The organism is Variovorax sp. PAMC28562, from assembly GCF_014303735.1.
Classification (GTDB): Bacteria; Pseudomonadota; Gammaproteobacteria; order Burkholderiales; family Burkholderiaceae_C; genus Variovorax.
In genome coordinates, this window is sequence record NZ_CP060296.1 from 680,296 (window position 1) to 736,320 (window position 56,025).

Sequence of the window (56,025 nt, forward strand, 5' to 3'; positions counted from 1 at the left end):
CACTCACCTCGAAGGCCTGCCGTGCATCGCCGACATCGCTGTACAAGCCGATGGCACGCTCGAACACCGACTGCAGATCGGAGAACAAACCCATCTTGAATTCTTCGCTGCGAAAGCGCGAGCGCACCGCGTCCACACCGCCGAGCGCATGGCCGACGGCATCGGCCGCCGCCTGCTTCTGGCCGAGCGCCAGCTCGCTGCGGGCCACGCCGTCCCATGCCCAGAGCTGGTAGTAGCCGGTGTCCGTTCCGACAGTGCGTGTGGTCAGTTGCCGGTACAAGTCTCGTGCTTCGGCCGGCTTGTTTTCGGCCAGCAGCAAGCGGGCGCGGGTACGGTCGAACTGGGCCGCAAGTGACGGCTCTTTGGCGGGCGCCAGCGTGCCGATGACTTCTCGCGCACGCAACGCGTCGCCCGACTCGATCAACGCGTTGACCAGCGACGACTTGACCAGCGGCATGTAGCGCTCGGAGCTGTTGGCCAGCGCGACGTCGTAGCTGCGCACCGCCCCCGAATAATCGCCGCGGCGCGTCTGCACATCGCCCAGCACCTTGTTGGCCGGACCGACCACCAGCTTGGGTTCGCGCGCCGGGTACTTGAGCGCCTCACGGGCAAAGTCTTCGGCCTTGTCGAGCTGACCGGAGTAGCTGTAGACGATGGCCAGATCGCGGTTGGCCATGGCCAGCAGGTTGGGGTCTTTGGTGGTGTTGGCCAGGTGCAGCGCCTTGCTGGCGGCCCGCACGCTTTGCCGGAATTCACCGGCCTCGGCGAGCGCGACGGCCTGGCTGCAATATTGATAGCCCGACAGCTTGACGGCATCGTTGGCGTACAGCACGGCGCCGTCGTTGGTGAGCGCGAACAGCGTGTCGGTGTCGGCAAGGCGGGCTTGCTCCTGCTTGCTGGCGGCGGCCTCTGCGTCGGGAGCTTGCTGTGCCGATGCCGGCCGCAATGCCGTCAAGCACAGCATCACCACGATCGCATTCAGTGCCATTGCACCCTTTGAAAACCGTTCCATTCGACCCCCACGCGCGGCCCTCAGTTCCGCGCTGGCGGTACTCCGACGCCGCGAAAATGCGCGCCTCTCAGACCTCGTCCGGAAAGTCTAGGGAGGGGTGCAAGACCCGCCTATTCGCAAGAAGGCCTAGCGCTTAAGGGCTATGGAGGTGACCTGTCGGACGACGTGGATCGCTTCGCGATGGCGGAGGCATTCAACGCAATTCATCACGCATCGGGCGATCCACCGCCGAAAGCAAACGTCAATCAATGGTTTCCGCCCGCATTCAAAGGTCACGCCCTTTCAGTCGTCCAACAATCTAATCAACACCGGTAGCCCTTTTGGTTACCGCGTGCCGACACCTGATGGAGAAGCTCATGGACTGCCTTTTTGCCCCACTTTCGGAAGCCACCACAAAGCCGATGCAGTACCGCTGTGCCGACAACGCGTCCAGGGAAGAAGCCAGCGTGTTGATCCAGGCTGCAGCCCTTGCACTGCAGGATGCAATGGCAGCCGTACGCGAGCAGTCCGGACCGGGCGAATTCGCTGCGGCCGGCACCGAGATCACGCGTTCCGAGATGGACGCCATTCAGCTGTGCATGACCTCGGTCGGTGGCCTGCTGGAAATCACCAACGCATTGGTGCGGCCCACGACTGTCGCGCCGACGCCGCTGGAGCGGGCGCTGAGCTGGAAGCAGCTGGCCGAAGACGCCAAGGGTGCCGGCCGCGCCGCCTACCGCGCGGTGCTCATCCTGACCGATCCATTGGCCAATGCGCCCGATACGCAACGTCGGTCGGACGCGAGGTTCGCGCATTGACCGCATGGCGAACTCTGTAGCAAACACAATGAACAACCAGCACTCGATTCATCCATCGCTTCTCGATGGCTTGGATGTCATTGGCGGCGAAGCGAACATCGGCAGCGTCGAAGCGCTCGATGCGGCGCAGGCGCGCCACGCTTCCAATCTCACGCTGCTGCAACACTGGCGCGCCATTCAAGACGACGGCATCACGGCAACGGCGTTCATCGCGTTCCTCAAACCGCTCGCCGATCTGGACGGCATCACGGTTTCGCACTTCTACGCGCGTCCGGACCAGGCCGGGGACGATCGCGCCTCGGCGTTGGTGCAACCGGATGGCGAGTCGGGCCAATCGACCACCAAGAACCTGACCTTCGTACTCAACACCGAAGGCGGCATCTCCGTGGAAAGCAACTTCGTCGAGTTGTAGACCCAACGCCTCGATCGTCGTCCTCGATCGATTCAGGTAGCGGGCCAGGCAGCGCGCTCGGGCAGCGACGGTGTCGCCATGCGCTGAATGGCATCGAAATCGAGTGCCGACAAGGCAGCGCGCACGGCGGCGACAAACCCGCTGCATTCCGGTTGTGCCCTCAGCGTTTGCGCAAGCCAATCGTCGATCGCACTCCACTGGCCGTCCCCTGCCAGGCGATGCAGCCGTGCCAGCGCATCGGCGGTCGGAACATCACCAGACTCGACGATCGACGTGGGCGCTGCGGTGGGCGCAACCGGCGCTGCGGGCGCGCTCGAACTCGCCGGTGTAGCAGCCGGCAAAGGCTCGGCCTCCGGCACCAGCAACTCGAATCTGAAACGACACCCACGTCCGGCGTCGCACCGCAGCGACAACTCGCCGCCCATGCGTTGCACGATGCGTTGCGCGATGAAGAGTCCGAGTCCGAGACTGCTTTGCCCGGCAGCGCCACCGCTGCCAGGAACCCCCGGTGCGCCATCGACCGGCTGGGCCTGCTCGAAGCTGTCGGCGGCCCGAGCGAGGTCTTCGGCTTCGACCCCCGTTCCGGTGTCGGTCACTTCGAAACTCAATCGCCAGACGCCGTCGTCACTGTCGCCTCCCTCGGTTTCGCGCCGCGAGCCGACGCGCAGGCTGATGCAGCCATCGCGCGCGAACGTTCCGGCGTTGGCCAGCAAGTGAAGCAGTACTTGTTGCAACCGCGCTGCGTCGAGCTGCACCCAGCGCGGCCCGGCCGGGTCGGGCACGAAAACGAAGGCGTTGCGCTGCTGCGCCGCGAAGCTCTCCGCGTGCGGCGTGACAGCATCCAGCAGGCCGGCCAGGTCGACCGCAGTCGGATTCAACGTGAGCTGGTCGCGCTCGCCGCGCGCATGTTCGAGCAGTTCGTCGATCAGCGTGAGCTGGTAGGTCGCCTCGCGCTCGATGGTGTCCAGATGGCTCTCACGGCCGCCGCGGGACGACGCGTCGTCGTACCGCATGAGACGTGCATAGCCGACGATGGTGGCAAGCGGCGCACGCAGGTCGTGGCCGATGAAAGACATGATGCGGACCTGCTTTTTGTAGTTGCTTTCGGCTTCGGCCAGCGCGGTGTTGAGTGCACGCGTCTGACGCGCCACTGCACGGCGCAGACGATGGTGCTGGCGGCTCAAGAGGTCGATCACCCTTTCCTGGATCTGCTGACGCTGTTGTGAGGTCTGGTGGGCCCACACCGCCAGCGCGACCAGCGCGGCGACAGCGGTCGTGAACCCCGTCGCGTAGTTGCGAACGCCTGCCAGCATGGGCGGCAGCGCGCCCTGCAGTCCCACGGTGCGAATGCCCACGCTCAGCAGCGCGAACAAAATGGCGCAGAGCAGCAGCTTGTGGTGAGCGCCTTCGCGACGCACGTACAGGTAGCCCGCAACGATGAGGCTGCCGACGATGAGCAACGACACGCCGAGGTTGATCTGCGTGAAGACGTAGTAGTTGCCGACGAGCATGCCCATGCACACCGCGCCTTGCACTCCGGCCAGCGCAATGAAGTAGCCACGCCCCCCCGTGGGCCGGGTTCGCAATCGAAGCGTCAGGCTGTGCAGATAGAACATCAGCACCAGCACGCATCCGCCGCCCAGCACGCCGGGCGCACGCGAAGCCCAGACAGGGCTTTCCGGCCAAAGATAGAAGCGCGTCAGGCCGCGGAACGACCCCTCGTACAGGGCGAGGATCGCGAAACCGGCGCACTGCCAGCCCATCGCCCCGCTGCGCGACAGCAGCCAGAGCACGAGCGAATACGCGGCCATCATCAGCAGGCCGCCGATGAGCGCACCGTCTTTCAACGCATCGCGCGTTTCACGGTCGAGCCATGCATCGGCCGGATAGAGCCAGGGCTGGATCTGCATGCTCGATGCACCGGCAACTCGCACCAGCACTTCGGCGCGCTGGCCCGGGTCGAGGTTGATCGGCAGCAGAGGCTCGCGCCGCGCCGGCTCCTGCTCGCTGACCTTGACCGCCGTGCCGGCGCGACTGTGCTGCCAGCCGGCGGGCTCCGCGCCGGGGATGTTCCAGTAGAAATCGACGTACTGCAGTCGAGGTGAACGCAACAACAGGCGCAAGCGTTGCACGCTGCGGGCGTCGTTGGCGATGCGCAGGCGCAGCCACCAGGCCGACTGCGAGAAGCCTGGCTGGAGGAGGCTCGTCGTGGCCGGAACGAAGCGCGACGAAGAGCCCGCGACCGCGTCCGGCTGCACGGCGTCTGCCTTGGCCAGTACGTCTTCCAAAGAGAGCTTGCTCGTGGCGTCTTCGAGTACCTGGATGCGGCTGGTGAGCGACATTGGCCAGTGGGCCTCCGCGGTCTGCACTGTGTCGGGGGATGGCGTTGCCACGCTTGCAGCGATTGCGGTGTTGGCCGCCGCGAACGTAGAAAGCATCGACAGCGCCGACAACGCAGATAACAAAGCCAGCGCAGCGAGGCTGCAGGCTTCGATCCGCGACGACGCCAGCCTCAAGACGGCCTTTGCCGCGATGCTAGCTGGGCACGGTATTCGCTCGGTGAAGTGCCCAGTCCGGCCTTGAATGCGGTGGCGAAGTTGGCGGCACTCGAGAAGCCCGCCTCCGCAGCGATGTCGGCAATACCAAGCGGTGTTTGCGTAAGCAGTCGCCGTGCCAGGCCGAGCCGCTGTTCGCGCACGAACTCGAAAACCGACATGCCGGTCTGTTGGCGGAACGCCTTGGTCAGCCGCTTCTCGTGCGTGCCCACACGGCGTGCAATTTCGGCGAGCGTGGGCATGCTGGCCAGGTTGGATTCGACCTGGCGCAGGGCGGCTTGCACCAGCACATGGTCGGGCTGCTGGTCGGTGTCTGCTGCGGCAGCGGTGCTCGCCTCGGTAACTCCGGTAACTCCGGCAATTCCGACAACTCCTGCAGTTCCAGCCCTTTCCGCCATAGAGGGTGAGGGAAGCGCTGGGCGCAGATGCGTGCGAATGCGTGCCAGCACTTCGGCCGGCTCGAAAGGCTTCAGCACGTAGTCGACAGCGCCTTCGCGCAGTCCGGTCAGCCGCTCCTCGAGGCTGCCGGAACTCGTCAGAAAAATCACTGGAATGTGCGCTGTGAGCGGATCGGCCTTGAGCAGCCGACAGGCTGTGAAGCCGTCGGTGCGGCCCATGCGGACGTCCATCAGGATGAGGTCGGGCGCTTGTGCGACGGCGCGGCCGTAGCCTTGCATTCCGTCGAAAGCGACAATGATTTCGAAGCGGGCACCGCGCAGCACTTCGAGCAGCAATTTGAGCTGCTCCGGGTTGTCGTCGACCACCAACAGGCGCGCGACATAGGGCTCGACGGACGTCACCGTCATGTTTGTCGCCCCTTCGACTTCGAACTTGAAAACATCGGCATCGCGGTCTCGAATTGCAGGTAAATCGATCATTTTGAACTGTCACCGAAACACCAACTGTGCGGTAACGTCCAAATGCCGATTTAAACCCAATCGCCGCAGCCCCTCCCAAACCGGCGATTGGCTGATTTATTACTCACCTCGAGAATTACAAACGGACTTTCCCAGGCCAGTGCGAAGCAGCTCGTGGCACCCGCTGAAATTCAGGATCGACGATCAACAGCGCGGCCCGGTAGGCGGCGCGGCCGGCTGCCTTGCTCAGCTCGGTCAGTTCCCTCGACTCTTCCACGCACTCCTGCGGGGTGGGTGCGGGCAACCGGTTATGAAGCGCCCGTGTCACGTTCAACAACGCCGACGCAGATGCCAGACACTCGTCGACCGCGGAACGAGCGGCGCCGTCGAGTGACGGCCGTGCGCGCGAGGCGTCTGGATCGTCATACAAACGCAATTGCTTTTCGCGTTATTCATTGGCGATCATCAACCGGCCGAGTTGTTCGATAGCCGCCTGCGCCTGCGTGATCAACGTATTCGCCAACGGAGCCGGATCGTAGGTATGAAGCCCTGAAGGACCCGATGGCACGGCTTCGGCGCTGTCTGGGAGGTCGACGTCGAAGTGAGCCTGCATGGGGGTCACCTGCACATTCGGAAGCTGAAATGGCGCCGGGAGCAGCCTCAAAGGCAACTGCTTCAACTGCAATTGAAGGATGTCGCGACCAGCCTGCGCCTTGCGTATGAAATCGGAAATCCGTGCGCCTCGCGACACATAGCCATCGCGGTCGGCCTGACGATGAAAAGGCGAAGCGCGGTATTGCATGGAATTTTTTTTGGATCTGGCTATTTGCCGCAACCTTCGTTGTACACCGCCAGCTTGTTTAGAACGCGATATTTTGCAACTGGTTGTTCTACATCAAGGATTACGTCGAAGCAATTTCTCTTAAATTCTTTGCCGCATATCCTGAGAAATTAAGTGATCCTCGCAGCACCATCTTCTTAAGCGGCAGGGGAACTTTAGTCTTAGTTAATTTATTGGTCAAAGGCGAAAATACAAAAGAGTTTTGCGGCTTGCAACGTCGTGCGACCAAATTGAATTTGGATAATCCTCGAGACAAGACTCGAAATGCGGATAACCTGAACCATGGACAACGCAGAAACATCCGGGCCGGAAGGTATCGTCGAGTTTCGGCGGCGAGAGACGCTCATCAAGGCCGGCGCGCTACAAGACGCCATCTTCAACAGCGCCAACTTTTCAAGCATTGCAACCGACGCCCGCGGCGTCATACAGATTTTTAACGTCGGCGCCGAACGCATGCTTGGCTACACCGCCGCCGAAACGGTCGACACCATCACGCCGGCCGACATTTCCGACCCACAGGAAGTGATCGCACGGGCAGCAGCGCTAAGCCTCGAACTGGGTACCACCATCAAGCCGGGCTTCGAGGCGCTGGTTTTCAAGGCGTCGCGCGGCATCGAAGACATCTACGAGCTGACCTACATCCGAAAGGACGGCAGCCGCTTCCCGGCAATCGTCTCTGTCACCGCACTGCGCGATGCGCACGACGCCATCATCGGGTACCTGCTCATCGGCACTGACAACACGGCGCGGATGCAAGTGGAAGCCGCCAAGGCGCAGCTCGATCAACGCTTGCGCGATCAGCAGTTCTACACGCGATCCCTGATCGAATCGAACACCGACGCGCTGGTCATGACCGATCCGGCGGGGATCATCACCGACCTGAATCAGCAGATGGTGGAGTTGACTGGGCGCAGCCGCGAAGAACTGATCGGCACACCATGCCGCAACTGCTTTACCGACCCCGACAGCGCCGAAAGGGGTGTCGCATGGGTGCTGCGAGACAACACGATCAGCGACTTCGAGTTGACGGTGCGCTCGAGCACCGGGGTCGAAACGGTGGTGTCCTTCAACGCAGCGACGTTCCGGAATCGCGAGGGTGAGGTGAAGGGGATTATTTCCTCGGCACGCGACGTCGACGCACGGCGGCGAGTAGAACGCGCGCTCGAAGAAACCAATCTCCAGCTGGAACATGCGAGCCGCATGAAGTCGGAGTTTCTGGCGACCATGTCGCACGAGCTGCGCACGCCGCTCAACGCCATCATCGGCTTTTCCGAAGCGCTCAAGGACGGCCTGATGGGCTCCATGAGCGATACGCAAACGGGCTACATCGGCGACATCTTCACCAGCGGGCTGCACCTGCTCGCGCTCATCAACGACATCCTCGACCTGTCCAAGGTCGAGGCCGGGATGATGAGCCTGGAGATGGAAACGGTGGACCTCGCGCGCCTCCTCAAGGACAGCCTGTCGATCGTCAAGGACAAGGCGGCAGCCCAGCACATCCGGCTGGACCTGGAAACCGGTGAAGGCATCGGACTGTCGCGGCTCGATATGCGAAAGACCAAGCAGATCGTCTACAACCTGTTGTCGAACGCGGTCAAGTTCAGTGGAGACGGGGGCCGCGTGGTGCTGAGCGTGCAGCGCGTGCCGCGTGCCAGCGTCGGCACCCTGCCCGGTACATGGCCGGTGCAAAGCTTCCCTCTGGCCGACAGCGAGCACGACGATTTTCTCGAGATCCGGGTGAGCGACGCGGGCATCGGGATCTCGCGGGAGAACATGGCGCGGCTGTTTCAGGCTTTCAGCCAGATCGACAGCAGTCTGGCGCGCAAGTTCGCCGGCACGGGTCTGGGCTTGGCGATGGTCAAGCAACTGGCCGAATTGCACGCGGGCACTGTCGCTGTGTCGAGCGCCGAGGGCCAAGGCGCCTGCTTCGCGGTGTGGCTACCGCTGCTCGCCACGCCGCCGCTGGCCCATGTGATGGCGACCACCAATGGCAACGCACACCCGGCGGCGGCCATTCGCAGCGAACGCATGGCGCTGGTGGTCGAAGACAACGACAAGGCGGCCGACCTGGTGCGCCTGCTGCTGGAGGCCGAAGGCTTCACCGTGCTGCATGCCGCAAGCGCCGAAGCCGCGCTCGTCATGGCGCCGATGCAGACACTCAGCCTGGTCACGCTCGACCTTGAGCTGCCCGGCATGGATGGCTGGGAGTTCCTGTTGAAGATGCGCGAAAGCGCCGACCTCGCGCACCTGCCGGTGGTGATCATCGCCGGCGTGGCCGACAGCAACGTGGCGCTGAGCCGCGGCGCGGTCGCCGCCATGCAAAAGCCGATCAGCCGGGCCGACCTGAAGGCGACGCTGGCCAGCCTCGGTCTGCAGCCCGGCGCGAGCCGAACGCGCACCGTGCTCGTGGTGGACGACGACCCGAACGCGATCGATGTCATCGCCGCCTTCTTGCCGACGCCGGCGTATGCGGTGCTTCGCGCCTATGGCGGCGATGACGCCATCGCACTGGCGCAACGCGTGAAGCCCGACATCATCCTGCTCGACCTCACCATCCCGGAAACCAACGGCATGGACGTCGTGGACGTGCTGTCTCGCAACCCCGATACCGCCGACATCCCGATCGTGGTGGTGACCGGCAGCCCCATTTCCACCGAGCATCGTGCCGCGCTCGACAGCTATCCCGGCAAAGCCTTGCGTGTCATCGAGAAGCACGAATTCGGTCACGACCGCTTCGTCGACGAAGTGCGCCGCGTGCTCCCGCATCCACAGGATTGAACAGCATGGCCTGCATCCTGATCATCGAAGACAACCCGGCGAACATGAAGCTGACCTGCCTGCTGCTAGGCAACGCTGGCCACAGGTTGCTGTGCGCGGTCGATGCCGAAGTGGGTTTGATGATGGCGCGCGATGCGCAGCCCGACCTGATCCTCATGGACATCCAGTTGCCCGGCATGGACGGCCTGGCCGCCACGGCGCTGCTCAAGCGCGCGCCGGCGACGGCGGCGATTCCGGTCATCGCATTGACCGCCATGGCCATGAAGGACGACCAGGCGAAGGCGGAAGCCGCCGGCTGCGATGCCTACATCGCCAAGCCCTTGCGCTACCAGGAATTGCATGCGGCCATCGACAGGTTATTGGCATGAGATGCATATGAGTACATCCGACGCCACCGTACTGATCGTCGACGACCGCGTAGCCAACCGCCGGTTGCTCGAAGCGCTGCTCGCGCCCGAGGGTTACGCCACTCTCAGCGCAGCCGATGGACCCGAGGCACTGGCGCTGGCCGCGCAACATACGCCCGACGTGGTGCTGCTCGATGTGCGAATGCCCGGCATGAACGGTCACGCAGTCGCGCGGGCGCTGAAGGCATCGGACGAGACCCGCCACATCCCGATCATCCTGATCAGTGCAGAGGTCGACGCCGCCGAGCGTCAGGCGGGCCTCGACGCAGGCGCGGACGACTTTCTGACGAAGCCGATCGCGCGCGCCGAGTTGTGGTCTCGCGTTCGAGCCAGCCTGGCGCGTTGACTGGCCAGCCTGGCGCAGCGCGTGCTGCCGTCCTCAGGCCGGCACAGCGTCGATGTCGGCGCGATCCCAATGCCGGTGCTTGGCCATTGCCGCAATGAAGTCGCGCGCCACCTGCTGCGCTGCGGTGAGGTCGCCCATGTTGGTCGCCGGGGTCGCGGCAATCACTACACCGGACGGAACCGCGGCGCCATCGTCCTTGCCGCTCTTGGCATCCCCCTTGCCCGCATCGAGGCCCAGCGTCGACAGCAGCGCCACGCCCTCGCCCACCGTGCAGATCGCCTTGCAGTGCTTGAACGCTTCAAGAACGAAGTGCACTGCATCGCCGCTGCGCGACAAAGCCTGGGCGCTCTCCTTGCCCGCTGGCACGAGCACCGCGTCGAACATGATCGACGGCATATTGGTGAAGGTTGCGTCGATGTCGATCTGACGTTTGCTGCTGCTGGTCACGGTGCCGAGCCTCAAACCGATGACCTTGCACTGCGCGCCCGCTGCTTCGATGGCTTCGCGGATCGGCTTCAACGAGGCGGAGTCGACGCCATCGGCCACCAGGATCGCCACCTTGCGCGTCTTGATCGAGCCGTCGCCGCTGCCAGCCATGCTGAGTGCCGGCGATTCCGAAATGGGCAGCCTGATCTGGTGGTCGCGAAAGCCCGCACGCCCAGCCGCAGCCTTGGCGTCCGGAATGCCGATGCCCAGCGGCTCCGCCACGCGACGCGCCAGTTTTTCATCGACATGCGCCAGGTTGTCGACCATTCGCTGACGAATAGCGGGCAGTTCGAGCTTCGACAACTCGAACCGGAAGGCTGCGACGATGTGGTCTTTCTCGGCCGTGCTCTGGCTGTTGAAGAACAGGCGAGCTTGCGTGAAGTGATCGTCGAATGACGGGCTTCGACGCCGAATCTTGGGCGGCTCCAACTCGTCGGGGAACGAGTGAAATCCCTTGTCGCTGCCGTCGACCCTGAATTCCGATCCGTTGCCGAGCGTGTTCGGCTCGTAAGCAACCTGACCGCGCGCAATGGTCTGGCGGTGCATGCCGTCGCGCTGAAAGTTGTGGAACGGACATACGCCCCGGTTGATCGGCAGCTCGTGAAAGTTAGCGCCTCCTAGCCGCGAGATCTGCGTGTCGGTGTACGAGAACAACCGGCCTTGCAACAACGGGTCGTTCGAGAAATCGATGCCAGGCACCACATGGCCGGGGTGAAACGCGACCTGCTCGGTCTCGGCGAAGAAGTTGTCAGGGTTGCGGTTGAGCACCATCTTGCCGATGCGCTGGACCGGAATCATCTCTTCCGGGATGAGCTTGGTCGGGTCGAGCAAGTCGAAGCCGAGCGAATGCTCCTTGTTTTGCGGAATGAGCTGCACGCCCAGCTCCCATTCCGGAAAGTCGCCCTTGTCGATCGCTTCCCACAGGTCGCGGCGATGAAAGTCGGCGTCCTTGCCGGCGATCTTTTGCGCTTCATCCCAGGCGAGGCCGTGAATGCCGAGCTTCGGCTTCCAGTGGAACTTGACGAAGTGGCTCTCGCCGCGGCTGTTGATAAAGCGAAACGTATGAACGCCGAAGCCTTCCATCATGCGCAGGCTGCGCGGAATGGCGCGATCGCTCATGGCCCACATCAGCATGTGGGTGGACTCGGGCATCAACGAAGCAAAGTCCCAAAAAGTATCGTGCGCGCTGGCCGCCTGCGGCATCGCGTGATGCGGTTCGGGCTTCACTGCGTGGATCAGGTCGGGAAACTTCATCGCGTCCTGAATGAAGAACACCGGGATGTTGTTCCCGACCAGGTCGTAGTTGCCCTGCTGCGTGTAGAACTTGACCGCGAATCCGCGCACGTCGCGCACCGTATCGGCCGAGCCGCGCTCGCCCGCCACGGTCGAAAAACGCACGAAAACGGGCGTCTTGACCGACGGGTCTTGCAGGAAGTCGGCACTGGTGAACTGCGACATCGACTTGTAGACCTGAAAGTAGCCATGTGCCGCGGAACCCCTGGCGTGGACGGCGCGTTCCGGAATGCGCTCGTGGTCGAAGTGGGTGATCTTTTCTCGAAGAATGAAATCCTCGAGCAGCGTCGGCCCGCGCAAACCCGCTTTCAACGAGTTGTGGTTGTCAGGGATTTGCAGGCCTTGATTTGTCGTGAGCTCCGGCGCGCTGTCGGTCGTGTAGCCGGCCAGTTGTTCTTGCTTGGCGCTGGCGCCGGCATGGGCGGCAGCTTTGGCTGAAGGCTTGGGCCGACGGCCTGCGGCTCCCTTGTTCTGGGGCGTCATTGAAATCCTTCGGGGACCGAAATCCAGGCGCATGTGGCACCGGGAAACAAATTAGAAAAAGCTAGCCGGCTTCGGCATCCAGGAACATGTCGAGCGCATTGACCAACGCCACCAATGCGACCAACGCAGAAGTGATTGCAACGCCCCAAACCAGCGCGTCATCGACCGATGCGCTACTCAACACACCCCACAACGACGACAGCCCCATGATCAGCTCCTGTTGATGGCATGAAATTTACGTTTCACACGCTCCGTTACCCGTAGTGGGCACGCGTGCGCAGGTGTGGGAGTTGCGAGGGAAGCAAGGTAGGACCGTGCCGACCGTTCCGCGCTGGCACCTACGCGCGAACCGGCCACGGCCCACGCGGGGTGACTTTGGTGCCCGATACGATGCGCACAACCTGCAGATGGACTGCAGGCATCAAAACTGCTTTGCTTCCAGCTCCTGTCCTCAGAGAAACGCCAACATGCTCATCAAAATCGGCTTCGACATCGAACTCGGCGTTGCCGCTCCCACGGCGTTGATCTACATGCTGCAGGTGCATCCGTCACGTGCCGCCGACATCCCGGCCGGCGAGAACATCACCATCAGCCCGCCGTTGGTGACCGACCATTGCCAGGACGTTTTCGAAAACCATTGCGCCCGCGTCCATGTTCCGTTCGGCGTCAGCAGCGTGCGTTTGCGCAACGAAGCGGTGGTGTTCGACAGCGGCTGGGCCGACCCGGTCGACTATGGCGCCGTCGCGCATGCGCCGGCCGATCTGCCGGTATCGACGCTGCCCTTCGTGCTGCCGAGCCGCTATTGCGAGGTCGACAGCGAGCTGCTTCAGTTCGCCTGGGCCAACTTCGGCAACGTCGCGCCGGGCTGGCACCGTGTGCAGGCGATTTGCGATTTCGTGCACCGCCATCTGCGCTTCGATTACCAGCGCGCCCGCGCCACGCGCACCGCACTCGAAGGCTTTCGCGAGGGCGTCGGCGTCTGCCGAGACTTCACGCACCTGGCGATCACGCTGTGCCGCTGCATGAACATCCCGGCACGTTACGTGACCGGCTACCTCGGCGACATCGGCATTCCGGCAGTGCCGTATCCGATGGACTTCAGCGCCTGGTTCGAGGTGTACCTGGGCAACCGCTGGCACACCTTCGATGCGCGGCACAACACGCCGCGCATCGGGCGCATCGTGATCGCGCGCGGTCGTGATGCGGCCGACGTGCCGATCAGCATGGTGTTTGGGGCGAACACGCTGCAGCGGTTCGAAGTGACGACGGACGAGATCGTCCAGTAGCCTCGAGCGATTTCAGGCGCCGCTCGGGCGCCTCTGGAAAGGCTCAGGCGGCGCGGCGCCGAGATGTCTTTGCCGCTGCCGGCGCGGACTTTTTTGCAGCCGGCACGGCAGCCGACTTTTTGGTCGCTGCCTTGGCCCCGCCGGACACGGGCGCATCCGGGGCCGCCCGGGCGCCGCCCTTGCGCAGGCTGCGCTGCAGCAATTCGGTCAGGTCGATGATTTTGGCGCTGCTTTCCGCATCCGCTGCCTCCATCGGCTCCAGCTTTTCGACCGCTTCGGTCTGTCCGGCTTCGACCTTGCGATCGACCAGCTTCATGATCGCGTCCTTGAACGAATTCTTGAAAGCGTCCGGGTCCCAGTCGGAACTCATGTCTTCGACCAGTGCCTTCGCCATCTTGAGTTCACTGTCTGAAAGGCCCGCCTGCTTCGCGCCTTCGGCCGGCAGCGGCAGGTCTTTCCAGGAGCGGATGTCGGTGCCCCAGCGCAGCAGGTTCAGCACCAGCCCGGCGCCCGACGGCACCAGCGCTGCCAGATGTTCCTTGGTCTGGATGACGACGCGCGCCACCCCGATGCGGCCGCTGCGTTGCAGGGTTTCGCGCAACAGCGCATAGACCTTGGCGCCGCGGTTGATGGGAGCCACGTAATACGGCCGCTCCAGGTAGACGAACGGAATGCCGGCGGCCGGGACGAAGGTCTCGATCTCGATGGTCTGCGTGGTCTTGGGGTAGGCGGCCGAAATCTCGGCATCGCTCAACACGACGTACTGGCCGTCTTCGTATTCAATGCCCTTGACGATCTGCTCACGGTCGATTTCCTTGCCGGTTTTCTTGTTGATCCGCTTGTAGCCAACCGGGTCCATCGTGCGCTTGTCGAGCCAGTCGAAGTCGATGCCGCTGTCGGTGGTGGCGGAGTACAGCGCGACCGGGATGTGAACGAGGCCGAAGCTGATGGCGCCTTTCCAGAGAACGCGCGGGGCAGGTTTCGAATCGGGCATTTGAGAATCCTCCATCCCTTGACAGTAGGCGCACCGCAGCATCACACCTGTAGGAACGAAGCTAAAGCACCCGATCGCTCTCGACCGCGAAGTAGAACCACTCGGTGCCCGGCAGCGCCTCGGCATTCGGGAACACGATGAAGCCATCGCGCTCGGCGTGCAGCATGGTGCCGTCTTCGCGCACGCCGATCGGCTCGCCCTGCGCCACCGCGTCGAAGGTCGCCCATTCGCGAACGAACTGGTCTTCTTCGTGAGTGCGATCGGTCACGCTAACCAGCCGAAGCAGCGCAGGCCTCGAAGGCAACGAAGGCGCGGCTTCGATCATTCCCAGCGTTCGCAACGCCGACAGGATCGCGCCGTACGCCACCTCGGGTGCAGCCCGGTCGCGGTGCTGCCCGCATTCCAGCGTGACGCCATAGCCGCCCTGGCTGCGCATGTACTCGTTGGTGCCCCAGCCGAACGCCAGCGCGGCATCGTCGACCGGCGCGCCACCCGGCAAGCTCGCGCGGTGCGCCAGGCCGGCGGCGTAGATATCGAGCCAGCCTTCGACCACGCGAGAGGTCCCGATGTGCAATGCCAGCTGCCCCTCTTCGAACGCCCGCGAAAACGGCTCCAGCCCGCCGTGGTTGTCGCGCGGACCGATCATCGCGAACGCATCGCCCGCGCTCTGAAACGAATGCAGGTCGAGCAGCACGTCGTGCCGGTCGAGCAAAGGGCAAAGCAGGTTGGTGATGAGCGCTTCGTAGTCGGCCGGTGGGGTGCTCGGCTGGAACAACCGGTTGAGATTGCGCTCGCCTTCGCGCCGCTGCCGTTGTCGCGCCAGGGGATTGGCCACCGGCACCAAGGTAAGCGTGCCACGCAGCAAGGTGAACGTGCCGCCATCGAGTTCGGCCAGCACCCGTTCGATGCCGACGGTGCCGCAGGTTTCGTCGCCGTGCACGCCGCCGAGCACGATCAGCCGGGGGCCGGGGGCGGTCGATTCGAAGCTGTGGATTCGCAGCGGCACAACGGCATGGAGCGATGTCATCGAACGATCCTACAGCGACCGGCAGGACGGTCCTACCGGGGACAGGCGAACATCATGCGATAAAGAAACGCTTACAGGAGCAGCGTCATGGCAAGCAAAAAACCGTCCCAGCCCGCAATTGATTCGGTACAGCCCGGGCCAGTGGAAGACGCCGAAAGCGGCAAGACCAAGGTTCAGCAGGATGGAAATTCGGCGCCCAAATTGCCACACGAACGCGACCAGTCCTCAGACAGCCAGGAAACTGCGGATGGCGAGCCGACAAGCGTCGGCAAGCAAGGTCACGCCGACCTGGAACGAGGCCTGGTCGACACCGGTACCAGCCCAGTCACCGACAAGGTCTACAACGACAAGGTCAGCAAGCGCTGATCCCGCGCAGGCGGGTCAGTCGCGGGCCGGGGCGGCGCCGGCAAGTTCGGTACGCATCGCAGAGATAACGGCCGCATAGTCGGGCTGCGTGAAGATGGCACTGCCCGCCACGAACGTATCGGCCCCGGCGCTCGCAACACGCGCAATGTTGTCGACCTTGATGCCACCGTCGACTTCGAGCCGGATGTCGCGCCCGCTCTGCTCGATGCGCTTGCGGGCATCCTCGATTTTGCGGAGTGTCGTATCGATGAAGGTCTGGCCACCAAAGCCCGGGTTGACGCTCATGATCAGGATCAGGTCGATGTCATCGATGACCCAGTCCAGCACCTCCAGCCCGCGCGCCGGATTGAACACCAACCCCGCTTTGCAGCCGGCCGCCTTGATCGCCTGAATGCTGCGGTGCGTGTGCGGTGACGCGTCGGGATGAAAGCTGATGAAGTCCGCGCCAGCCTCGGCGAACGATGCAGCCAGCGCGTCGACCGGCTCGACCATCAGATGGACGTCGATCGGCACCGCAACGCCGGCGGCGGTTTTGGCGTGCGGCTTGAGCGCGTGGCAAATCATCGGGCCGAAGGTCAGGTTCGGCACGTAATGGTTGTCCATGACGTCGAAGTGAATCCAGTCGGCACCGCCGGCGATGACCTGCGCCACTTCGGCGCCAAGGCGCGAAAAATCGGCGGAAAGGATGGATGGCGAGATGCGGAATTGGCGGGCGGTGGTGCTCATTCCCCAATTGTCGCAAAGCAGGCAACAGTTACCATCGCGCCATGTCCGACAGCCCGATGACCGTCAAGGTCGAGCCCCGTTTTCTGCCCGAGCAATCGTCGGCGGAAGACCACGTCTATACCTTCGCCTATACGGTAACGGTGACCAACACCGGGGAGGTGCCGGCCCAGCTCATCGCCCGCCACTGGCTCATCAACGACGCTTCGGGTCACGCGCAGGAGGTCAAGGGACTCGGTGTCATCGGCCAGCAGCCGCTGCTGGCAGCGGGCGAGTCGTTTCGCTACACCAGTGGTTGCCGGTTGCAGGCGCCCAGCGGCACCATGCACGGCAGCTTCTTCGTGGTGAACGAGGCCGGCGACCGCGTCGACGTACCCATCCCGATGTTCGTGCTCGAAGCCAATTCGGACGGTCGGCCCAGCACCCGCGTGCTGCATTGACCCGCGTGGCGGTACCGCCGCAACCCGGCCGGATGAAGTTTCTCCGATGATGTCTTTCTTCTCTTCGCTCCCGTCTTTCACGGTCATGACCAACGAGCTCATGGCGTTTTGGGCGGAATGGGCGCGGCCGACCGCCGGCCTGCCGATCGTGCTGTGGTCCTTGCTGCTGGCGGTGGCAGCAGCCGCCGGGCACCTGGTGCAGCGTTACATGGGCATGCCCAAGGTGGTCGGCTATTCGATCGTCGGCACCATCGTCGGCTTTGCCGGTTTCGAAGGTGCGCTCTGGCCGCTGCAGGGCATCAGCCTGTACCTGCTGGAGCTCGGCGTGGCGATCGTTCTGTTCGAGGCGGGCGGTCGCCTGCCGCTGCGCTGGTTTCGCTACAACCCGATGGTGCTGCTGCAAAGCATCCTCGAAGCCTCGCTGACGTACTTCGGCGTGTTCTGGGCGCTGCACTGGCTTGGCATTCCAGACCCGGTCGCCAACCCGATCGCGCTGATGGCCATCGTCGCCTCGCCAGCAGTGCTGAGCCGCGTGCTGATGGACACCCGCGCTTCCGGCCCGGTGACCGATCGGGCGATGACACTGGCCACGCTCAACACCTTCTATGCGCTGGCGCTGGGCTATGCGCAGGCCGGCCTGATCGAGCGAGCGCCGCAGGGGCTGGTGCAAAAGCTCTACCCGGTGGGCGTGGTGCTGGGCCTGTCGTTCGTGGTCGGCGCGGTCATGGCGCTGGCGTTGCGCTCGGCCTTGCGCTTCATGAGCCCGACCAGCGAGAACACGTCGATCCTGCTGCTGGCCATCATCGCGGCCGGTGCGGCCCTCACGGCGCACGTCGGCGGCTCGGCACCGCTGGCTGCGCTCATCGGCGGCGTGCTGTTGAAGCAACTCAATCCCAAGCCGTGGGCCTGGCCGCGCCAGTTGGGCACCGCAGCTTCGCTACTCACCATGTTGATGTTCGTGCTGGTGTCGATCGTCGCCGCCCAGGCGGACTGGAGCCTGCCGGTCGCGAGCGTGGTGCTCACCGTCATCAGCGTGCGCTTTGCAGCCAAGATCGCCGGCGTCGCCATCGCCAACCCGGGCAGCGGCGCGAGCTGGAAACAGGCGCTGTGGGTCGGCTGCGCAATGTCGCCGCTGTCGTCGATCGCGCTGTTGATCGCGTCGGGCTTCGTCACTGCGTCGCCGTTGCTCGGCGCGATGATCACGCAGGTCGCGCTGCCCGCCATCCTGCTGATGGAAGTGCTGGGTGCCGTGCTCGCGACCATCGCGATCCACAGCGCCGGCGAAAGCTCGTTGCCCTGGACGCCCGAGGTGTTCATGACCGCAGAGGAGACGCAACGATGAGCATCAATTTGAACCGCGGTCCGTTGCCCGCGCTGCCGGACGCATCCAAGTCGCCCGCTGGCCGCGTGGTGAAGCTCGAGCCCTTCAACAAGTCGGAGGCGCTGTCGCTCGGCGTCGAACTGGAACTGCAGCTCGTCAACACGCACGACTACGACCTCGCACCGTACGCCGAAGACATGCTGCGCCTGATGGCGCAAACGCCGTTGCCGGGCAGCGTGGTGCCGGAGATGACGTCGAGCATGATCGAAATCTCGACCGACATCTGCCACTCGGCACAGGACGTGATCACGCAGCTGTCGCCCATTCGCGATGCGCTGGTGCGCAACGCCGACAAGCTCAACATCGCGGTGGTCGGCGGCGGCACGCATGCGTTTCAGCAATGGCACGAACGCCGCATCTACGACAAGCCGCGCTTTCGCGAGCTGTCGGAGCTGTACGGTTACCTGAGCAAGCAGTTCACCATCTTCGGCCAGCACGTGCACATCGGCTGCCCCGATGCCGACGCCGCGTTGCTCATGTTGCATCGCATGTCGCGCTACATCCCGCACTTCATCGCGTTGTCGGCCTCGTCGCCGTTCGTGCAGGGGCAAGACACGCAGTTCGATTCGGCGCGGCTCAACTCGGTGTTCGCCTTCCCCTTGTCGGGCCGCGCGCCTTTCACGTTGAGCTGGAAAGAGTTCGAGAACTACTTCGAGCGCATGACCCGCACCGGTGTCGTGCGCAGCATGAAAGACTTCTACTGGGACATCCGGCCCAAACCGGAGTTCGGCACGATCGAGATTCGCGTGTTCGACACGCCCCTCACCATCGAGCGTGCCGCGGCGCTGGCCGGCTACGTGCAATCGCTCGCCGCCTGGTTCCTGCAGGAGCAGCCTTTCGAGCCGACGGAAGACGACTATCTGGTCTACACCTACAACCGGTTCCAGGCCTGCCGCTTCGGCCTCGACGCGGTGTATGTCGACCCGGCAAGCGGCGAGCACATGCCGCTGCGCGATCACATCCTGATGACGATGACGCAACTCGAATGGCACAGCGAGGCGCTCAACGCGACGCAGGCCCTTGGCCAGCTGCGCACCAGCGTCGAGGCCAACCGCAACGACGCGCGCTGGCTGCGCGAAAAGCAGGGCAAGGAGCGCCTGCTGGCGGAAGTCGTGCGCCAAGCGTCGCTGCGCTTTCGCGCGGGCACCTGAACAGGCCGGAGATGGGCGAATTCGATCTGATCGAGCGCTACTTCGCGCGGCCTGCCAAGCGATCGCCGTTGGGCAATGGTGACGACTGTGCGCTGCTGGCGCCGGCGCCAGGCATGCAGCTGGCCGTGTCGTCCGACATGCTGGTCGAAGGACGGCACTTTCTGTCGACCGTGGCGCCGGAGCGGCTCGGCCACAAGGCGCTGGCAGTCAACCTGAGCGACCTGGCCGCCTGCGGCGCGGCGCCACTCGCCTTCACGCTCGCGCTGTCTTTGCCGGCCGTCGACGAGGCATGGCTAGCCAGCTTCTCGCGAGGACTGTTCGCGCTGGCCGATGAACATGATTGCGAACTGGTCGGCGGCGACACGACGCGCGGGCCGCTCAACATCTGCATCACCGTGTTCGGTGAAGTGCCGACCGGCAAGGCGCTGTTGCGCTCGGGCGCGAAGCCGGGCGACGACATTTGGGTGAGCGGGACGCTGGGCGATGCCCGTCTGGCGCTGGAGGCGTTTCGCGGCACGCTGGCGCTGAGTGCGGAAGTGTTCGAGCAGGCACGTCGCCGTATGGAGCAGCCGACGCCGCGCGTGGCACTGGGCATCGCACTGCGCGGCATCGCGAGTTCTGCGGTCGATGTGAGTGATGGATTGATCGGCGATCTCGGGCACATCCTGGCTTCGAGTCGGGTCGGAGCGACGCTGGATGCGGATGCCGCTGCCGCCCTCGTCGCAGCCAACAAGCACGCGCCAGGCTCGGCCGATCTGTTCGCCATCGAGGTCCTCCGGACCTGCGCACTTTCCGGTGGCGACGACTACGAGCTTGTGTTCACCGCGCCCTCTTTCGCACGCGATGCGGTCTTGCAAGCCGGTGTCGTCGCGGCCACACCGGTCACGCGCATCGGCCGCATCGAGGCCGAGCCGGGCCTGCGCGTCGTCGACGCCCGCGGCGCACCAGTCGCGCAGCATTTCACTTCGTTCGATCACTTCGCCTGACGACCGACAACTGACGAAAGCGGCAGGCCGATGTACCCGAAGAACCGCCTCGAAGCACTGACCGACGGCATCTTCGCCGTGGCCATGACCTTGCTCGTGCTCGACCTGCGCATTCCGGACGAGATCGGTCGCCCGACCGACGAGGCATCGCTCGTCCATGCGCTGTGGGCGCTGACGCCGAAGCTCATCCCCTACCTGTTGAGTTTTTATTTGCTGGGCGTCAGCTGGCTCTCGCTGATCAAGGTGCGTTCACGCAGCGAGGTTGTCGGCGCGGGCTACGCCCGGTGGTGCCTGCTGTACCTGCTGTTCGTGACGCTGCTGCCGTTCTCCACGGTGGTGATGGGGCGCTTCACAGCCTATGCCGCGGCGACCGCCCTGTATGCAGCCAACATCGGCCTGGTGGCGGCGACAGGGTTCCTGTTGATGTCGGTATTGCCGGACCCGGTGCGCGACGCGCATTGGCTGGACCGGCGCGTGTCGCTGGTCGTGCTTTTCGCCTCGTGTGTCCTGACGATCGTGTTGAGCTTCATCACCCCCGGCAACGCGCTGTGGGCACTGGCGCTCAACTTGGCAGCCGGGCCGACCGCACGCGTCTATGCGCTCTTCGCGCGGGCCGCCTGATCGTCTCTCCGGCCCTGCCGTGGCCCACCACACGCTGCAGCCGATACCATGAGGGGCGCGCCCAAGCGAGAGCATCACGCTCCGCAGCGCCCCCTTCATGACCGAGTCGCTGCCCCCTGTAGAACCTTCAGACCTTCCGCCGCACGGTGCTACCCGCGCCGATGCAGCCCGTGCGCCGCTGCCCGGCCGCCCGACAGTGCGCTTCATGCTGTCGAACCCCGCGCACTGCATCGCACTCGGCTTTGGCTCCGGCCTGCCGCGCATCGCGCCCGGCACGGTCGGCACGCTGTGGGCATGGGTCGCTTTCCTCGTCATGCAGCGCTGGTTCGTGCCGTCGACCATCGGCTGGATCATTCTGGTGTCGCTGCCGGTCGGCTGGTGGGCCTGCACCGTGACCGCACGCAACATGCGCATCGCCGACCCCGGCGCCATCGTGTGGGACGAGGTGATCGCCTTCTGGATCATCCTGTGGATGATCGCGCCGGCGGGCTTGCTCGGCCAGGCCATCGCCTTCGGCCTGTTCCGCTTCTTCGATGCGGCCAAGCCCGGACCGGTCGCGTGGGCCGACGGTTTGTTCAAGCAGCGCGATGCTGTCGAGCCGTCGTGGTGGGCGGCGGGTTTCGGCATCATCCTGGACGATTTGGTGGCCGCGTTCTGCACGCTGCTGGTCATCGCCGCATGGAAGGCGTGGTAAGCGCATGACGATCGATCCACTGGTCCATCAGACCGCCGACCTGCTCCAGCAAAAGCACTGGATGCTGGCCACCGCAGAGAGTTGCACCGGCGGCATGATCGCCGCTGCCTGCACCGACCTCGCCGGTTCGAGCGCGTGGTTCGAGCGCGGCTTCGTCACCTATTCGAACGAGGCCAAAACCGACTTGCTAGGTGTCGACGCATCGCTCATCGCGACGCAGGGCGCGGTCAGCCAGGCAGTGGTCGAGGCGATGGCGTCAGGCGCCGTGGCGCGATCGAAAGCGCAGGTCTCCGTCGCTGTCACCGGTGTCGCCGGACCGGGTGGCGGCACGCCCGACAAGCCGGTCGGCACCGTGTGGTTCGGCTGGTCGGTCCGTGGGCAGATTCGCAGCGAGCGCCGGCAATTCGATGGCGACCGTGCCGAGGTGCGCGCGGCGACAGTTCAGCATGCGCTGCAGACGCTGGTGCTTATGTTGCAGCTGCCGAACTAGCGCCTCGTCTGTCAAACGCCGCAATCGACCCATTCACCACGACGACATCGCAGGGGGAGCCCATGAAGACGACCAATGAACAAACGATCCGCCGCTTCTACGACGCCTTCGCCAAGCTCGACGCCGCCACCATGAGCGCGTGCTACGCACCCGACGTGACCTTCGAAGACGAGGTGTTCACGCTGCGTGGTCAGACAGAGGTCGGCGGCATGTGGACCATGCTGTGCGCCGGCACCCAAGCCAAAGGCGCCGACGTATGGAAGCTGACGTATCGCGACGTCACGGCGGACGACACCAGCGGTAAAGCCCACTGGGACGCGCACTACCGATTCAGCGCGACCGGCCGCATCGTCGACAACGCCATCGATGCGCGCATGACCTTCACGCCCGAAGGCCTGATCGCCGCGCACCACGACAGCTTCCCTTTCTGGACCTGGGCACGTCAGGCGCTCGGCACGCCGGGGTTGCTGCTCGGCTGGTCGCCGTCGTTGCGCAACAAGGTCAGGAAGACCGCTGCCACCAACCTCGCTGCCTTCATGGCACGCCAGTCTTGAGACCAATTCGAGACGCTTGGAAAGCCCCGCACTCATGACCGCACCGACCACCGACATCGCCCTCACCGATGACACCGCCAAGCACCGCTACGAAGCCCACATCGGCAACGAGCTGGCCGGCTACGCGGAATACAACCTGCTCACCGACGCCATCATGTTCACGCACACCGAAGTGCTGTCGGCGTTCGAAGGCAAAGGCGTCGGTTCGACCCTGGCCAAGCACGTGCTCGACGACGCGCGTGCACGCAAGCTGCATGTGATCCCGGTGTGCCAGTTCATCGCGGGGTATATCCGCAAGCACCGGGACTATGTGGACCTGGTGCGGGAGGATATTCAGCGGGCTTTCAAGATTTAATTGTGGCCGCTTCAGTTGATGCAGGCATTCGTCAACTGCATGTTCCGGAACCAACTGCCTGTGAAGTCCACCCGTTTGCCGATCAGGCCATCCGCCGTGATGTCGCTGCCTGCGCAAGAGAGAATTTCGAGACCACTCCAGCGACCATGGTCGAAGTTCAATTGATCCCACGTGCAGTCTGTCAGGCTGCAGTTATTGAATCTGCATTGGGCGAGTTGACTATCCGAGAAAGTGCAGCCGATGAAGGTGCAGCCGCTGACAGAGATGCGCCGCAAGTCGCAATGACTGAAGGTGCAATTAGAAAACTGGCACCCAGTCCAGGATGCGTCCACGAAAGTGGTGGACGAGAAGCTGCTGCCGCTGAAAGTGCTGGCCGAGAAGGTGACGAGGTTGAGGTCCAAGCCGGTGTAGGCGTTGGCGTCGCTTTCACCCACCACGCCGGCTGCGGCGCCCCCGGTGCCTTTGCGCCATTGGTCGTGCTTGAAAATTAAACGCTGGGCTGACATCGAGGAATGAGTCGTTGTGGGTTTGGCAGGGCAATCCAAATGGGCGCTCTGCAGTCGATCAAATGACGTACGGTCGCGCGTTCATGCTCTTGCGGTATTCGGCGCTGGGTGGAAACAGCACAAAGACCAACGCACCGCGCGGATCGCGCAGGTTGATAGCCAGCGCTGGTTCGCCGCTTTCCCAGACGGCGATGCTCGCCAGCCCGATGGCCGCATTCATGCTTGCCGCTCCCAATTCACCGCCCAGACATTGCTCCAGCCGGAAACCTGCGCCCAAATTCATCAACCCGCTTTGCGGCGCCACCTTGGCGACGCAGCGTGCGAGCAGCGCGATGTCATCACCGTCCGATGCCGCACTGTAGAACAGGCGTTTCGGCGGTTGCTTTCGCAAAGGACCGTCCAGTAACGCCTTCAGCGCACCCTCCAGGGCGTCGGCCTTTTGGTCCGCCGACATGCCATCACCGAATCGAGCGAATTCAGGCTTCAGCAGCAGTGCCAGTGTCGGCATCATCGCGTACTGCTCATATTGTGGCCGGCTCCAGAGGGCCGGCACGTTAGGGGTCGGCGTGAAGGCACCCAGCGACGTGCCAAAGGTGACCCGTCCCTCGTGGGCCTGGGTGCGCAAGCCACCAAAGCCATGCCGGCCGCGACCGACCACGCCGTTGGGAAAATGGCTCTCTTCGCTGGCATCGACAACGTGAAGCGACCACTCACGCAACCATTCGGCCGCGTCCGGGCGCGTCAATAGCAAGCCCGAGAAGGTGTCTCGCAATTGCCCGGCACGCTTGGGCCGCGCAAGGATGTCCTCCAAAGATTCACCGCCCTGGCCTTTCGGGTTCTCCCATCCGCCCAGGTCCGAGCGCGCGGCGTAGCCGTCCTCGGCCCACACCAGCAGACTGTTCAGATCTCCCTGCGTGTCGAAGGCGTTGAAAGCCGACCGCCAGAGGTCGATGCCAGCGGCTTCAAAACGCGGCGACCCCTTGAACCGCAGGTCGTGGAACGCCATGCCTGCCGGGCCGTCATGCAACTGCCACGGAAGCCCACTCTGACTCTCATCGCTCTGATAAGTGCGTTTCCACTGCGATAGTGCCGCCGCATCCATTTGTTTTGAGGGTGGCAGCGCGACGGTCGTCGGAATGGGGTAGCCCTCCACGAAGCGGCCACGCTCACCGTTCTTCGGTCGATGAGTCAGCGCGGCGCGCAATGCGGCGCTGCGAAACAGTCGCGCCTTGGTGAGACATTCGTCCAGGGTCCGTGGCGGGTCGGGCGCTTCTTCGTCGGGCGATGCCAGGCGTCCTACGCGCTCCCACAACGGTCCAGCGGGCACGTGGTCTACGCGCAGCCCCACCCCGGAAACGTGCAGGAACTTGGCCGGAGAGGCTGCGGCAGGATGGTAACGATTGCGCGTTGCCATCAGCGGACTTCCACCGGGTTAGACGCCGACTGCGGCGCGGATTCAGGCGCACGATCCTTCACGATGCCCGCCGGCATGCTTTTGTCGGAATCGGGCAGCTTGCCCGTGTCGTAGTACGGATCGCTTTTCTTCCAGTCCGCCAAGTCGAGCAGGTAGTTCCAATATTTCTCGTCGTGCCATGCATAGCCGAGGCCGACTGTCACGTCGTAGCTCAGGACGTCAGCTACGGGCGATGTGTTGTCGTCGTTCTTGAAGCGCAGGATGGCCGCATGGTTGGTAGGCGATATAGGTATGTGGCCGACCTTGTGGGTGCGGCGCTTTTCAACATCCGCCCATTTTTCGTAGCTCAAGTGGGTGGGCATACCTTTCTCGTCGTGCTGCATGACAGTTTGCCGCTCCTGGTATCTCACGTCGTCCGCAAAATCCTCCTGCTGCTCTTCGGACGCTTGCACCGACGTGCCATCCGGCGCCTTGCCCGCCTGGCCGTCGTACATCACGTAGCCGCCGTCGAACTTCTGAGGCAACTCCACCGGGCTGGGGACCTCCGGCGCATTCACGAGCACGCTCTCCACATGACCGCTCCAACTGGGGCTGAGATCACCCAGCGCGGCGGCAAGACCAAATATCTTCTCCGAAGGAATCTTCCACGCCCGGTTGGCCGCGCCACCGTCCAGGTAATGCCACTCCTCCCGATCCTGCGCGGACTCACCGTTGACGCCCGCCGGCACGTGCACGATCTGCTTATAGAAATAGGGCAGCGGTTTGCCCGTCGGTTTTGACCCAACAGCTGGGTTGTGTTCAGGATTGGTTCCACGCGCGAACAGTCGCTGCTGCACGTTGCTGCCGATCTGCGCCATGTACTGCGGTGGAATCCCACGCCAGCCCATGCCGGACACGGCCGAAACCCCGATCACGCGGTCGCCCGGATTGAAGTTCACCATCAGCTTGCCGCGAGTCTCGCGGCGCTCGAACTTAGGATCGCTCCACCAAGGCTTGCCGTCCTGGCCGCGAGGGCCTTTCGGGTCTTCCACTTTGCCGCCGATCTCGGCCTGCCATAGTGGCGCATTGGCCGGTTTGTTCACGTAGACCACATCGTCGTACGCATTGCACGGGCGGTGCTCCACCGTGCACTCGGCCTTGGCGGCGGGTGGAGCCGGATAGTCCTTGATGGCTTTGGCCAGGATGCCGGCGGCGTTGGCGAAGGTCTGAATACGCCCAGCCTCCGGCTGCACACTGTGACGGCCGTCGGACGCGCTGCCGTAGTCGGTGATCTGGGTGTCGAACCGATAGGGCGAGCTGTTTAGGATCACCGTATCAGGCGCGCGTACCTCATCGAGAAAGAACAGCGAGCACAGCGCGACGATCGTGCCCTGGCTGTGCGAGACGATGTTGATGGGCTCGTTGGGCAGGTTCTTGCGGATATCCTTGACCAGATTGGCAAGGCGCCGTGCAGCATGCGCGTAATACAGGCGTGGCGGGCAATCGCACAGGATGCGCCCAAGAAAGGGATTGACCGCATTCACGTCGATGACGCCGTTCAGGATGTCCTTTCGAAACCCTGTGGGCAGCCAGAAGGAGCTGAGTGCGGCACCGCCGTTTTGGAAAGGGCCGCCGCCCCAGGCACCGTCGGTACGCAGTGGGTTTCCATAAATGTCCGTTCTCGCTGGTGTGTCGCCTGCTTGGTCGGTGCCCTTGACGATCTGGCGACCGGCCTCGTCGACCTTGTAGCCCCACCAGAACGGAATGACAGGGGATTTAAGACGGTTTTCGTCCTTGGCGTACACGAAGCGCTTATTGGGCTTGTCCTCACGAAGAGCTTGCAGATCACTTCCTCTGCCCAACCGTTTGTTCAAGCCTTCAGAGAACCGCGTTGAAGCATCCGCGTACCACTCTCCTTCGGAATTGACTCCGTGCACAAAAATAATGACGCCAGGCATTAAGTGCGGCACGCCAACGGTGTGGGTGCGGGCAGCTTGCTTGTCATCAGTGCCAGTAATTTTTCCTTTGACCCATTGATATTTTCCAGGATCGGGCGTGACGGGTATTTTGATGGTGCTGAGTTCATCGCTCATGGTTTGTCCTCTGTGCCACTGGCTTTGCAGCGCACCTTCGTATCCACCGGAGCAATTCGCGGTTGGAAGATGAAACCGCGCAAAGATTTCCAGTCGACATCCTGTTGAGTACTGAGCGCGACCAGGTCAATCGCATCCGTATACAGAACTTCCCCAAAACGATATGAGTGATAAGCCGTCGATCCACCGACCATCAGGTCGTCTTCGCTGCCTGAAGACCAAACGCGTTTCCACGTCCTGCCCCCGTCCGTGGAGTAAGGCATCTTGTTGCCCCCGCAAGCACCCCCGCCGGACGAGCAGTTCGTGCCTCCGCGCGTCACCGGCGCCACCAGGTATTGATCATTGGCCGCATCGATGATGAGAGTGGTCCGATTCATCACCGCGTCAAATCTCACCACCTCTGAATGAATGCCCTTGGCTGTGTCCACGAAGTACAGCATGTTCCCAAAGCAGGTTTCGTCCGGCGTGATCTCGAAGTAACGGTGATCGTCGATGCGGTAGGCAACCTGTGCCGGCACGGAAGACTTGGGCGGTGGCACAGATGACTGGGAGACTCCACCCCCGGCACATGCGCTCAGGCACAGGCTCATCATTACGGCCAGCATTGCCGCGGCAAGACAAGCAGATCTCGAGCCAGGCTTCAACCCGTCGGCCACCTTCACTTGCCGCCTCGGCAAGGCGCCAACATATCCAGGCTAGTCATGAACAAGGGCTCGAATTTCTTGTCATTGGGATCGAAGCTGCGACTTGGCACCTGCGCTGCCAAGTCGTTGCATTGGCTTTTTGTCGGGACGCTTTCCTTGCTCATGCACCGCCCTACCGAACTGATGATCTTGTTTGCCTCTTCGGCTTGCAAGTCGTCCCTCATGGTTTGCAAGACTTTGACGACATCATCGCGCATCTCTGGGTAGGTGCTGGCGCAACCGCCCAGGACTCCGACCAAAAACTGGGCAGTCTTGTTGACACCGTCTGCAGCCATGGCCTGCGCTTGACCGGCGGTGATGTCTGCGTTGGCTGCGCCGGCCAGCAAAGCCATTGCGGATGTCAACGCGAGTTGGCCAATTCGACCGTTGGCAGGCAACAAGTTCTTTTTTTTCATTTCTCAACTCCCTGGATAGTTTCAAGTTTTCGGCTTCACAAGCCCGTTCAAGTGACATCGAACGGCTTGTCTTTGTCGAGCTTGGAAATGGCGTCGCCACCTGTCTCGGCGGAAGCCTTTGAGCCACTCGCCTTGAGGACGGTGTAGGCCCGGTTTGCCAGGCTGTCGTCCTTGTCTCCCATGCTGTGCAATTTGAGTTGTTGGGCTTGGTCGGTGCGCAAAAAACCGGGAAAGTCCACACCGATGGTGCTGGGGCCACTGAGGCGAAAGTTGGCGGTCTGCACCAGATGCTCGCCGGTCATGCCCCATGTCACCTTGCCGCCCTCCATGCGCAGGTACGTGCCATCGTCCAGGGCCAACGTGATCCTCTTCTTGGCCTTGAGGGTGATGCCGTCCTCGGTGGACTGGATCGTGATGGACTTCTCGCCCGTGATCTCGACACTGTTGTGCTGGGCTTGATGGATCAGCTTGCCTTCATTGGCAATGACACGGATATCGCCAGTGCGAGCGAACTGCCCGATGTCCTTGCCGGCGGTGTGCAGGATGGACTGGTCGGCGTAGTGCTGCTGGTTGTGGCCCGCCACGGTGTCGATGTTCAGGCCGGCATATTGGGTGTAGTCGTTGGGCGTGACGGTGGCAATGCCGGCGGCACCGCTGAGGGCCAATACCGGCTGACCGCCTTGCGCCTTGCCGTGGGCGCCGGCTTCATTGCTTGCTTTGTGGCCAAGGGCTTCGGCAGCTTCGCTCAAGGCCTGCTGGGGCGCAGTCTCGCGTGCACCGGCTTCGCATTTGATGGCCGCCTTGGTCAGGTCTTTCGCGATCGCCAGCGCCTGCTGGAGGCAGGCCACGAGTTCATCGCGGCTGAGCAGGCCCCCAATGGCCTTCGAGCGGCCATCGGTCGAGATAAGCAGGCCTTTCTGCGTGCGCACTGCGCCCCAGCCATCGGTGCGCAGTTCGAAGCCTTCGCCCCGCTCATCCTTGCGGCCGGCGTTGTCTTCTACCCGCGTCACATGGCCAAGGCTGAGACTGGAGTCCATGTGGTCGCTCTTGACCTGCGCCTGAATCTTGCCGTCGGTGTCGTCCAGCAGCATGTGGTTGCTGCGACCTGCTGCGCTGTTGCCGCCTTCTTTGGTCAGTTCACGACTGCGAAAACCACTGACTGCCGACTGGTCAGGCAGGCTCCAGGGCGGTTGATTCGCTTGGTTGTGAACGCGTCCCGTGCAAATCGGCAGATCAGGATCGCCGCCGTAAAAATCGACGACGACCTCCTGGCCGATGCGCGGCACATGCACGCCGCCAAGTTGATTGCCGGCCCAGGGGCTCGAGACGCGAAGCCAGCAGGTGCTGTTCTGGTTTTTTTGGCCGATGCGGTCCCAAGGAAATTGGACCTTGATGCGACCCAGTTCGTCGGTCCAGATGTTCTGCCCCTCAGGACCGACCACCATGGCCGGCTGCGGGCCGCCTGTCTGCGGCTTGCGCCTGGTTAGTTCGGCACGCAATGGTTCGGTGACTGGGTGAGCCGTCAGGTCGACCTGGACTCGCCATTGCTGGCGTCGCTCAGCTCCAGCATCGACGTTCTGGCTGTCGAGCGCGGCGTCTTCGATCAGCAGTTGGGTATCCAGGATCAGGTATTCGGCGTTGGCGCCTTGACGTGGATGCTTCTGGAGTTTGAAGGTGCAGCCGGGCACCATGCCGCGGAGGTTGCCGCTCGCGCGAGCCCGCGATCCGTGGGTCCGCAAGTTCTGCATGCGCAAGAGGGCGAGCTTGCCACCGTCGTTTACCGCATCGCTGGCTGCGGCCGCCCCAGCTCGGGGCTGGGCGTAGTGACTGCCTGAATGGCTCGCGTGCCACTGATAAACCTCCTGGGCGGCCTGCCCGGTGGGACGAGGGTCCGTGCGTCCAGTAGCCAACTCGGTCTTTGGACGGGTGTAGTCGTAATCGCGGGTGGCATAGCGGCCGCTGGTCAAATGGTTGTGCGGCGCGAAGGCGTGGATGTACTCCGCGTTGACCTTCCATCCAGGCGCGTGATAGTCAACGTTTTGATAAGCGGCACTTTCGTTGGGCTTGTAGGAGCCCATGGCGTCAGATAGCACCAACCGGTGTTTATCGTCGGAGTGTTCGAAGTGGTAGCTGATGCCCCATTCCTGGCACAGGCGCTCAAAGAAGGCGAAGTCAGACTCATTGAACTGAGCCTGGTAATCACGCGTCGGGTACTGCTCGTACAGGCGCTTGTCGACGGAGAAAGCGTAGTCAGCCAGGAGTTCGTCAAGGATGTCGACAACCGTCTTGTCCTGAAAGATCTTGCAGTCTGTCGTGAGCGTGGCCAAGTGAAGCCAGGGCCGCAGGGTCAGGCGGTACTGAATGTGGCGACCTTCTTGACCCCACAGTTGCGCGTCGGTAATTAGAGCGCTGATCTCGCGGCTGCCGGCACCGATGCGGTCGGCGCTGGCGCCGACCGCGCCGGGAACGAACTCGCCAGCGCCGTCGAGTTCGATGGAGCAAGTGATTTCGCGTCCTATGAAGCTGTCCAGATCGTAGTCCGCAGCCTTTGCGGCGCCGATGTTCAGCGCGTCAGGCGTCTTCAGCAGTAGCTCGTACTCGAAAAGACTGTTGACACCTTCTCGACCGACCAGGCGAACCGGCTCCAAAGCAGGACGGCGGAGCACGACCGGAATGGCGCTGCTGCGGATTTCGAGCGTGCGCGCTGAGAGACCGCTGATAACGGACATGAAGATTCCCCCTGAAAATGACCCGGCAGATGACTGCTCCGCCGGATTATCGGAGGGGCTTCAGAAGGAAAGTCTGGATGAAATGTGACTTCACATTGGCAGCCACGTGCCACGTGAACGAATGCACGAATACACAAGCACTGGTCGATTATTTGACCCGGCACATGAAAGCGCCCTCAAGCCCCGTGGCACTTCTTGAACTTCTTCCCACTCCCACAAGGACACAAATCATTGCGCCCCGGTGTCGCTTCCTTCCGAATCGTCTCGACCTTCGGCCCCATGCTCTTCCATAGCTGACGCAGGTCGTACACGGCCCAGATGGCTTCGCCGAAGTCGTCGAGCCGTTGCTGGCTCACGCTCGGCGGGCCGTCTTCGCTGAACATCGACAAGGTCGGTTTGGCGGTGTCGTCTTCGGTCAGAGCAACGATGCTGTGGAGCGCTTCGTCCAGCATTTGCGCGGCCTCCTTGTCGCGGGGCGCGGCCCAGTCTTCGGGCCAGTTTTCGACCGCGTACATGAAGCCCAGCGCCCACACTTGCGCGAACGAGGGGATCTCCTCGCCTTCGATATCGGTGCGCTCGTCTTCGGGCAACGACGCGATGGCGCCGCGGGTGTCGAGCACTTCGGGTTGCCAGGTGCGGTCGTCATCGAGCGACTGCACATCGGCATCGAGGCCCTGCTCGATCTCGCGCCAGCGCCGCTTCCAGCGCCAGACGAATTCCATGTGCTGCGCCGCGACGAAGCCGTCGCCCAGCAGCACCGGCCAATATTCTTCGGTCGGCACCGGACGGCGCGAACACACGAGCGCGGCCATGAAGCCTTCGCAGAATTCCCACTGAGGGATTTCTTCGTCGGTCTCGCGCATGGCGTCGAGGTCGCCGTCGAGCGCATCGAAGTCGTCGGGGCCGAGCGGTGCGGGGTCGGCGGTGGGTAGTGCAGCGGCTTGGGTTGCAGGGTCGTTGTCAGGAGCGGGAGGAGTCGTCATATTGCGTCTGTTTGAGCCCTCTATGATGCAGCAGGCAGGCCGCCGGGCACTGGAGAACACACCATCGCGACACCGATCAACACACCTTTCCCCACCCGCTACATCGCGTTCGCGCTGTGCGTGGTCGGCTTGGTCGCAAGCCTGGCGACGGTGCTGTTGTGGCCCTGGCTCTGGGGCGGATGGGTCGGCGTCGGGGCCTTTGCGGTGCTGAGCGGCACCGGCGTGCACGACCTGCGGCAGACGCGGCACGCCATCCTGCGCAACTACCCGGTCATCGGGCACCTGCGCTTTTTACTGGAGTACATCCGACCCGAGATGCGCCAGTACTTCATCGAGAGCGATGCCGAAGCCGCGCCGTTCTCGCGCGCGCAACGCTCGCTGGTTTACCAGCGCGCCAAGGGCGAGCCCGACAACCGGCCTTTCGGTACGCAGCTCGACGTGACCATCGCCGGCTACGAGTGGATCAACCATTCGATGGTGCCGACCAAGCTCGCGAACCACGACTTTCGCATCGTCATCGGCGCCGACTGCGCGCAGCCTTACGACGCCAGCGTGTTCAACATTTCGGCGATGAGCTTCGGTGCGCTGTCGGCCAACGCGATCCTCGCGCTCAACAAGGGCGCCAAGGCCGGCAACTTCGCGCACGACACGGGTGAAGGCTCGATCTCGCAACACCATCGCGTGCATGGCGGCGACCTGATCTGGGAGATCGGCTCGGGCTACTTCGGCTGCCGCAACGACGACGGCAGCTTCAGCGAAGAACGCTTCATCGCCAATGCGCGCGACCCGCAGGTAAAGATGATCGAAGTCAAGCTGAGCCAAGGCGCCAAGCCCGGCCACGGCGGCGTGTTGCCCGGCCCCAAGGTCACGGCCGAGATCTCGGCGGCGCGCGGTGTGCCGATCGGTGTGGACTGCATCTCGCCGTCGTCGCACCGCGCCTTCAGCACGCCGGTCGAGATGATGAATTTCGTCGCCCGGCTGCGTGAGCTGTCGGGCGGCAAGCCGACCGGCTTCAAGTTCTGCCTGGGCCATCCATGGGAATGGTTTGCCATCGTCAAGGCGATGCAGCAGACCGGCATCACGCCGGACTTCATCGTCGTCGATGGCGCCGAGGGCGGCACCGGGGCGGCACCGGTCGAGTTCAGCGACCACGTCGGCGCGCCGCTGCAGGAAGGCCTGCTGCTGGTGCACAACACGTTGATTGGCGTCGGCTTGCGCAGCCGCATCAAGATCGGTTGTGCGGGCAAGGTGATCACGGCCTTCGACCTGGCGCGAATGATGGCGCTGGGCGCCGACTGGTGCAACGCGGGGCGCGGTTTCATGATGGCGCTCGGCTGCATCCAGGCGCAGACCTGCCACACCGGCAACTGCCCGACCGGCGTCACCACGCAAGACCCGTTGCGCCAGCAGGCATTGGTGGTGCCGACCAAGGCCGACCGCGTACAAAACTTTCATCGCAGCACGCTGCATGCGCTGCAGGAGCTGGTGCAGGCCGCGGGGCTCGACCATCCGCAACAGATCACCGCGCACCACATCGTGCGGCGCATTTCCGACACTGAGGTGCGACTGTTGAGCAACCTCGTGATGCAGGTGCAACCGGGCGCACTGCTCGGACCGCTCGATGCGCAGCACAACGTGTTTCGCACCTACTGGCCGTTGGCGAACGCGGCCAGCTTTCAGCCGCTGCTGCCGGCACTGCAGGCCGATGCGCAGAAGCAGCGTGAGGCTGCGGACGTGCAAGCAAGAACACAAACGCAGGCCGAAGGGCAGGCGACGCAAGAGGTCGCGCTCAGCGCATGAACCCTCCCAAACGCAGCGGCTCCACGCGCATCCAGATGCGCAAAGGCGTGGCCTCGGCGCCCACGCCACTCGACGCGCTTCCGCGCGCACCCGCACCGGGCGACTACGCGGAGTTCCTTCGCACGACGCTGCCGCAGCAAGCGAAGAACGTCGTCAGTCACCGGCTCGGCGCCGAGCGCGTGTGGCTCAAGAAGGCCGGTGCGCGGCACGGCAAGTTGCGCTATCACCTGCTCGCAGCCGTTGCCGGTTTGCTGCGGCTCGACGTGCTCAAGCCTGTGCCCAACCCCGGCGGCGAGGCAGCCATCGCCATCGAAGGTCGGCGCCTGCGCGAGCTCGGCGCAGCGGGCTTGCGCGTGCCGGCCGTGCTGGCGCAGCAGCCCGACGGCCTGCTGATGTCGGACCTCGGCGAGAGTGGTCGCAATACCGTCGTGCTACAGGAAAAGCTCGATCACGCTGCCGCCGCCGGCCCCGCCGCGCTGCTTGCTGTGTGGCGCGAAGGGCTCGACGCCATCGCCATCGTGCACGCGCGCGGCAAGTACCTGAGCCAGGCCTTCGACCGCAACCTGGTGCAGTGCCCCGACGGTGTCATCGGCTACATCGACTTCGAGGACGACCCAGGCGAAACGCTGCCGCTGGCTGAATGCCAGGCGCGCGACTGGTTGAGCTATCTGCACTCGACCGCGATGCTGGTGCGCGCCGCGTCGCCGCAGGCCGCGGCCGATCACTGGCACGCGGTGCTGAAGGCGGCCGACATCGAGGTGCGTGCGCGGTTGCGGCTGGCAGCGCGGCGCATGCGCTGGTTGCGTCATTTGCCGGCGGGTCGACGCTGGGGGCGGGATACGCAGCGGGTGCGGGCTGTCGCACGGTTGCTGTCGCGCTGGCATGGCAAGGGTGATGTGCTGGGGGACTGACGCGCTGACTAAAGCGCCATCTCGACACCCAGCGCGGCCAATCTCTTGCGCAATGCCTGCACCGCGCCATCCTTGCTCAGCAGCTTCGCCCCATGCGCCACGGCCAAATCGATGAATATCTGGTCGTCGGGGTCCTTGCAGGTCAGGCCTGCTTTTTCTGCCGGGGGCACGGTTCGCGTGAGGCGGTCGAAGGCGGCGATGACGTCGCCAGCACTCCTTTCATAAAAAGCGAGCCGCGGCGCGATCTTCGGATAGCCCAGCACGCGCACGAGTTCGACGCGCATGGCCTCCGTCGCGATCCAGGTTCGCGCCCCGGCTTCTAGCTCGGCGCGCAAGGGTTGCACAACCACGTCGTTGAACACGAAGATGTCGAGAACGATGTTGGTGTCGAGAACGATAGGCGCCGAAATCATCGGGGAAGTCTAGGCGCCGCCACACGGCTGCAAAAGACCTGACCGACAATCCCTTTCATGAACACCGCACTGCTCGTGATCGACGTCCAACAAGGCCTGTGCGAGGGCGAGCATGCTCCCTTCGAATCGCCGCAAGTTATCGACCGGATCAACCGGGTTTCGGACAAGGCGCGCGCCGCCGGCGCCTTCGTGATCTTCGTGCAGCACGAGTCCGGCTCGGGCTACCTCGAACACGGCACTCCCGCCTGGCAACTGGCCGATGGACTCACGGTAGCGCCGACCGACCTGCGCGTTCGAAAGACGTCCGCGGACTCGTTCCACAAGACCGATCTGCAAGCTGTCTTGAAGGCGCACGACGTCGAAGACCTCATCGTTTGCGGCATGCACACCGAGTTTTGCGTCGACACGACCATCCGGCGCGCGCTGGCTTTGGGCTACCCGGTGGTGCTGGTGTCCGACGCACACACGACCGAAGGCAATGCCGGCCTGTCGCCGCAACAAGTCATCCGGCACCACAACGACACCCTCACCAACATCAGCAGCTTCGGGCCGCTCGTGACAGCAGTGTCGACGGACGATTTACGCATCGGCACCTGACGCGTTCCGGTGCCTCGAGGTGGCTCAGGTCACCGGCACTTTCGGCGTACGTGCCGAGCCCTTGACCATGTCGAACTTGAACAGACGGCACTCGATCGGCCCATTCCACATCGGCACGCGGCGCGACTCTTTGAGGCGCATGCGCTTGGGCAACTGCAGGTCGGGCGTAAGCACCCAGCCGGTCCAGCCGGCGTAGTTCTTTTTCCAGTGGCTGGCGAGCTGCGGGAAGAAGTCGCCGCTGGCATCGCCGCCTTCGGTCTGCGCCGACTCGCGTGCGCCGAATCGTGCGGTGTTGGCTGCGCTGTCCGCGCCTGCGATGCCACCGACTTCGATGCGCTCGCCATATGGAGGATTCACGACCATGACGCCTCCAGTGGTGCCAACGTCAACTGGCGGCATGCGCTGCAACGCGTCACCGCCACGGAACTCGATGCGGTCGGCCACGCCAGCGCGTTCGGCATTGCGCTCGGCGAAATCGACCATGCGGTGCGCCACGTCGGAGCCGAAGATGTTGGCCGGCCCCGGCTCGTGCGAAGCGCCGGCCTCTTCGGCCGCAGCCTTGATCGCCGCCCACACGTGCGGCTGAAACGCCAGCAATTTCTCGAAGCCGAACGACCGCAGCCATCCTGCCGGAATGCCTGACTGGATCTGCGCCGCCTCGATGGCGATCGTGCCGCTGCCGCAGCAGGGGTCGTACAGCGGTTGGGCTGCGACCTCGCCCGTTTCGGGGTTCCACCAGCCGCTGGCGGCCAGCATGGCGGCGGCCAGAGTTTCCTTCAGCGGCGCATCTCCGGTGTCTTGTCGCCAGCCGCGCTTGAACAGCGGCTCGCCGCTGGTGTCGATGTAGAGCGTGCAGTCGTCGGTGGTCAGATGCGCGAAGACGCGGCAGTCGGGCCAATGCGTTTCGATGCTCGGCCGCACGCCGCCGGCCTTGGCGCGAAAGCGGTCGGCGATCGCGTCCTTGATGCGCAGCGTCGCGAAGTTCAGGCTTTGCAGCGGACTGTGCTGCGCCGTGGTCTCGATCTTGAAGGTCTGCTTCGGCGTGAACCAGATCTCCCACGCCACGCCGCTGGCAATGGCGTAGAGATCGTTCTCGCTGCGGTACGGCGCGTGCGCCAGCTCGATGAGCACGCGTTGCGCCAGGCGGCTGTGCAGGTTGAGCTTGAGGGCGTCGCGCCACTCGGCCCGCACCCGCACGCCGCCCCGCAGTGTCAGCAGGTCTTGGCCGACACGGCCGGTCAGCGCATGGACTTCCTGCGCCAGGAGTTCCTCGACGCCGGCGGCGCAAGGCAAAAAGAGAGAGAGATCGTTCACCCGCCCACTATAGTTGCCGTGCTCATGAGTTCCCCGTCCGCCCCCGCGTCGCCCTCATCACAGGCCGCTCCGTCGCCGGCCGTGCGCTTTGCAGTGCAGTGCGAAGTGCTGCGCCTGAGTGCCCAGCCCACCGGACCGATGCTGGCCGTGCAGTTCCTGCTGGACTGCGGCGTGGCCGCCCTTTTCGCCTGGCAATACTCGTTGCCGCACGCGCTGGCCTGGATCGCCATGATCGCGGCCAGCACTGCGTGGCGCGGCTTCTTTCCGCAGGTGCTGCCCAGTCCGCTGACGCCCGAGAACCTGCAGCCTGCGCTCCGCCTGCACACTTTTCGTATCGCAGTGCACGAGGCCGCGCACGGTGCCGCCGGCGTACTGTTGTTCAGTCCGACCGACCCGGTGGTGCAACTGCTGCTGGCCGTCGTCATCATGGCGATGACGTTGTCGTCGGCGTTCTCGGTGTCGTATCACACGCCCGCGATGCAACTCGCCATTTCGCTGTTGCTGGTGCCCATGATCGTGATGAGCCTCACCTACGGCCAGCCGGTGATGGTGACGGCGGCCGTCCTCGGCATCGGCCTGCTTGCGATGGTCTGGAAGCTGGTGTCGGAGCGCTCGCGCCAGCTCGAAGAAAACATCAGCCTGCGCCACAACGAGAGCGCGCTGCGCGTGCAGGCGCTGGCTGGCCTGCGCGCGTCGGAACAGGCGCAGGCCGAGCGTCTCCGGTTCTTTTCAGCCGCCAACCACGACCTGCGGCAGCCGGTGATGGCTATGGGCCTGCAGGCCGAAGTGCTGCGGCAGCAACTGCGCGTCGGCGAAAGCGCCGCCGTGGTGCAAGGCTCCGTCGATGCGCTGTCACGGGCACAGCAGGCGCTCGAAGGCTTGACCAACCAGCTGCTCGAAATCGGTCGCATCGAGGCCGCTGCCGACCCGTTCACGTTGACCGCGGTCGCCCTCGCACCGCTGCTGAACGAGTTCGCACGGCAGGCCGGCAGCGGCCGGGTGCGGGTGCGTTGCCCGGCCGAAGCCATCGTGTGGACCGACACGGTGGCGCTGCGCCGCATCGTCGCCAATCTGGTCGACAACGCTGTCAAGTTCGCACCCAATGGCCGCGTGTTGCTGGCCTGTCGGCGCCGGCCGGGCGGCTGGCGCATCGAGGTGCGCGACAGCGGCATCGGCATTGCGCACGAAGCGCAGGAGCGGGTGTTCGGCGACTTCGAGCAGGTCGGGAACGTGGAGCGCAATCTACAGCGTGGGCACGGCCTGGGGCTGGCCATCGTGCGGCGCCTGGCGATGCGGCTGGGGGTCCAGATCACGCTGCGGTCGCTGCCGGGACGCGGCTCGGTGTTCGGCTTCACGCTGCCATCGGCCCCTCGCGATGGGCACCCCGACCTCACGGCACGCGCCGCGACCGCGGCGGCGACCAGCACCGCTGCGCTCGACGCCATGCCGCTCGCGCCCGGCTTGGCGGTGCTGGTGGTCGAAGACAACGCCGTGGTGGCCGACAGCCTCGCGGCCCTGCTGCGCCAATGGCAGGCGCTGCCACGCATCTACGAGAGCGCGGCCGAGGCGCTGGCGCTCGCCGACCTGCAGGCCATCGACGTCGCGCTGTGCGACATCCGCTTGCCGGGCAAGCTCGACGGCATCGACCTGGCGCGACGCCTGCAACTGCAAAAGCCGTCGCTCACGATCGCGCTGATCTCGGCCGATATCGATGAAGCGACGCTGCACCTGGCCCGCGAGCGTGGCTGGCATGCGTTGCGCAAGCCGGTGCAGCCGGCAGAGCTGCGCGGGATTTTGTTGCAGGCGCGGCGGTAAACCGACGCCTTAAAGGGCCTTGCGCAGATTCGCCGGTGCGATGCGCAGCGCTTCGCGGTATTTGGCGACGGTGCGCCGCGCACATTCGATCCCCTGCTCTTTCAGCATGTCGGAAATCTGGCTGTCCGACAGCGGCTTCTTGATGCTCTCCGCGCTCACGAGTTGCTTGATGAGCGCTCGCACTGCCGTGCTGGATGCATTGCCGCCGGTTTCGGTGCCGAGTGCCGAGCCGAAGAAGTACTTGAGCTCGACCGTGCCGTAAGGCGTCGACATGTACTTGGCCGTGGTCACGCGGCTGATGGTCGACTCGTGCAAGCCCAACTCGTCGGCGATCTCACGCAGCACCAACGGGCGCATGGCGAGTTCTCCGTGCACGAAAAAGCTTTTCTGCCGCTCGACGATGGCGTTGCTCACCCGCAGGATGGTGTCGAAGCGTTGCTGGATGTTCTTGATGAACCAGCGCGCCTCCTGCAGCCGCTGCGACAGCGCCTGGCTGCCCTCGCCCTTGTGCGCCTTGAGCGCGCCGGCGTAGATGTCGTGCACGCGCAGACGCGGCATCACGTCGGGGTTGAGCATCACGCGGAACTTGAGCGTCGCGCCGCGACCGGTGCGGGTGACGATCACGTCGGGCACCACGATGTTGCGTTCGACATCGACGAAGCGGCGACCCGGCTTGGGCTCCAGCTTGGCAATCATCTGCAGCGCGCTGCGCACTTCTTCTTCGTTGCTGCGTGCGAGCGTGGCCAAGCGTTTGAAGTCGCGCCGCGCGAGCAGTTCCATCGGCTGCTTGCAGATCAGGATCGCAGTCTTGCGGATCTGCTTTTCTTCGACGGTCTCGTTCTCATGGGCGAGCGCCTTCAGCTGGATCGCCAGGCATTCGCCGAGATCGCGTGCGCCGACGCCGACCGGCTCCAGGCTCTGCAACAGGCCAAGCGCCACCTGGAAGTGGTGGACGAGGCCGTCGAACTGGTCGTTGTCATCGCCTGCGAGGCCTGATGCCAGCGCTGGCAACGAGTCTTCGAGGTAGCCGTCGTCATTCAACGATTCGATCAAAAAACGCAACGCGGCCTGGTCGTTTTCGTTCAGCCGCAGGCTCAGCGCCTGTCGGTGCAGGAAGGATTGCAGCGACTCCTGGCTGCGCGCGAGCTCGGTGGCGTCGGTGCGCTCGCTGCCGTCGTTCGGACCCAGGTTGTTGCTGCTGGCGGGCGCCTCGCCGCCCCATTCGCCATCGTCCGGCGTCATCTCGACCGTGCCATCGCCGCCCCAGTCGGGCTCCTGGTCGGACATCTCGCTGGCCGGCGCTTCGGTCTCGCTGGCGGTCGTGGTGGTGCTCGCGCCGTCGGCGTTGGTCGCCAGCGCGCTCGGCGCGAACTCGCCGTCGCTCTCGCTCTGGCGGTCGCTGTCGTGCTCTTCACGCGGCGCCGGCGCGTCGGACACGTCGATGCCGAACTCTTCGCGTGCTGCTTCTTCGGCCGTGCGCTCCAGGAACGGGTTGTCGTCGAGCATCTGCTCGACTTCCTGGCTCAACTCGAGCGTGGACAACTGCAAAAGCCGGATCGACTGCTGCAGTTGCGGCGTGAGCGCGAGGTGCTGCGATACGCGCAGCGACAGGCCTTGCTTCATCCTGCGCGCTCTACATCCGGAAGTGTTCGCCGAGGTAGACGCGTCGTACCTCGGCGTTGTCGACGATCTCCGAAGGCGTGCCCTGTGCCAGAACTTGCCCGTCGCTGATGATGAAAGCGTGATCGCAGATGCCCAGCGTTTCACGCACGTTGTGGTCGGTGATCAGCACGCCGATGCCGCGCTCTTTGAGAAAGCTGATGATTCGCTGGATTTCGATAACGGCAATCGGGTCGATGCCCGCGAAGGGTTCATCCAGCAGGATGAAGCGCGGCTGCGTGGCGAGCGCACGGGCGATTTCGACCCGCCGCCGTTCGCCGCCCGACAGCGACAACGCCGGCGAGTTGCGCAAATGTTCGACGCGCAGATCGTTCAGCAGCTCGCTCAGCCGCTCTTCCATCCGTGCCTTCGATATCGGGACCGACTTGCCGGACTCGTCGGTGTCTAGCTGCAGCTCGAGCACGGCCCGCACGTTCTCTTCGACCGTGAGCTTCCGGAAAATCGACGCCTCCTGCGGCAGGTAGCTCAGACCCATGCGCGCGCGCTTGTGGATCGGCATGTGCGCGATAGGCTCGCCGTCGATGGTGATCTCGCCCGCATCAGCGCGAACCAGTCCGACGATCATGTAGAACGACGTCGTTTTTCCGGCGCCGTTCGGGCCCAGCAGCCCGACCACCTCGCCCTTTTGCACGCCGAGCGACACATCCTTGACGACCGTTCGGCTGCCGTAGGTCTTTTTGAGGCCGCGCGCTTCGAGGCGGCTGCCGACGTCGATCGTGTCTGCGTTTTCGATCACTTGCGCGGTTCTCCGCCGAGCGTGGTGCTCTGTCGCAAGCCGGAGCCTGGAGCGGGGGTGGCGGGCTGGGTAGCGGCCGGTGCGGCACTTGACCCTGAGCCAGAACCCGAGCCCGAAGCACCGGATGCTGGTGGCGTGGCTTTGGCGCCACCGGCTGCCGACGCCGGAGCGCGCGGCGTGAGCACCGCCCTGACGCGGCCACCCGAAGCACCGGCCGCGACACTGGCGTCCGGCGGCAAGGTCGAACCGTTGACCGTGAAGGTGTCGTTGCTCTGGTCGTAGACGATCAGCGGGCCGGTGGTTTCGTCGTTGACTTTGGTGCCGATCAGCCGCCGCATCACGGCATGGCCGATGAACTTGACGTTGTCGGCGCGGCTGTCGTATTCGATGCGATCAGCTTCACCCTCGGTCCACTCGTCGCCCGGCGCGTCGCGTTTTTGCTTGTAGTAAGCCAGCTTGCCCGGCTCGGGCGTGACCACGCCGTACTGGTAGCCCTCGGGGTCCTGGCGAACGTCGATGCGGGCGCCGCGAATCACGATCGTGCCCTTGGTGACGAACACCTTGCCGGTGAAAACGCTGGTTTGCTTCAGGTCGTCGTAGCGCAGCGCGTCCGACTCGATGTTCATCGGCTTCAGGCGGTCGGCCTTTTCGGCATGCGCCGGCAGGCCAATGCCGAGTGCCAAGGCGAGCAATGCACCAAAGGAGATTGCGAACGCAGAACGAAAGGAACGAAGGGGGGATTTTGAGCGCGGGGTCATAGAGGCACGAAACTTGCTGCTCATTGTAAGCGGCCAACTGACACGGCCTTGACGAAAAAGCCCGCCGAAGCGGGCTTCTCGAAAAACGCGTACGACAGCTTCAACCTTTGCGCGCTTCGGTAATCAGGTAGTTGGTGACCTGCAGCGATTTGGTCATGTTGCCGGCGAGTTCGCCGTCGACGTAAAACCGCCCTGCCACGCCAAGAGCAGGCACACCGGCCACCTTGTACTGCTCGGTGATTTGCGTCGCCCGCTTGGCCTTGCTCACCACGCCGAACGAGGTGAACGCCTCCGTGAACTTGGCTTTGTCGAGGCCGTTCTTTTCGGCCCACGCAATGATGGCCGCGTCGCCGTTCACGTTCTGGCGTTGGGTGTGGATCGCATTGAAGACCTTCATCGTGTATTCGTCGAGCTTGCCCATGGCATCGAGCGCGTAATACAGGCGCTGCTTGGGCTCGACGTCGTTGCCGACGAACGGCACGGGAACGCGACGGAACGCGACGTCTTTCGGCAACGTTTTGACCCAGGCTTCGAGCTCGGGCTCGAACGCATTGCAATGCGGGCAGTTGTAAGAAAAGAACTCGATGACCTCCACCTTGCCGGCCGGCGCATCGACCGGGACGCGGGGACTCAAGTCGATGTAGTCCTTGCCGGCCTTGGGCTGAACCTGGGCATGCGAGAGAGAAGCGGCGGACATCAACCCGAGGGATGTGGCGGCCAGAGAAAAGTCACGACGGTTCATGTGTTTCATCAAAGAGGTGCTCCTGTTCGGCTGAAAGAGCCAGAAGTGCCGCGCGGAGTTCCGCGCCCGGTTGATTCAACGCGGCAGAGACGCAGTGCGTCACGCCGCGGCGAGTAAAGAAAAGTCAACGTTCCAAAACTCAGCGCTCTACGGCGGACTGCACTCAGCGCTGCACCCGCACCAGTGCGGACTCGAAGCCGCCGCCATCGAGGCGATCCTTCAAGTGGTCGGCATCGTCCTTCTTGTTGAAGGGGCCGGCGCGCACGCGGTACACCGTGCGACCAGCTTGCTCACGCTCGGTGACTTTGGCCTCGACACCCATCAGCGACAACTTGGCGCGCTGCGCTTCGGCGTCGTCGGTGGTGCGGAAGGCGCCGGCCTGCACGAAGTAGAGGAATGGGTCTGCGCCACTGGCGTTGGCAGCAGCAGTCGAAGGCGCCGCGCTGGCAATGGTGCCGCCAGCGGTCGGGTTGTTGCCGGATCTTGAACGGGCCAAGTCGCCCAACGGATCGCTCGACGGCGGCAGTGCATTGGCTTCGGCTGGCACCGGTGCTGTGCGCGGGCGCGACGCAGCCGGGGTCGTGGACGCACCGGGCGCGACCACTACCGGAACCGGGCCGGTCGAAGGCGCATTGAGCGGGCCGACCGTCGCAGGTGCGGTCACCGAAGGCGGCTGCGGCCTGACGGCACCGGCCTTGCCGGCGAGCGGGCCGTTCGGGTCCCAGTCGCGGTTCTTGCGGGCTTCGGCTTCGTCCTGCTCGGCACCGCCGCGCTGGTTCTTGCTCATGAACGGGATCGGCACCTTGGTCACATAAACCGCGATGCCCAGCGCCACGCCGAGCCCGAGCACCAGGCCGATGATCAGACCGATGACGATGTTGCCGCGCTGAACTGAGCGTGTACTTGATTTCATTTTGAGGTTCGGAATCACATCTTGCGTGGCGCACTGACGCCAAGAATTGCGAGGCCATTGTGCAGCACCTGCGCAGTGGCGGCGACCAGCGCCAAACGGGCTTTCTTGACGACCTCGTCGTCGACCAGAATGCGCTCGGCGTCGTAGTAGCTGTGGTAGCTGGCGGCCAGTTCGCGCAGGTAGAAAGTGACGTCGTGCGGCGCGAAATCCTTGGCGGCGGCACTCAGCATGTCGGGGTACTTGGCGAGCAGCAACATCAGGGCCTGGGCCGCAGGGCTCTCGAGCGGCGACACGTCGACCGTCTTCAGCGAGGCCTCGTCACCACCGTCTTTCTCTTTCCACGAAGTCAACACCGAGCAGATGCGCGCGTGCGCGTACTGCACGTAGTACACCGGGTTGTCGTTGTTCTTGGCCACGGCCAGGTCGACATCGAAGGTGTACTCCGTATCCGGCTTGCGGCTCAGCAGGAAGAAGCGAACGGCGTCGGTGCTGGTCCACTCGATCAAATCGCGCAGCGTGACATAGCTGCCGGCGCGCTTGCTGATCTTGACCTCTTCGCCGTCCTTGATGACACGCACCATGGTGTGCAGCACGTAGTCGGGGTAGCTCGGCGGGATGCCTTCACCAACCCCCTGCAGGCCGGCGCGAACCCGTGCGATCGTGCCGTGGTGATCGGTGCCCTGGATATTCACGACGGTGTGGAAGCCGCGCTCCCATTTGGCCAAGTGGTAGGCCACGTCGGGCACGAAGTACGTGTATGTACCGTCGCGCTTTTTCATGACGCGGTCCTTGTCGTCGCCGTAGTCGGTCGACTTCAGCCAGAGCGCGCCGTCTTCTTCGTAGGTCTTGCCGGCGGCGACCAGCTTTTGCACGGTCGACTCGACGCGGCCGCTGGTGTACAGGCTCGACTCCAGGTAGTAGTTGTCGAAGCGCACCCGGAACGCCTGCAGGTCGAGGTCTTGCTCGTGCCGCAGATAGGCCACGGCGAACTCGCGGATCGAGTCGATATCGGCGATGTCGCCGCTGGCGGTGAACTCGCGGTCGTCCGACTTGACGGTCTTTTTCGCCCTGAAGTCGTCAGCGATGTCCGCAATGTATTCGCCGTTGTAGGCGGCGGCCTTTTCACCGCTCGGCCAGTCGGCGTCGCCAGGCTTCAGGCCCTTGGCGCGCATCTGCACGCTGTTGGCGAGCGTCTGGATCTGCACGCCGGCGTCGTTGTAATAGAACTCGCGGAACACGGCATCGCCCTGGGAGGCGCGCAGGTTGCAGATGGCATCGCCCAGCGCGGCTTGGCGGCCATGACCGACGTGCAGCGGACCGGTCGGGTTGGCGGAGACGAACTCGACCAGCACTTTCTCGCCGGTGGCGGCTTGCTGGCCGAAGGTGGCGCCCGCATCGAGCACCTCGCGCACGATCTGCTGCTTGGCAGCGGTCTTCAGGCGGATGTTGAGAAAGCCCGGCCCGGCGATTTCGATCGACTGCACCCATTGCTGGAAGGATTGCGTGGCGAGCAGCGCCGCGCTCACCTCCTCGGCCAGATCGCGAGGCTTGCGCCCGAGCGGCTTTGCGAGTTGCATCGCGGCCGTGCTGGCGAAGTCGCCGTGCGCAGCCACCTTGGGCGACTCGAACGCGGCTTTGGCGCCAGCGCCGGGCGAGAAAGTATCGAGTGTGTTCGCGAGCGCCGCGAGCAACTCTTGTTTGACCAATAGCATCGCCCAATTTTACCGGGCGTAACAGCGGGCTCCTTTCTTGCGTCATCCTGCGGGCACCTTGCCCCGTTAGCATCACTGGCCCCGGTCGGGGCTGCTGTCGTCACTCAACCTCCAGGACATCCACACCATGAAAAAGCTCCTTTCCCTGATCGCCCTCGGCGCGTGTCTCTCTTTCGGTGCAGCCCACGCCCAGAGCGCCTGCGAAACGAAGGCCATGGACAAGAACGGCAAGCCCCTCGCCGGCGCCGCAAAGACCAGCTTCGTGAAGAAGTGCGAGAAGAACACCATGTCCTCGGCAGCCCCCGCGTGCGCGACGAAGGCCATGGACAAGAACGGCAAGGCGCTGGCCGGTGCCGCCAAGACCAGCTTCATGAAGAAGTGCGAAGCCGACGCCAAAGGCTGAGACAGCGCTGACGCGACCTTCGCGTCGCACTCAAGAGCCCGCTGCGTGCGGGCTTTTTTGCGACTGCTTACTTCAACACACCGAGCAGGTTGTTGAAGTCGTCGCTCCAGGGTTTCACGCCGGGCTTCAGCATGATCGCCGCGCCGGCACGGCCGATCGCCGGACGCGCCAGCGTCTTCGCGTCGCGAGCGACAAGCACCCAGTCGGTGTTGCGCAGCGCACCGTTCTCCGGCTCGTCGTGCACCAGCACCGCGTGCAACCCACGCGACTCGGCGATGCGTGCCACCACCGGCGCCAGGTCCAGGAAGCGATTGGTCACGTGGAAGGCGACGACGCCGTCGGGCTTCAGATGCCGCTCGTACACCGCCATCGCCTCGGCGGTAATCAGGTGGATCGGTACCGAATCGCCGGAGAACGCGTCCACTGCGAGCACATCGAAGTTCTGCGGCGCCTCGCCCTCCAGCGCCAGCCGCGCATCGCCAAGCACACGCTCGATGCGCGCCGCGCTGTCTTTCAGAAAGCTGAATTCGCCATCGGCCAGCTCGAACACCTGCGGGTTGATTTCATACACGCGATAGGCGTCGCCAGTGCGCCCGTAGGTCGCGAGCGTGCCGGCACCCAGGCCGATGAGGCCGACCCGGCGCGGCGCATCGGGCGCCGACGCGATGGCGCGGCCGATGCCCGCCGATTCGCCGTAGTACGTGGTCGGCTCACGTCGGCGCGCTGCGGCCAGGAACTGCTCGCCGTGTTTGACCGAGCCGTGGTACATCTGCCGCACGTTGTCGTTCGGATCGTCCCGGCGCGTATCGAGCGTGATCAGCGTGCCATAGAAGTTGCGCAGCAGGCCGCGCGCATCGGTCGTGTCGTCGCGAATCTGCACCGACAGAAACCATGCACAGCAGGCGGCGAGTGCGACGCCAGCGCCGCCCAGCCACCAGCGCTGGCCCGACCCGCGGCCCGCCAGCACCGCGCCGAGCAGCGCGGTCAGCACCAGCCCGATGCCGAGTTCGTAATAGGCTGGCAGCACGTGCGGTGCGAGCAGACCGACCGTCACGCCACCGATGGCGCCGCCCAGCGATAGCATCAGATAAAAGCGCGTGAGATAGCTCGGCCCCGGCCGCATCCGCGCCATCTCGCCGTGCAGGAACATGCACAGCACGAAGAGCCCGGCGACGTAGATCGGCAAAGCGGTCTTGACGTCGGAGCCGAGGCTGTCTTGCAGGCCGAATGCGCAGAGCAGCAGCATCGCCGCCGCGCCGGGTAAAAAGATTCCGCGCCGATACCAGCGATCGCTTTCGAAGCACAGCACGAAGGTCAACAAGTAGACCGACAGCGGCAGCACCCACAGGAACGGGATCGCCGCCACGTTCTGCGTGATGTGATTGGTGATCGCGAGCAACAGCCACGAGCCGAGGGCCGGCAGCGCGAGCCACAGCAGGTAGTCGGCGGTGCGCGGCTTCACATCGGGTGCCGCAGAAACCGTGGCGACCGGCGCCAGATGCGGCGCACCGCTCGCCCAGCGCCGCGACACATAGATCGTCGTGCCCGCACACAGCGCGGCAAAGGCACCGAATCCCCACGACCAACCATGCGCCTGCTGCACCAGCGAACTGTACGGCTCGATCAACACCGGGTACGCCAGCAGCGACGCCAGCGACGCCAGGTTCGACAGCGAAAAGTAGCGATAGACCTGCGCACCCCAAGGCGTGCGCGCCACCCACGACTGCACCAGCGGCCCGGTCGTCGAGAGCAGAAAGTAAGGCAGACCGATGGTGCCGAGCAGCAAGCCGAGGATCCACAGCGTCGGGTCTTCGGAGCCGGTCGGCTTCCAGCGCGCGCTGGTGACGATTGGTAAAAATGCGAGGCTTGCGAGCAGCAGCCCGACGTGCAATCGCGCCTGCGCCTTCACGCTCAAGCGCCGCGTAACCCAGTCGGAGTACGCGTAGCCGGCCAGCAGCACGACCTGGAAGAACACCATGCAGATCGACCACACGGCCGCTGAGCCACCGAACCACGGCAGGATCTGCTTGGCGATGAGCGGTTGAACCAGGAAGAGCAGGAAGGCACTGCTGAAAATCGTGCCCGCGAAAAGAAGCTGGATGCCGACCGGTCCCATGCAGCGCTTATTTGCCGAAGCCGCGTGCGAGGAACACGGCGACCAACGGGATGAGTGCGATCAGGTGCGCTTGCATCATCACCAGGCGCCGCGTCTTCTTGATGTCGCCCTCGAATGGCAGCTTGCCGGTGGAACGCAGCGTTTTGCGCCAGCGAAAGAAGGTCAGCGTCGGAAAGATCGACAGCACGCCGACGATGATGAAGAGCCCCAGCTTCACGTGCAGCAGCGGGTTGGTCCAGTACCAGGCCGTGCCTTTCACGCCCCACCAGGTTCGCGCGATGCCGGTGGCCAGCACCGCGATGGCCGCGATGCCGTAGATCATGTCGACCCTGGCCAGCCGCTCCACCACCGCTGCATTGAGCCACTGCACCCGGCACAGCGCGGCTTCGCTGGCGATGAAGACGACCATCGTCAGGATGGCCAGCAAATGCAGGTACGCGAGGATGGCTTCAAGGGTCATCGATTGCTTTCTAAAAATAGACGGCAGCGCGTCTATTTTGCAACCGCTTCAGCGCATGCGGCGCAACGCGTAGCCCGGGTCGGCGGCGAACTTCATCACCCGCGCCACCTTGTTGAGCAGTCGATCGACCGGCCGCGGTTCACGCCCCATGACCGCCTTGAACATGCGCAGGTTGTCGGCTTCGTACAGCTTTTGCAGGCGCCCGCTGCCAGTGATGGAGCCTGGGTACATCCGAAACAGCGCGATGTCGTCTTCGATGCGAACGAACTTGGCGCCGGCCAGCGCCATGTCCAGAAAGAGCTCGGCATCCCACGAAGTGCGGTTGGCCTTCTTGAAGCCGCCAATCTTGCGGAAGATGTTCTGGCGGAAAAAGGTGCCTTGCTGGAACAGCGTGACACCGCCGTTGACGTAAAGCCAGGGCGTCAGGCGCGACGGCAGGATGCGCTTGCCGCGCTTGCCTTTTTCGTCGGAGAAATAGCCGCAACCCATCACCAGATCGGCGTCGGGCTGGCGCTTGAATTCATCGGCCATGCGCTGAAGTGAATTGGGCAGCAGTTCGTCGTCGGCATTGATGAAGGCGAGCACTTCGCCAGTGGCATGGGCGAAGCCCTTGTTCAGGCCATCCGACGGGCCATCGTCTTTTTCATAGACGCGAATGATCCTGTCGCCGTACGAATCGATGATGGCGCGGCTGTCGTCCTTGCTGCCGGGGTCGACCACGATGTATTCGAGGTCGGGGTAGTTCTGGTTCAGCACCGAGTCGATGCAAGCACGCAGGTACTCGCCCTGGTTGAAGGAGATGGTGACGACTGAAATTTTCATGGCCGGATTGTGCAATGCAGCGAACGCTGTCGAACCCCAGACAAGACCTCGATTCGCCGCCCATTCAGCGAACTTCTCCCCAAAATTCCGGCCTTCCGTACTGCTGCTTCAGAAAATCCAGCCAGAGCCGTACCCGCAGTGGCAGGTGGCGCGCATGCGGAAACAGCGCGTAGATGCCGTTGGCCGGCGCGGCGTACTCGTCGAGCAGCGGCACCAGCAGTCCGGCATCGATCTCCGCCTCGACCTCCCACGTGCTGCGCCAGGCGATGCCGTGTCCGGCCAGGCACCAGTCGTGCAGCACCTGCCCGTCGGAACAATCGAGCGGGCCGTGCGGCTTGAAATGGATCACCTCCAGCTTGCCGGCGGCATCGGGTGTGCGAAAGGCCCAGCCGCGGGTTTGCGACGCGTCGCTCGACAGCGTGAGGCAGGCGAAGCGCGACAGCTCGCTCGGGTGCCGTGGCGCACCATGCCGTTGGATGAAAGCCGGCGTGGCCACGCAACGACGGCGGTTGTCGGCCAGCCGCAAGCTGACCAAGGACGAGTCCGGCATGTCGCCCACGCGCACTGCGCAATCGAAGCCCTCGCCTGCCAGGTCGACCACGCGGTCGCTCAGATTCAGCGAGATCGTCACCTCGGGATGCAGCTCGTGAAAGCGCGGCACCAGAGGCGCGACATGTCGACGCCCGAAGCCAGCCGGCGCGGTCATGCGCAAGTGGCCGCTGGCCTTGACGCCGCCGGCGCTCACGCTGGCTTCGGCGTTGGCCATGTCGATCAACAGGCGCTGGCAGTCTTCCAGAAAAGCGCTGCCTTCGTGCGTCAGCGCGAGGCGCCGCGTGGTGCGCACCAGCAGCTTGACGCCGAGCCGCTCCTCGAGTGCGTCGAGCCGTCGGCCCATGATCGCCGGCGCCACGCCTTCCGCTTTGGCGGCCGCCGTGAGGCTGCCGCGCGTGGCGATCGAGACGAAGGATTCGAGTTGCTTCAGGCGGTCCATGGCGCCCGATTATTCATACCTGCCACACGAGCGCGGCCGGCCTGGCGAGCACTTCGCCAGCCACTTTGGGGTTGTCCTGCGATTCAGGCTCCGTAAGCGACCTTGTTGTGCCTGAGCGCGGCGATCTCTTCATCGCTGTACCCGACCTCTGTCAGCAACGCATCCGTGTGTTCGCCCAGCAGCGGTGGTTGGAGTCGGATGCCGGCACGTTTGCCGCCCATGGTGAAAGGCAGCAGCGGCGTCTTCGACATGCTGCCGTCGTTCATTCGAATGGGCGCGAGGCCGCCGGTGGCGTTCAGGTGTGGGTCGTCGAACAACGCCTCGGGACGCGTGATCGGCGCGAAGGGCAACTCGTTGGCTTCGAACACTGCGCTCAGCTCGGCGGCGCTGCGGTCGGCCAGGTGCAAACGGAGGATCGGCATCATCCATTCGCGCGCCATCACCCGGTCGTTGTTGGTTTTGAGGCGCGGGTCGGCCATCATTTCTTCGAGGCCGAAAGCCTTGCAGAAAATCGCCCACTGCTTGTCGCTGACCGCCGCGAGAAAGATCTGCTCGCCGTCTTTGACGGTAAAGACGTCGTACACCCCCCAGGCCGAAATGCGGCTCGGCATCGGGTCGGCCGCCTTGCCCGTCGCGGCGAACTGCATCATGTGCTGCCCGACCAGAAACACGTTGTTCTCGAACAGCGCCGATTGCACTTCGCAGCCGACGCCGGTGAGCTCGCGCTGGCGCAATGCAGCCATCGCCCCGATGGCGCCGAACATGCCGCCCATGATGTCGTTCACGCTGGTGCCCGCGCGCAGCGGGTCGCCGGAGCGGCCCGTCATGTAGGCCAGCCCGCCCATCATCTGCACCACTTCGTCGAGCGCGGTGCGGTGGTCGTACGGGCCGGGCAAAAAGCCTTTGTGGCTGACGTAGATCAGGCGCGGATTGAGCTTCTTCAACGTGTCGTAGTCGAGCCCCAATTTCTTCATGGTGCCGGGCTTGAAGTTCTCGCTGACGATGTCGACCGTTGCGATCAGGCGGAGCGCCGCCTCGACGCCGGCAGGCTGCTTCAGGTCGAGCGCGATGCTCTTCTTGTTGCGGTTGAAGTTGGGGAAGAATCCGGCTCCGGAGCCCAGCAGGCGGCGCGTGTTGTCGCCCTCGATCGGCTCGACCTTGATGACTTCGGCGCCCAGGTCGCCGAGCACCACGCCGCAGGTCGGCCCCATCACCATGTGGGTGAATTCGACGACGCGGATGCCTTCATAGGGCAGCGGTTGTTTCGGGTCGGACATCGTGGCTTCAGACATGCTCGACTTCGTTCACGAGGCCCTGCGTAAACCCTTGCACAAAGCCTTTCGGCAACCCCGCTTCCGGCGTCATGCCGTACAGCGGCTCGCCGGGCAGACCGGCCGTCAGCGGCACGCGCGCGGCGATGATTTTTTCGAGGTCGATGCCGGTACGCACGCCCTCTTCGTAAGCGGCCAGGCAATTGGCGAGGCCGAGGCCGCGCGTGTTGTGCATGTGCGCGGCGCCGGCCTTGGCGCCGAGCTCGGCACGCAGCCGCTTGAAGAGCCGATGGACCTGCGCCGGGTTGGCGTAGCCGACGGTGTCCGACAAGCCCGACTCGTCGGCACCGGCGGCGACGCATTGCACCGCCAGCCGGATGACGTCGTCTTCGGCCACATGGCCCTGGAGCGTGCAACCGAAAGCCGTGGAGATGCCGGCCTCGAGCAGCACATGCGGCGCGATCTCTCGCCGCAAATCGCCGACGGCGCGCACCTCTTCGACCATCTCGCCCGGCGTCTTGCGCACATTGGCAAGCGAGTGCGCCGGACTGGCCGATACCGGCCCGGCGGCGTAGAGCGCGTCGATCCAGCGCAGCTTGTCTGCCGTCGGCATGGTGGCGTTGACCGACTGCAGACCGTCGCGTGGGCCGACCTCGCTGATGAGCACGTCGTACGCCGTGCGGACGTCCGACTTTCGGTTGGATGCAGATTCCAAATTTGTCTCCTGGGCGAATCGATTCGCAGCGGCCATTGTTCTATCAGACGGACACCCCGGGCAGCTGCCGCCGCGCTCACCCCGCCGACGCATCCCCAAAACGTCGCCTTTGTTGCGCCTGTGCGCGAACCGGCGGCAAAACTTCATAGGCGGGATTGATTGCGCATGTTTTGGTCATCAATCAATCGCTCCGCCGCGTCTCAATGCAGAGCTCGGTATCTAATAAAGTAGCGGCATGCGCACGCCTTCCGCCGTTTTGTTCGATGCCTATGGCACTTTGTTCGACGTGCACAGCGTCGCCGCACTGGCCGAAAGCTTCTTTCCCGGTCAGGGACAGGTGCTCAGCGTGCTGTGGCGCGACAAGCAGATCGAGTACTCGCGCCTCGTGACGACGAGCAACGATGGCGCGCACTACCAACCGTTCAGCGAACTGACGCGCGCCGGATTGCGCTACGCCTGCCAGCGTCTGGCGCTCGACCTGACGGCCGAACGCGAGGCGGCACTGATGGCGCAATACCTGAGCCTCACCCCGTATCCCGAAGCGCGGGAAGTGCTGAATGCACTGCGCGCCCGCGGCGTTGTGACCGGCATCCTCTCGAACGGCGACCCCTCGATGCTCGCGCCGCTGGTGCACAACGGCGGCTTCAGCGGCCTGTTCGATCACGTCCTCAGCACCGATGCCGTGCGCAAGTTCAAGACGCATCCCGATGCCTACGCCTTGGGGCCGCAAGCGGCAGGATGCAAAGCGGCCGACATCGTCTTCGTCAGCAGCAACGGCTGGGACGCACTGGCCGCCACCTGGTATGGATTTCGCACGCTCTGGATCAATCGGCTCAGCCTGCCGCATGAAGCCATCGGACCGGCGCCCGAGCGCACCGGCAGCGGCCTGCGCGACGTGCTGGCTTTCTTCTGATTCCGATTTCGTCTTCGACTTTCATCTCTCATCTCACCCCTACTTTCCGGACAAGCCCCATGACTGAACGCACCACCGCCCACGGCCTCCAGGTCGCCACCGAGCTCTACCGCTTCGTCGATGAAAAAGTGCTGCCAGCCGCCGGTGTCGAAAGCGCCACGTTCTGGAAAGGCTTCGACGCCATCGTGGCCGACCTGGCGCCGAAGAACATCGCGCTGCTGGCCGAACGCGACCGCCTGCAGACCGAACTGGACATCTGGCACAAGGCGCACCCCGGGCCGATCGCCGACATGCCGGCCTATCGCGCATTTCTCGAAAAGATCGGCTATCTGCTGCCGCAACCGAAGGGCACGCAAGCGACCACGACCCACGTCGATGCAGAGCTCGCACTGCAGGCCGGCCCGCAGCTGGTGGTGCCCATCCTGAATGCACGCTATGCGCTCAACGCCGCCAACGCGCGCTGGGGTTCGCTGTACGACGCGCTCTATGGCACCGACGCGATCCCGGAGACGGATGGGGCCGACAAAGGAACGCGCTACAACCCGGTTCGCGGCGCCAAGGTGATCGGCTTTGCACGCGAGGTGCTGGACCAGGCGGCGCCACTCGACAACGGCTCGCACAAGATGGCGACGCGCTACACGGTGCAGGGCGGCCAGTTGCACATCGCACTGCAAAGCAGCAGCACCTTGCTGGCGGACCCGACCATTTTCGTCGGCTACCGTGGCACGCCAGAAGCACCGACCTCGATCCTGCTGAAGCACAACGGCATTCACATCGACATCGTCATCGATCCGACCACGGCGATCGGCAAGACCGATGCGGCCGGCGTGAGCGACGTGGTGATGGAGGCTGCGCTTTCCACCATCCTCGACCTCGAAGACTCGGTGGCGGTGGTCGATGCGGCCGACAAGGTGGTCGCCTATTCGAACTGGCTGGGCATCATGCAGGGCACGCTGACCGAAGAAGTCGCCAAGGGCGGCAAGACCTTCACCCGCGGCCTGAACCCGGACCGCGAATACACCGGCGCCGACGGCAAGCCGTTGAAGCTGCACGGCCGCTCGCTGATGTTCCTGCGCAATGTCGGGCACCTGATGACCAACCCGGCCGTGCTGTACGACGGCAAGAAGGAAATCCCGGAAGGCATCCTCGATGCCGTGGTGACGACGACCATCGCGACCATCGACCTGAAACGAAAGGGCAACTCGCGCACTGGCAGCATCTACATCGTGAAGCCGAAGATGCACGGTCCGGCGGAAGTGGCCTTCGCCAGCGAGCTGTTCGGCCGTGTCGAACAGCTGCTGGGCTTGCCAGCCAACACCGTCAAGCTCGGCATCATGGACGAGGAGCGCCGCACCAGCGTCAATCTGAAGGCCTGCATCGCCGAAGCCGCCGCACGCGTCGCCTTCATCAACACCGGTTTCCTCGACCGCACCGGCGACGAGATGCACACCGCCATGCAGGGCGGCGCCATGATCCGCAAGGGCGACATGAAATCGAGCGCATGGATAGGCGCTTATGAAAAGAACAACGTGCTGGTCGGTCTCTCGTGCGGACTGCGTGGCAAGGCGCAGATCGGCAAGGGCATGTGGGCCATGCCCGACCTGATGGCCGACATGCTCAAGCAGAAGATCGCGCACCCCAAGGCCGGCGCCAACACGGCGTGGGTGCCCTCACCCACTGCGGCCACGCTGCACGCACTGCACTACCACCAGGTCAGTGTGACGGCGGTGCAGATGGAGCTCGAAAAGATCGACACCGACGGCGAGCGTGACAACATCCTCAACGCACTGCTGCAAGTGCCCATCGCGACGCCGGCCACCAGGACCGACTGGAGCGCTGCAGAAAAGCAGCAGGAACTCGACAACAACGTGCAGGGCATCCTCGGCTACGTGGTGCGCTGGATCGACCAGGGCGTGGGTTGCTCCAAAGTGCCCGACATCCACAACGTCGGCCTGATGGAAGACCGCGCCACGCTGCGCATCAGCAGCCAGCACATCGCCAACTGGCTGCTGCACGGCGTAGTGACCAAGGCGCAAGTGAACGAGACCTTCGAGCGCATGGCCGCCGTGGTCGACAAACAGAATGCGGGTGACGGCATGTACCAGCCGATGGCCGGGCACTTCAAGACTTCGGCTGCGTACATGGCAGCGCAAGACCTGGTGTTCAAGGGGATCGAGCAGCCGAGCGGGTACACCGAACCGCTGCTGCATGCGTGGCGCTTGAAGGTGAAGGGCGAAGCCTGATACGGCTTCTGGCCTTCCTCGACAAAAGCGCCTTCGGGCGCTTTTTTTTCATGTTGGCGACTATCCGGTTTTGTCCTACGCATCCAAACAGAACCAAATTCCGTATCAGTCACAAGCGCTTGGCGCCCCCGAGCTGTTGGCGGTTTCCACAGAGCTTTTTCAAACCATCTAATTCTTCTGGAGCCTCCAATGAAAAAACTCATGATTGCAGTCGGCGTTTCGGTCTTTCTCAGCGCATGCGCGGGCGGTATGGGTATGAGCGGTAGTGGCATGTCGGGCAGCAGCGGCATGGCAGCCAATCCGATGGTCGGCGGTGCACCGATGTATGCCAACAAGGACATCGTCGACAACGCCGTCAACTCGAAGGACCACACCACGCTGGTCGCTGCAGTCAAGGCCGCAGGCTTGGTCGATACGCTGAAGAGCCCGGGCCCGTTCACCGTGTTCGCACCGACCAACGAAGCCTTCGCCGCGCTGCCGCCCGGCACGGTCGACACGCTGCTCAAGCCTGAGAACAAGCCGACATTGACCAAGGTGCTGACGTACCACGTGGTGCCCGGCA

Annotated in this window: 54 protein-coding genes (2 of these 54 cut by a window edge); 24 read left to right on the plus strand and 30 right to left on the minus strand. The window is 64.0% G+C overall.

Translation table 11 applies throughout. The features are described 5' to 3' along the window. Positions 1-988, minus strand: partial view of a CHAT domain-containing protein gene (locus H7F36_RS03295; RefSeq protein ID WP_261802485.1) — the 5' end (the start) only. 1,109 nt of this gene lie to the left of the window's left edge; the window shows 988 of its 2,097 coding nt (coding positions 1-988); the start codon lies at positions 986-988; its stop codon lies beyond the left edge, outside the window. Between the two features lie 380 nt (positions 989-1,368). On the opposite strand from H7F36_RS03295, the gene H7F36_RS03300 reads away from it, so the two are divergent. Together H7F36_RS03300 and H7F36_RS03305 are read left to right on the plus strand one after the other, a co-directional pair. Beyond that, complete coding sequence (locus H7F36_RS03300; protein WP_187053329.1) at positions 1,369-1,809, plus strand: hypothetical protein; 441 nt, start codon at positions 1,369-1,371, stop codon at positions 1,807-1,809. 28 nt (positions 1,810-1,837) lie between these two features. Further along, positions 1,838-2,221, plus strand: coding sequence for a hypothetical protein (locus tag H7F36_RS03305; RefSeq protein ID WP_187053330.1), 384 nt, complete (start codon positions 1,838-1,840; stop codon positions 2,219-2,221). Positions 2,222-2,253: 32 nt separating this feature from the next. On the opposite strand, the gene H7F36_RS03310 is transcribed toward H7F36_RS03305, so the two are convergent. From H7F36_RS03310 to H7F36_RS03320, 3 genes are all read right to left on the minus strand, one after another. Beyond that, positions 2,254-4,659: a sensor histidine kinase gene (locus H7F36_RS03310; protein WP_187053331.1), complete on the minus strand. Its 2,406-nt coding sequence runs from the start codon at positions 4,657-4,659 to the stop codon at positions 2,254-2,256. A gap of 74 nt (positions 4,660-4,733) precedes the next feature. After that, positions 4,734-5,582, minus strand: coding sequence for a helix-turn-helix domain-containing protein (locus H7F36_RS03315; RefSeq protein WP_187053332.1), 849 nt, complete (start codon positions 5,580-5,582; stop codon positions 4,734-4,736). 499 nt (positions 5,583-6,081) lie between these two features. Beyond that, positions 6,082-6,435, minus strand: a complete 354-nt coding sequence (locus tag H7F36_RS03320; protein ID WP_187053333.1) for a hypothetical protein — start codon at positions 6,433-6,435, stop codon at positions 6,082-6,084. Between the two features lie 321 nt (positions 6,436-6,756). Between H7F36_RS03320 and H7F36_RS22115 the strand changes: the two genes are divergently transcribed. From H7F36_RS22115 to H7F36_RS03335, 3 genes are read left to right on the plus strand one after another with little or no spacing between them, the layout of a single operon-like run. After that, positions 6,757-9,252, plus strand: a complete 2,496-nt coding sequence (locus H7F36_RS22115) for a PAS domain-containing hybrid sensor histidine kinase/response regulator (RefSeq protein ID WP_187053334.1) — start codon at positions 6,757-6,759, stop codon at positions 9,250-9,252. A 5-nt stretch (positions 9,253-9,257) separates the two neighbouring features. Then, on the plus strand, positions 9,258-9,620 hold the full coding sequence (locus tag H7F36_RS03330; protein ID WP_187053335.1) for a response regulator: 363 nt from the start codon (positions 9,258-9,260) through the stop codon (positions 9,618-9,620). 7 nt (positions 9,621-9,627) lie between these two features. Beyond that, the gene (locus tag H7F36_RS03335) at positions 9,628-10,005 is read left to right on the plus strand and encodes a response regulator (RefSeq protein WP_187053336.1); all 378 of its coding nucleotides are present in this window, start codon (positions 9,628-9,630) and stop codon (positions 10,003-10,005) included. A gap of 33 nt (positions 10,006-10,038) precedes the next feature. On the opposite strand, the gene H7F36_RS03340 is transcribed toward H7F36_RS03335, so the two are convergent. Further along, the gene (locus H7F36_RS03340) at positions 10,039-12,267 is read right to left on the minus strand and encodes a catalase (RefSeq protein WP_187053337.1); all 2,229 of its coding nucleotides are present in this window, start codon (positions 12,265-12,267) and stop codon (positions 10,039-10,041) included. A 61-nt stretch (positions 12,268-12,328) separates the two neighbouring features. Further along, positions 12,329-12,475 (minus strand): hypothetical protein, encoded by a 147-nt coding sequence (locus tag H7F36_RS03345; RefSeq protein ID WP_187053338.1) that lies wholly within the window; start codon positions 12,473-12,475, stop codon positions 12,329-12,331. A gap of 259 nt (positions 12,476-12,734) precedes the next feature. Here H7F36_RS03345 and H7F36_RS03350 point away from each other — a divergent pair, with 259 nt between their 5' ends. Next, on the plus strand, positions 12,735-13,553 hold the full coding sequence (locus tag H7F36_RS03350; RefSeq protein WP_187053339.1) for a transglutaminase-like domain-containing protein: 819 nt from the start codon (positions 12,735-12,737) through the stop codon (positions 13,551-13,553). A gap of 43 nt (positions 13,554-13,596) precedes the next feature. On the opposite strand, the gene H7F36_RS03355 is transcribed toward H7F36_RS03350, so the two are convergent. After that, a complete protein-coding gene (locus tag H7F36_RS03355; RefSeq protein ID WP_187053340.1) occupies positions 13,597-14,547 on the minus strand; it encodes a Ku protein in 951 nt (316 codons plus the stop codon). 61 nt (positions 14,548-14,608) lie between these two features. Continuing rightward, a complete protein-coding gene (locus H7F36_RS03360; protein WP_187053341.1) occupies positions 14,609-15,574 on the minus strand; it encodes a succinylglutamate desuccinylase/aspartoacylase family protein in 966 nt (321 codons plus the stop codon). Positions 15,575-15,661: 87 nt separating this feature from the next. On the opposite strand from H7F36_RS03360, the gene H7F36_RS03365 reads away from it, so the two are divergent. Beyond that, positions 15,662-15,940 (plus strand): hypothetical protein, encoded by a 279-nt coding sequence (locus H7F36_RS03365; protein ID WP_187053342.1) that lies wholly within the window; start codon positions 15,662-15,664, stop codon positions 15,938-15,940. 15 nt (positions 15,941-15,955) lie between these two features. Here H7F36_RS03365 and rpe read toward each other — a convergent pair whose 3' ends face one another. Then, a complete protein-coding gene (rpe, locus tag H7F36_RS03370) occupies positions 15,956-16,666 on the minus strand; it encodes a ribulose-phosphate 3-epimerase (protein ID WP_187053343.1) in 711 nt (236 codons plus the stop codon). Between the two features lie 41 nt (positions 16,667-16,707). Between rpe and apaG the strand changes: the two genes are divergently transcribed. From apaG to H7F36_RS03415, 9 genes are all read left to right on the plus strand, one after another. After that, entirely contained in the window at positions 16,708-17,103 is a 396-nt protein-coding gene (gene apaG, locus H7F36_RS03375; RefSeq protein ID WP_187053344.1) for a Co2+/Mg2+ efflux protein ApaG, read from the plus strand. Positions 17,104-17,188: 85 nt separating this feature from the next. Beyond that, the gene (locus H7F36_RS03380; RefSeq protein WP_187053345.1) at positions 17,189-18,445 is read left to right on the plus strand and encodes a cation:proton antiporter; all 1,257 of its coding nucleotides are present in this window, start codon (positions 17,189-17,191) and stop codon (positions 18,443-18,445) included. A gap of 68 nt (positions 18,446-18,513) precedes the next feature. After that, entirely contained in the window at positions 18,514-19,635 is a 1,122-nt protein-coding gene (locus H7F36_RS03385) for a YbdK family carboxylate-amine ligase (RefSeq protein ID WP_187054782.1), read from the plus strand. Positions 19,636-19,646: 11 nt separating this feature from the next. Continuing rightward, positions 19,647-20,621 carry a thiamine-phosphate kinase gene (gene thiL, locus H7F36_RS03390; RefSeq protein ID WP_187053346.1) on the plus strand — a complete coding sequence of 325 codons (975 nt, stop codon included), beginning with the start codon at positions 19,647-19,649 and terminating at the stop codon, positions 20,619-20,621. A gap of 30 nt (positions 20,622-20,651) precedes the next feature. After that, positions 20,652-21,242, plus strand: a complete 591-nt coding sequence (locus H7F36_RS03395) for a TMEM175 family protein (RefSeq protein ID WP_187053347.1) — start codon at positions 20,652-20,654, stop codon at positions 21,240-21,242. A 97-nt stretch (positions 21,243-21,339) separates the two neighbouring features. Beyond that, positions 21,340-21,936, plus strand: a complete 597-nt coding sequence (locus H7F36_RS03400; protein WP_187053348.1) for a phosphatidylglycerophosphatase A — start codon at positions 21,340-21,342, stop codon at positions 21,934-21,936. Positions 21,937-21,940: 4 nt separating this feature from the next. Beyond that, positions 21,941-22,426 (plus strand): CinA family protein, encoded by a 486-nt coding sequence (locus H7F36_RS03405; protein ID WP_187053349.1) that lies wholly within the window; start codon positions 21,941-21,943, stop codon positions 22,424-22,426. A gap of 62 nt (positions 22,427-22,488) precedes the next feature. After that, complete coding sequence (locus tag H7F36_RS03410) at positions 22,489-22,980, plus strand: nuclear transport factor 2 family protein (RefSeq protein ID WP_187053350.1); 492 nt, start codon at positions 22,489-22,491, stop codon at positions 22,978-22,980. A gap of 34 nt (positions 22,981-23,014) precedes the next feature. Further along, complete coding sequence (locus tag H7F36_RS03415) at positions 23,015-23,335, plus strand: GNAT family N-acetyltransferase (RefSeq protein ID WP_187053351.1); 321 nt, start codon at positions 23,015-23,017, stop codon at positions 23,333-23,335. A gap of 11 nt (positions 23,336-23,346) precedes the next feature. Here the strand turns inward: H7F36_RS03415 and H7F36_RS03420 are convergent, their stop codons facing one another. The 7 genes from H7F36_RS03420 to H7F36_RS03450 all read right to left on the minus strand — a co-directional run bounded on the left by H7F36_RS03420 (position 23,347) and on the right by H7F36_RS03450 (position 32,138). Beyond that, positions 23,347-23,841 carry a pentapeptide repeat-containing protein gene (locus H7F36_RS03420; RefSeq protein WP_187053352.1) on the minus strand — a complete coding sequence of 165 codons (495 nt, stop codon included), beginning with the start codon at positions 23,839-23,841 and terminating at the stop codon, positions 23,347-23,349. 58 nt (positions 23,842-23,899) lie between these two features. After that, the gene (locus H7F36_RS03425; RefSeq protein ID WP_187053353.1) at positions 23,900-25,255 is read right to left on the minus strand and encodes a DUF2875 family protein; all 1,356 of its coding nucleotides are present in this window, start codon (positions 25,253-25,255) and stop codon (positions 23,900-23,902) included. Next, positions 25,255-27,327, minus strand: coding sequence for a hypothetical protein (locus H7F36_RS03430; RefSeq protein ID WP_187053354.1), 2,073 nt, complete (start codon positions 27,325-27,327; stop codon positions 25,255-25,257). Before H7F36_RS03430 ends, H7F36_RS03425 begins: the two co-directional genes overlap by 1 nt. Then, complete coding sequence (locus H7F36_RS03435; RefSeq protein WP_187053355.1) at positions 27,324-27,989, minus strand: hypothetical protein; 666 nt, start codon at positions 27,987-27,989, stop codon at positions 27,324-27,326. The genes H7F36_RS03430 and H7F36_RS03435 overlap by 4 nt, the downstream gene beginning before the upstream one ends. Beyond that, entirely contained in the window at positions 27,986-28,426 is a 441-nt protein-coding gene (locus H7F36_RS03440) for a hypothetical protein (RefSeq protein WP_187053356.1), read from the minus strand. The genes H7F36_RS03435 and H7F36_RS03440 overlap by 4 nt, the downstream gene beginning before the upstream one ends. Positions 28,427-28,473: 47 nt before the next feature. Next, positions 28,474-31,155: a type VI secretion system Vgr family protein gene (locus H7F36_RS03445; protein ID WP_187053357.1), complete on the minus strand. Its 2,682-nt coding sequence runs from the start codon at positions 31,153-31,155 to the stop codon at positions 28,474-28,476. A 176-nt stretch (positions 31,156-31,331) separates the two neighbouring features. Next, complete coding sequence (locus tag H7F36_RS03450) at positions 31,332-32,138, minus strand: UPF0149 family protein (RefSeq protein ID WP_187053358.1); 807 nt, start codon at positions 32,136-32,138, stop codon at positions 31,332-31,334. Between the two features lie 120 nt (positions 32,139-32,258). Here H7F36_RS03450 and H7F36_RS03455 point away from each other — a divergent pair, with 120 nt between their 5' ends. Together H7F36_RS03455 and H7F36_RS03460 are read left to right on the plus strand one after the other, a co-directional pair. After that, positions 32,259-33,938 carry an FMN-binding glutamate synthase family protein gene (locus H7F36_RS03455; RefSeq protein ID WP_410003065.1) on the plus strand — a complete coding sequence of 560 codons (1,680 nt, stop codon included), beginning with the start codon at positions 32,259-32,261 and terminating at the stop codon, positions 33,936-33,938. Beyond that, a complete protein-coding gene (locus H7F36_RS03460; RefSeq protein WP_187053359.1) occupies positions 33,935-34,849 on the plus strand; it encodes a hypothetical protein in 915 nt (304 codons plus the stop codon). Before H7F36_RS03455 ends, H7F36_RS03460 begins: the two co-directional genes overlap by 4 nt. A gap of 8 nt (positions 34,850-34,857) precedes the next feature. Here the strand turns inward: H7F36_RS03460 and H7F36_RS03465 are convergent, their stop codons facing one another. After that, complete coding sequence (locus tag H7F36_RS03465; RefSeq protein WP_187053360.1) at positions 34,858-35,262, minus strand: putative toxin-antitoxin system toxin component, PIN family; 405 nt, start codon at positions 35,260-35,262, stop codon at positions 34,858-34,860. Between the two features lie 57 nt (positions 35,263-35,319). Here H7F36_RS03465 and H7F36_RS03470 point away from each other — a divergent pair, with 57 nt between their 5' ends. Further along, complete coding sequence (locus tag H7F36_RS03470) at positions 35,320-35,859, plus strand: cysteine hydrolase family protein (protein WP_187053361.1); 540 nt, start codon at positions 35,320-35,322, stop codon at positions 35,857-35,859. A 24-nt stretch (positions 35,860-35,883) separates the two neighbouring features. Here H7F36_RS03470 and H7F36_RS03475 read toward each other — a convergent pair whose 3' ends face one another. Next, positions 35,884-37,173 carry a class I SAM-dependent RNA methyltransferase gene (locus tag H7F36_RS03475; protein WP_187053362.1) on the minus strand — a complete coding sequence of 430 codons (1,290 nt, stop codon included), beginning with the start codon at positions 37,171-37,173 and terminating at the stop codon, positions 35,884-35,886. A gap of 24 nt (positions 37,174-37,197) precedes the next feature. Here H7F36_RS03475 and H7F36_RS03480 point away from each other — a divergent pair, with 24 nt between their 5' ends. After that, on the plus strand, positions 37,198-38,988 hold the full coding sequence (locus H7F36_RS03480) for a hybrid sensor histidine kinase/response regulator (RefSeq protein ID WP_187053363.1): 1,791 nt from the start codon (positions 37,198-37,200) through the stop codon (positions 38,986-38,988). Between the two features lie 9 nt (positions 38,989-38,997). On the opposite strand, the gene H7F36_RS03485 is transcribed toward H7F36_RS03480, so the two are convergent. From H7F36_RS03485 to argS, 6 genes are all read right to left on the minus strand, one after another. Then, positions 38,998-40,611, minus strand: coding sequence for an RNA polymerase factor sigma-54 (locus H7F36_RS03485; RefSeq protein ID WP_187053364.1), 1,614 nt, complete (start codon positions 40,609-40,611; stop codon positions 38,998-39,000). 10 nt (positions 40,612-40,621) lie between these two features. Beyond that, a complete protein-coding gene (gene lptB, locus H7F36_RS03490; RefSeq protein WP_187054784.1) occupies positions 40,622-41,401 on the minus strand; it encodes an LPS export ABC transporter ATP-binding protein in 780 nt (259 codons plus the stop codon). Further along, positions 41,401-42,162 (minus strand): lipopolysaccharide transport periplasmic protein LptA, encoded by a 762-nt coding sequence (gene lptA / locus H7F36_RS03495; protein WP_187053365.1) that lies wholly within the window; start codon positions 42,160-42,162, stop codon positions 41,401-41,403. The genes lptB and lptA overlap by 1 nt, the downstream gene beginning before the upstream one ends. Before the next feature lie 100 nt (positions 42,163-42,262). Further along, positions 42,263-42,904 carry a thiol:disulfide interchange protein DsbA/DsbL gene (locus tag H7F36_RS03500; RefSeq protein ID WP_187054785.1) on the minus strand — a complete coding sequence of 214 codons (642 nt, stop codon included), beginning with the start codon at positions 42,902-42,904 and terminating at the stop codon, positions 42,263-42,265. A gap of 163 nt (positions 42,905-43,067) precedes the next feature. After that, positions 43,068-43,817 carry an SPOR domain-containing protein gene (locus H7F36_RS03505; protein WP_187053366.1) on the minus strand — a complete coding sequence of 250 codons (750 nt, stop codon included), beginning with the start codon at positions 43,815-43,817 and terminating at the stop codon, positions 43,068-43,070. A 14-nt stretch (positions 43,818-43,831) separates the two neighbouring features. Continuing rightward, positions 43,832-45,529, minus strand: coding sequence for an arginine--tRNA ligase (gene argS / locus H7F36_RS03510; protein WP_187053367.1), 1,698 nt, complete (start codon positions 45,527-45,529; stop codon positions 43,832-43,834). Between the two features lie 127 nt (positions 45,530-45,656). Between argS and H7F36_RS03515 the strand changes: the two genes are divergently transcribed. Beyond that, complete coding sequence (locus tag H7F36_RS03515) at positions 45,657-45,932, plus strand: hypothetical protein (protein WP_187053368.1); 276 nt, start codon at positions 45,657-45,659, stop codon at positions 45,930-45,932. A gap of 67 nt (positions 45,933-45,999) precedes the next feature. On the opposite strand, the gene H7F36_RS03520 is transcribed toward H7F36_RS03515, so the two are convergent. The 6 genes from H7F36_RS03520 to H7F36_RS03545 form a co-directional block, all read right to left on the minus strand. After that, entirely contained in the window at positions 46,000-48,048 is a 2,049-nt protein-coding gene (locus H7F36_RS03520) for a fused MFS/spermidine synthase (RefSeq protein WP_187053369.1), read from the minus strand. A gap of 7 nt (positions 48,049-48,055) precedes the next feature. Further along, on the minus strand, positions 48,056-48,508 hold the full coding sequence (locus H7F36_RS03525) for a DUF2214 family protein (RefSeq protein WP_187053370.1): 453 nt from the start codon (positions 48,506-48,508) through the stop codon (positions 48,056-48,058). A 48-nt stretch (positions 48,509-48,556) separates the two neighbouring features. Further along, entirely contained in the window at positions 48,557-49,330 is a 774-nt protein-coding gene (locus tag H7F36_RS03530) for a glycosyltransferase family 2 protein (RefSeq protein WP_187053371.1), read from the minus strand. A gap of 64 nt (positions 49,331-49,394) precedes the next feature. Continuing rightward, positions 49,395-50,321 carry a LysR family transcriptional regulator gene (locus H7F36_RS03535; protein ID WP_187053372.1) on the minus strand — a complete coding sequence of 309 codons (927 nt, stop codon included), beginning with the start codon at positions 50,319-50,321 and terminating at the stop codon, positions 49,395-49,397. A gap of 83 nt (positions 50,322-50,404) precedes the next feature. After that, positions 50,405-51,613, minus strand: coding sequence for a CaiB/BaiF CoA transferase family protein (locus tag H7F36_RS03540; RefSeq protein WP_187053373.1), 1,209 nt, complete (start codon positions 51,611-51,613; stop codon positions 50,405-50,407). Continuing rightward, positions 51,606-52,307: a hypothetical protein gene (locus H7F36_RS03545; RefSeq protein ID WP_261802486.1), complete on the minus strand. Its 702-nt coding sequence runs from the start codon at positions 52,305-52,307 to the stop codon at positions 51,606-51,608. Before H7F36_RS03545 ends, H7F36_RS03540 begins: the two co-directional genes overlap by 8 nt. 235 nt (positions 52,308-52,542) lie before the next feature. Here H7F36_RS03545 and H7F36_RS03550 point away from each other — a divergent pair, with 235 nt between their 5' ends. The 3 genes from H7F36_RS03550 to H7F36_RS03560 all read left to right on the plus strand — a co-directional run. After that, positions 52,543-53,220 carry a haloacid dehalogenase type II gene (locus H7F36_RS03550; protein WP_187053375.1) on the plus strand — a complete coding sequence of 226 codons (678 nt, stop codon included), beginning with the start codon at positions 52,543-52,545 and terminating at the stop codon, positions 53,218-53,220. 59 nt (positions 53,221-53,279) lie between these two features. Next, on the plus strand, positions 53,280-55,463 hold the full coding sequence (locus tag H7F36_RS03555) for a malate synthase G (RefSeq protein WP_187053376.1): 2,184 nt from the start codon (positions 53,280-53,282) through the stop codon (positions 55,461-55,463). 189 nt (positions 55,464-55,652) lie between these two features. Continuing rightward, positions 55,653-56,025 carry the 5' portion of a fasciclin domain-containing protein gene (locus H7F36_RS03560; RefSeq protein WP_187053377.1) on the plus strand. Its footprint extends 215 nt past the window's final position, so the window shows 373 of its 588 coding nt (coding positions 1-373); the start codon lies at positions 55,653-55,655; the stop codon falls past the right edge of the window.

What these genes read in the sequence shown, in the direction of transcription:
- H7F36_RS03410 (WP_187053350.1), top strand. Translation starts at nt 22,489, where the DNA reads ATGAAGACGACCAATGAACAAACGATCCGCCGCTTCTACGACGCCTTC.
- H7F36_RS03315 (WP_187053332.1), bottom strand. Translation starts at nt 5,582, where the DNA reads ATGACGGTGACGTCCGTCGAGCCCTATGTCGCGCGCCTGTTGGTGGTC.
- H7F36_RS03415 (WP_187053351.1), top strand. Translation starts at nt 23,015, where the DNA reads ATGACCGCACCGACCACCGACATCGCCCTCACCGATGACACCGCCAAG.
- H7F36_RS03470 (WP_187053361.1), top strand. Translation starts at nt 35,320, where the DNA reads ATGAACACCGCACTGCTCGTGATCGACGTCCAACAAGGCCTGTGCGAG.
- H7F36_RS22115 (WP_187053334.1), top strand. Translation starts at nt 6,757, where the DNA reads ATGGACAACGCAGAAACATCCGGGCCGGAAGGTATCGTCGAGTTTCGG.
- H7F36_RS03345 (WP_187053338.1), bottom strand. Translation starts at nt 12,475, where the DNA reads ATGGGGCTGTCGTCGTTGTGGGGTGTGTTGAGTAGCGCATCGGTCGAT.
- H7F36_RS03540 (WP_187053373.1), bottom strand. Translation starts at nt 51,613, where the DNA reads ATGTCTGAAGCCACGATGTCCGACCCGAAACAACCGCTGCCCTATGAA.
- H7F36_RS03535 (WP_187053372.1), bottom strand. Translation starts at nt 50,321, where the DNA reads ATGGACCGCCTGAAGCAACTCGAATCCTTCGTCTCGATCGCCACGCGC.
- H7F36_RS03420 (WP_187053352.1), bottom strand. Translation starts at nt 23,841, where the DNA reads ATGTCAGCCCAGCGTTTAATTTTCAAGCACGACCAATGGCGCAAAGGC.
- H7F36_RS03330 (WP_187053335.1), top strand. Translation starts at nt 9,258, where the DNA reads ATGGCCTGCATCCTGATCATCGAAGACAACCCGGCGAACATGAAGCTG.
- H7F36_RS03485 (WP_187053364.1), bottom strand. Translation starts at nt 40,611, where the DNA reads ATGAAGCAAGGCCTGTCGCTGCGCGTATCGCAGCACCTCGCGCTCACG.
- H7F36_RS03340 (WP_187053337.1), bottom strand. Translation starts at nt 12,267, where the DNA reads ATGACGCCCCAGAACAAGGGAGCCGCAGGCCGTCGGCCCAAGCCTTCA.
- H7F36_RS03400 (WP_187053348.1), top strand. Translation starts at nt 21,340, where the DNA reads ATGACCGAGTCGCTGCCCCCTGTAGAACCTTCAGACCTTCCGCCGCAC.
- H7F36_RS03425 (WP_187053353.1), bottom strand. Translation starts at nt 25,255, where the DNA reads ATGGCAACGCGCAATCGTTACCATCCTGCCGCAGCCTCTCCGGCCAAG.
- apaG (WP_187053344.1), top strand. Translation starts at nt 16,708, where the DNA reads ATGTCCGACAGCCCGATGACCGTCAAGGTCGAGCCCCGTTTTCTGCCC.
- H7F36_RS03550 (WP_187053375.1), top strand. Translation starts at nt 52,543, where the DNA reads ATGCGCACGCCTTCCGCCGTTTTGTTCGATGCCTATGGCACTTTGTTC.
- H7F36_RS03460 (WP_187053359.1), top strand. Translation starts at nt 33,935, where the DNA reads ATGAACCCTCCCAAACGCAGCGGCTCCACGCGCATCCAGATGCGCAAA.
- lptA (WP_187053365.1), bottom strand. Translation starts at nt 42,162, where the DNA reads ATGACCCCGCGCTCAAAATCCCCCCTTCGTTCCTTTCGTTCTGCGTTC.
- H7F36_RS03360 (WP_187053341.1), bottom strand. Translation starts at nt 15,574, where the DNA reads ATGACATCGCTCCATGCCGTTGTGCCGCTGCGAATCCACAGCTTCGAA.
- H7F36_RS03335 (WP_187053336.1), top strand. Translation starts at nt 9,628, where the DNA reads ATGAGTACATCCGACGCCACCGTACTGATCGTCGACGACCGCGTAGCC.
- H7F36_RS03355 (WP_187053340.1), bottom strand. Translation starts at nt 14,547, where the DNA reads ATGCCCGATTCGAAACCTGCCCCGCGCGTTCTCTGGAAAGGCGCCATC.
- H7F36_RS03505 (WP_187053366.1), bottom strand. Translation starts at nt 43,817, where the DNA reads ATGAAATCAAGTACACGCTCAGTTCAGCGCGGCAACATCGTCATCGGT.
- H7F36_RS03445 (WP_187053357.1), bottom strand. Translation starts at nt 31,155, where the DNA reads ATGTCCGTTATCAGCGGTCTCTCAGCGCGCACGCTCGAAATCCGCAGC.
- H7F36_RS03380 (WP_187053345.1), top strand. Translation starts at nt 17,189, where the DNA reads ATGACCAACGAGCTCATGGCGTTTTGGGCGGAATGGGCGCGGCCGACC.
- H7F36_RS03450 (WP_187053358.1), bottom strand. Translation starts at nt 32,138, where the DNA reads ATGACGACTCCTCCCGCTCCTGACAACGACCCTGCAACCCAAGCCGCT.
- H7F36_RS03480 (WP_187053363.1), top strand. Translation starts at nt 37,198, where the DNA reads ATGAGTTCCCCGTCCGCCCCCGCGTCGCCCTCATCACAGGCCGCTCCG.
- H7F36_RS03530 (WP_187053371.1), bottom strand. Translation starts at nt 49,330, where the DNA reads ATGAAAATTTCAGTCGTCACCATCTCCTTCAACCAGGGCGAGTACCTG.
- H7F36_RS03465 (WP_187053360.1), bottom strand. Translation starts at nt 35,262, where the DNA reads ATGATTTCGGCGCCTATCGTTCTCGACACCAACATCGTTCTCGACATC.
- H7F36_RS03440 (WP_187053356.1), bottom strand. Translation starts at nt 28,426, where the DNA reads ATGAAAAAAAAGAACTTGTTGCCTGCCAACGGTCGAATTGGCCAACTC.
- H7F36_RS03500 (WP_187054785.1), bottom strand. Translation starts at nt 42,904, where the DNA reads ATGAACCGTCGTGACTTTTCTCTGGCCGCCACATCCCTCGGGTTGATG.
- H7F36_RS03395 (WP_187053347.1), top strand. Translation starts at nt 20,652, where the DNA reads ATGTACCCGAAGAACCGCCTCGAAGCACTGACCGACGGCATCTTCGCC.
- H7F36_RS03320 (WP_187053333.1), bottom strand. Translation starts at nt 6,435, where the DNA reads ATGCAATACCGCGCTTCGCCTTTTCATCGTCAGGCCGACCGCGATGGC.
- rpe (WP_187053343.1), bottom strand. Translation starts at nt 16,666, where the DNA reads ATGAGCACCACCGCCCGCCAATTCCGCATCTCGCCATCCATCCTTTCC.
- H7F36_RS03515 (WP_187053368.1), top strand. Translation starts at nt 45,657, where the DNA reads ATGAAAAAGCTCCTTTCCCTGATCGCCCTCGGCGCGTGTCTCTCTTTC.
- H7F36_RS03300 (WP_187053329.1), top strand. Translation starts at nt 1,369, where the DNA reads ATGGACTGCCTTTTTGCCCCACTTTCGGAAGCCACCACAAAGCCGATG.
- H7F36_RS03520 (WP_187053369.1), bottom strand. Translation starts at nt 48,048, where the DNA reads ATGGGACCGGTCGGCATCCAGCTTCTTTTCGCGGGCACGATTTTCAGC.
- H7F36_RS03310 (WP_187053331.1), bottom strand. Translation starts at nt 4,659, where the DNA reads ATGCTTTCTACGTTCGCGGCGGCCAACACCGCAATCGCTGCAAGCGTG.
- H7F36_RS03525 (WP_187053370.1), bottom strand. Translation starts at nt 48,508, where the DNA reads ATGACCCTTGAAGCCATCCTCGCGTACCTGCATTTGCTGGCCATCCTG.
- argS (WP_187053367.1), bottom strand. Translation starts at nt 45,529, where the DNA reads ATGCTATTGGTCAAACAAGAGTTGCTCGCGGCGCTCGCGAACACACTC.
- H7F36_RS03305 (WP_187053330.1), top strand. Translation starts at nt 1,838, where the DNA reads ATGAACAACCAGCACTCGATTCATCCATCGCTTCTCGATGGCTTGGAT.
- H7F36_RS03555 (WP_187053376.1), top strand. Translation starts at nt 53,280, where the DNA reads ATGACTGAACGCACCACCGCCCACGGCCTCCAGGTCGCCACCGAGCTC.
- H7F36_RS03350 (WP_187053339.1), top strand. Translation starts at nt 12,735, where the DNA reads ATGCTCATCAAAATCGGCTTCGACATCGAACTCGGCGTTGCCGCTCCC.
- thiL (WP_187053346.1), top strand. Translation starts at nt 19,647, where the DNA reads ATGGGCGAATTCGATCTGATCGAGCGCTACTTCGCGCGGCCTGCCAAG.
- H7F36_RS03430 (WP_187053354.1), bottom strand. Translation starts at nt 27,327, where the DNA reads ATGAGCGATGAACTCAGCACCATCAAAATACCCGTCACGCCCGATCCT.
- H7F36_RS03405 (WP_187053349.1), top strand. Translation starts at nt 21,941, where the DNA reads ATGACGATCGATCCACTGGTCCATCAGACCGCCGACCTGCTCCAGCAA.
- H7F36_RS03365 (WP_187053342.1), top strand. Translation starts at nt 15,662, where the DNA reads ATGGCAAGCAAAAAACCGTCCCAGCCCGCAATTGATTCGGTACAGCCC.